The sequence below is a fragment of the Brachyspira innocens ATCC 29796 genome, from assembly GCF_000384655.1.
Classification (GTDB): Bacteria; Spirochaetota; Brachyspiria; order Brachyspirales; family Brachyspiraceae; genus Brachyspira; species Brachyspira innocens.
Map to the genome: position 1 here is coordinate 1 of NZ_ARQI01000128.1, position 57,671 is coordinate 57,671.

At 28.5% G+C, this 57,671-nt stretch carries 52 protein-coding genes and 1 pseudogene (1 of these 53 running past the window's edge); 17 read left to right on the forward strand and 36 right to left on the reverse strand.

The annotated features are described in order from the left end of the window. Nucleotides 1-539 precede the first annotated feature (539 nt). The 4 genes from F811_RS0113450 to F811_RS0113465 all read right to left on the reverse strand — a co-directional run bounded on the left by F811_RS0113450 (nt 540) and on the right by F811_RS0113465 (nt 5,121). The gene (locus tag F811_RS0113450; protein WP_020005759.1) at nt 540-1,244 is read right to left on the reverse strand and encodes a DUF6198 family protein; all 705 of its coding nucleotides are present in this window, start codon (nt 1,242-1,244) and stop codon (nt 540-542) included. 346 nt (nt 1,245-1,590) lie between these two features. Beyond that, the gene (rsgA, locus tag F811_RS0113455; protein ID WP_020005760.1) at nt 1,591-2,682 is read right to left on the reverse strand and encodes a ribosome small subunit-dependent GTPase A; all 1,092 of its coding nucleotides are present in this window, start codon (nt 2,680-2,682) and stop codon (nt 1,591-1,593) included. 146 nt (nt 2,683-2,828) lie between these two features. Beyond that, the gene (locus F811_RS0113460; protein ID WP_020005761.1) at nt 2,829-4,766 is read right to left on the reverse strand and encodes a heavy metal translocating P-type ATPase; all 1,938 of its coding nucleotides are present in this window, start codon (nt 4,764-4,766) and stop codon (nt 2,829-2,831) included. Then, nucleotides 4,753-5,121: an ArsR/SmtB family transcription factor gene (locus F811_RS0113465; protein ID WP_020005762.1), complete on the reverse strand. Its 369-nt coding sequence runs from the start codon at nt 5,119-5,121 to the stop codon at nt 4,753-4,755. The genes F811_RS0113460 and F811_RS0113465 overlap by 14 nt, the downstream gene beginning before the upstream one ends. A gap of 625 nt (nt 5,122-5,746) precedes the next feature. Between F811_RS0113465 and F811_RS16540 the strand changes: the two genes are divergently transcribed. The 5 genes from F811_RS16540 (at nt 5,747) to F811_RS0113485 (ending at nt 11,085) form a co-directional block, all read left to right on the forward strand. After that, nucleotides 5,747-6,031, forward strand: coding sequence for a hypothetical protein (locus tag F811_RS16540; RefSeq protein WP_156822003.1), 285 nt, complete (start codon nt 5,747-5,749; stop codon nt 6,029-6,031). Then, nucleotides 5,916-6,395, forward strand: coding sequence for a hypothetical protein (locus tag F811_RS0113470; RefSeq protein WP_020005763.1), 480 nt, complete (start codon nt 5,916-5,918; stop codon nt 6,393-6,395). Before F811_RS16540 ends, F811_RS0113470 begins: the two co-directional genes overlap by 116 nt. A gap of 469 nt (nt 6,396-6,864) precedes the next feature. Next, nucleotides 6,865-8,850: a DUF4954 family protein gene (locus tag F811_RS0113475; RefSeq protein WP_020005764.1), complete on the forward strand. Its 1,986-nt coding sequence runs from the start codon at nt 6,865-6,867 to the stop codon at nt 8,848-8,850. A 25-nt stretch (nt 8,851-8,875) separates the two neighbouring features. Next, the gene (locus F811_RS0113480; protein WP_020005765.1) at nt 8,876-9,745 is read left to right on the forward strand and encodes a 50S ribosomal protein L11 methyltransferase; all 870 of its coding nucleotides are present in this window, start codon (nt 8,876-8,878) and stop codon (nt 9,743-9,745) included. Nucleotides 9,746-9,786: 41 nt separating this feature from the next. Further along, on the forward strand, nt 9,787-11,085 hold the full coding sequence (locus tag F811_RS0113485) for a glutamate-5-semialdehyde dehydrogenase (RefSeq protein ID WP_020005766.1): 1,299 nt from the start codon (nt 9,787-9,789) through the stop codon (nt 11,083-11,085). A gap of 514 nt (nt 11,086-11,599) precedes the next feature. Here F811_RS0113485 and pgeF read toward each other — a convergent pair. From pgeF to ilvB, 9 genes are all read right to left on the reverse strand, one after another. Continuing rightward, nucleotides 11,600-12,316, reverse strand: a complete 717-nt coding sequence (gene pgeF / locus F811_RS0113490) for a peptidoglycan editing factor PgeF (RefSeq protein ID WP_020005767.1) — start codon at nt 12,314-12,316, stop codon at nt 11,600-11,602. Further along, the gene (locus F811_RS0113495; protein ID WP_013114667.1) at nt 12,309-12,545 is read right to left on the reverse strand and encodes a hypothetical protein; all 237 of its coding nucleotides are present in this window, start codon (nt 12,543-12,545) and stop codon (nt 12,309-12,311) included. The genes pgeF and F811_RS0113495 overlap by 8 nt, the downstream gene beginning before the upstream one ends. Before the next feature lie 143 nt (nt 12,546-12,688). After that, nucleotides 12,689-13,777, reverse strand: coding sequence for a 3-isopropylmalate dehydrogenase (leuB, locus tag F811_RS0113500; protein ID WP_020005768.1), 1,089 nt, complete (start codon nt 13,775-13,777; stop codon nt 12,689-12,691). A gap of 6 nt (nt 13,778-13,783) precedes the next feature. Further along, on the reverse strand, nt 13,784-14,272 hold the full coding sequence (gene leuD, locus F811_RS0113505; RefSeq protein ID WP_020005769.1) for a 3-isopropylmalate dehydratase small subunit: 489 nt from the start codon (nt 14,270-14,272) through the stop codon (nt 13,784-13,786). A 44-nt stretch (nt 14,273-14,316) separates the two neighbouring features. Continuing rightward, a complete protein-coding gene (gene leuC, locus F811_RS0113510) occupies nt 14,317-15,564 on the reverse strand; it encodes a 3-isopropylmalate dehydratase large subunit (protein WP_020005770.1) in 1,248 nt (415 codons plus the stop codon). Nucleotides 15,565-15,632: 68 nt separating this feature from the next. Beyond that, nucleotides 15,633-17,132: a 2-isopropylmalate synthase gene (locus F811_RS0113515; protein ID WP_020005771.1), complete on the reverse strand. Its 1,500-nt coding sequence runs from the start codon at nt 17,130-17,132 to the stop codon at nt 15,633-15,635. Between the two features lie 387 nt (nt 17,133-17,519). Beyond that, entirely contained in the window at nt 17,520-18,515 is a 996-nt protein-coding gene (ilvC, locus tag F811_RS0113520) for a ketol-acid reductoisomerase (protein WP_013114663.1), read from the reverse strand. 35 nt (nt 18,516-18,550) lie between these two features. Next, a complete protein-coding gene (ilvN, locus tag F811_RS0113525) occupies nt 18,551-19,078 on the reverse strand; it encodes an acetolactate synthase small subunit (protein ID WP_020005772.1) in 528 nt (175 codons plus the stop codon). A gap of 19 nt (nt 19,079-19,097) precedes the next feature. After that, nucleotides 19,098-20,771: a biosynthetic-type acetolactate synthase large subunit gene (ilvB, locus tag F811_RS0113530; RefSeq protein WP_020005773.1), complete on the reverse strand. Its 1,674-nt coding sequence runs from the start codon at nt 20,769-20,771 to the stop codon at nt 19,098-19,100. Between the two features lie 432 nt (nt 20,772-21,203). Here ilvB and F811_RS0113540 point away from each other — a divergent pair, with 432 nt between their 5' ends. Together F811_RS0113540 and F811_RS0113545 are read left to right on the forward strand one after the other, a co-directional pair. Beyond that, nucleotides 21,204-22,022: a SanA/YdcF family protein gene (locus tag F811_RS0113540; protein ID WP_020005775.1), complete on the forward strand. Its 819-nt coding sequence runs from the start codon at nt 21,204-21,206 to the stop codon at nt 22,020-22,022. A gap of 43 nt (nt 22,023-22,065) precedes the next feature. Next, nucleotides 22,066-23,490 (forward strand): sodium/glutamate symporter, encoded by a 1,425-nt coding sequence (locus F811_RS0113545; RefSeq protein ID WP_020005776.1) that lies wholly within the window; start codon nt 22,066-22,068, stop codon nt 23,488-23,490. Nucleotides 23,491-23,704: 214 nt separating this feature from the next. Here F811_RS0113545 and F811_RS0113550 read toward each other — a convergent pair whose 3' ends face one another. The 6 genes from F811_RS0113550 to rpsF all read right to left on the reverse strand — a co-directional run bounded on the left by F811_RS0113550 (nt 23,705) and on the right by rpsF (nt 28,644). Next, nucleotides 23,705-25,453 carry a protein-disulfide reductase DsbD family protein gene (locus F811_RS0113550; RefSeq protein WP_020005777.1) on the reverse strand — a complete coding sequence of 583 codons (1,749 nt, stop codon included), beginning with the start codon at nt 25,451-25,453 and terminating at the stop codon, nt 23,705-23,707. Nucleotides 25,454-25,648: 195 nt separating this feature from the next. Beyond that, nucleotides 25,649-26,236, reverse strand: coding sequence for a flavodoxin family protein (locus F811_RS0113555; protein WP_020005778.1), 588 nt, complete (start codon nt 26,234-26,236; stop codon nt 25,649-25,651). A gap of 72 nt (nt 26,237-26,308) precedes the next feature. Then, entirely contained in the window at nt 26,309-27,259 is a 951-nt protein-coding gene (locus F811_RS0113560) for an aldo/keto reductase (protein WP_020005779.1), read from the reverse strand. A gap of 221 nt (nt 27,260-27,480) precedes the next feature. Beyond that, entirely contained in the window at nt 27,481-27,816 is a 336-nt protein-coding gene (gene rpsR, locus F811_RS0113565) for a 30S ribosomal protein S18 (protein ID WP_020005780.1), read from the reverse strand. 32 nt (nt 27,817-27,848) lie between these two features. Continuing rightward, the gene (gene ssb, locus F811_RS0113570) at nt 27,849-28,280 is read right to left on the reverse strand and encodes a single-stranded DNA-binding protein (protein ID WP_020005781.1); all 432 of its coding nucleotides are present in this window, start codon (nt 28,278-28,280) and stop codon (nt 27,849-27,851) included. A gap of 16 nt (nt 28,281-28,296) precedes the next feature. Next, entirely contained in the window at nt 28,297-28,644 is a 348-nt protein-coding gene (gene rpsF / locus F811_RS0113575) for a 30S ribosomal protein S6 (protein WP_020005782.1), read from the reverse strand. Nucleotides 28,645-28,912: 268 nt separating this feature from the next. On the opposite strand from rpsF, the gene F811_RS0113580 reads away from it, so the two are divergent. From F811_RS0113580 to F811_RS0113590, 3 genes are all read left to right on the forward strand, one after another. Beyond that, the gene (locus F811_RS0113580; protein WP_020005783.1) at nt 28,913-29,812 is read left to right on the forward strand and encodes a hypothetical protein; all 900 of its coding nucleotides are present in this window, start codon (nt 28,913-28,915) and stop codon (nt 29,810-29,812) included. Nucleotides 29,813-29,986: 174 nt separating this feature from the next. Beyond that, nucleotides 29,987-31,435 carry an Asp-tRNA(Asn)/Glu-tRNA(Gln) amidotransferase subunit GatA gene (gatA, locus tag F811_RS0113585; RefSeq protein ID WP_020005784.1) on the forward strand — a complete coding sequence of 483 codons (1,449 nt, stop codon included), beginning with the start codon at nt 29,987-29,989 and terminating at the stop codon, nt 31,433-31,435. A gap of 176 nt (nt 31,436-31,611) precedes the next feature. Beyond that, nucleotides 31,612-32,742, forward strand: coding sequence for a DUF362 domain-containing protein (locus F811_RS0113590; RefSeq protein ID WP_020005785.1), 1,131 nt, complete (start codon nt 31,612-31,614; stop codon nt 32,740-32,742). Nucleotides 32,743-32,814: 72 nt separating this feature from the next. Here the strand turns inward: F811_RS0113590 and mgtE are convergent, their stop codons facing one another. Next, on the reverse strand, nt 32,815-34,179 hold the full coding sequence (mgtE, locus tag F811_RS0113595) for a magnesium transporter (protein ID WP_020005786.1): 1,365 nt from the start codon (nt 34,177-34,179) through the stop codon (nt 32,815-32,817). 128 nt (nt 34,180-34,307) lie between these two features. On the opposite strand from mgtE, the gene pfkA reads away from it, so the two are divergent. Continuing rightward, on the forward strand, nt 34,308-35,288 hold the full coding sequence (gene pfkA, locus F811_RS0113600) for a 6-phosphofructokinase (protein ID WP_013114772.1): 981 nt from the start codon (nt 34,308-34,310) through the stop codon (nt 35,286-35,288). Between the two features lie 33 nt (nt 35,289-35,321). Then, on the forward strand, nt 35,322-36,074 hold the full coding sequence (locus tag F811_RS0113605) for a WecB/TagA/CpsF family glycosyltransferase (protein WP_020005787.1): 753 nt from the start codon (nt 35,322-35,324) through the stop codon (nt 36,072-36,074). A 70-nt stretch (nt 36,075-36,144) separates the two neighbouring features. Here F811_RS0113605 and F811_RS0113610 read toward each other — a convergent pair whose 3' ends face one another. The 4 genes from F811_RS0113610 to F811_RS0113625 form a co-directional block, all read right to left on the reverse strand. Further along, nucleotides 36,145-37,185, reverse strand: coding sequence for a tetratricopeptide repeat protein (locus F811_RS0113610; RefSeq protein WP_020005788.1), 1,041 nt, complete (start codon nt 37,183-37,185; stop codon nt 36,145-36,147). Nucleotides 37,186-37,202: 17 nt separating this feature from the next. Then, nucleotides 37,203-38,165 carry a hypothetical protein gene (locus F811_RS0113615; RefSeq protein ID WP_020005789.1) on the reverse strand — a complete coding sequence of 321 codons (963 nt, stop codon included), beginning with the start codon at nt 38,163-38,165 and terminating at the stop codon, nt 37,203-37,205. 199 nt (nt 38,166-38,364) lie between these two features. After that, nucleotides 38,365-39,225, reverse strand: coding sequence for a DUF368 domain-containing protein (locus F811_RS0113620; RefSeq protein WP_026364465.1), 861 nt, complete (start codon nt 39,223-39,225; stop codon nt 38,365-38,367). 119 nt (nt 39,226-39,344) lie between these two features. Then, entirely contained in the window at nt 39,345-39,728 is a 384-nt protein-coding gene (locus tag F811_RS0113625; RefSeq protein ID WP_020005791.1) for a RidA family protein, read from the reverse strand. 193 nt (nt 39,729-39,921) lie between these two features. Here F811_RS0113625 and aroE point away from each other — a divergent pair, with 193 nt between their 5' ends. The 3 genes from aroE (at nt 39,922) to F811_RS0113640 (ending at nt 42,509) form a co-directional block, all read left to right on the forward strand. Further along, nucleotides 39,922-40,773 (forward strand): shikimate dehydrogenase, encoded by an 852-nt coding sequence (gene aroE, locus F811_RS0113630; protein WP_020005792.1) that lies wholly within the window; start codon nt 39,922-39,924, stop codon nt 40,771-40,773. A gap of 51 nt (nt 40,774-40,824) precedes the next feature. Then, the gene (aroD, locus tag F811_RS0113635; protein ID WP_020005793.1) at nt 40,825-41,565 is read left to right on the forward strand and encodes a type I 3-dehydroquinate dehydratase; all 741 of its coding nucleotides are present in this window, start codon (nt 40,825-40,827) and stop codon (nt 41,563-41,565) included. Nucleotides 41,566-41,654: 89 nt separating this feature from the next. Beyond that, nucleotides 41,655-42,509, forward strand: a complete 855-nt coding sequence (locus F811_RS0113640) for a leucine-rich repeat domain-containing protein (RefSeq protein WP_020005794.1) — start codon at nt 41,655-41,657, stop codon at nt 42,507-42,509. A 75-nt stretch (nt 42,510-42,584) separates the two neighbouring features. Here the strand turns inward: F811_RS0113640 and F811_RS0113645 are convergent, their stop codons facing one another. The 5 genes and pseudogenes from F811_RS0113645 to F811_RS17185 all read right to left on the reverse strand — a co-directional run. Next, nucleotides 42,585-43,439: an amino acid ABC transporter substrate-binding protein gene (locus F811_RS0113645; RefSeq protein ID WP_020005795.1), complete on the reverse strand. Its 855-nt coding sequence runs from the start codon at nt 43,437-43,439 to the stop codon at nt 42,585-42,587. Between the two features lie 33 nt (nt 43,440-43,472). Beyond that, nucleotides 43,473-44,294: an amino acid ABC transporter substrate-binding protein gene (locus F811_RS0113650; RefSeq protein WP_020005796.1), complete on the reverse strand. Its 822-nt coding sequence runs from the start codon at nt 44,292-44,294 to the stop codon at nt 43,473-43,475. 261 nt (nt 44,295-44,555) lie between these two features. After that, on the reverse strand, nt 44,556-45,338 hold the full coding sequence (locus F811_RS0113655; RefSeq protein WP_020005797.1) for an amino acid ABC transporter ATP-binding protein: 783 nt from the start codon (nt 45,336-45,338) through the stop codon (nt 44,556-44,558). Further along, a complete protein-coding gene (locus F811_RS0113660; protein WP_020005798.1) occupies nt 45,322-45,972 on the reverse strand; it encodes an amino acid ABC transporter permease in 651 nt (216 codons plus the stop codon). Before F811_RS0113660 ends, F811_RS0113655 begins: the two co-directional genes overlap by 17 nt. A 130-nt stretch (nt 45,973-46,102) precedes the next feature. Beyond that, nucleotides 46,103-46,212 (reverse strand): annotated as a pseudogene (locus F811_RS17185) (transposase); the annotation flags it as partial. Nucleotides 46,213-46,861: 649 nt separating this feature from the next. Between F811_RS17185 and pyrB the strand changes: the two are divergent. Next, nucleotides 46,862-47,941 carry an aspartate carbamoyltransferase gene (gene pyrB, locus F811_RS0113670; protein ID WP_020005800.1) on the forward strand — a complete coding sequence of 360 codons (1,080 nt, stop codon included), beginning with the start codon at nt 46,862-46,864 and terminating at the stop codon, nt 47,939-47,941. Between the two features lie 100 nt (nt 47,942-48,041). Then, complete coding sequence (locus F811_RS0113675) at nt 48,042-49,259, forward strand: dihydroorotase (protein WP_020005801.1); 1,218 nt, start codon at nt 48,042-48,044, stop codon at nt 49,257-49,259. Between the two features lie 34 nt (nt 49,260-49,293). On the opposite strand, the gene F811_RS0113680 is transcribed toward F811_RS0113675, so the two are convergent. From F811_RS0113680 to F811_RS0113710, 7 genes are all read right to left on the reverse strand, one after another. Then, complete coding sequence (locus tag F811_RS0113680; RefSeq protein ID WP_020005802.1) at nt 49,294-50,505, reverse strand: OmpA family protein; 1,212 nt, start codon at nt 50,503-50,505, stop codon at nt 49,294-49,296. A gap of 22 nt (nt 50,506-50,527) precedes the next feature. Further along, on the reverse strand, nt 50,528-53,383 hold the full coding sequence (locus F811_RS0113685) for a HAMP domain-containing methyl-accepting chemotaxis protein (RefSeq protein WP_020005803.1): 2,856 nt from the start codon (nt 53,381-53,383) through the stop codon (nt 50,528-50,530). A gap of 79 nt (nt 53,384-53,462) precedes the next feature. Continuing rightward, nucleotides 53,463-54,875, reverse strand: a complete 1,413-nt coding sequence (gene atpD, locus F811_RS0113690; protein WP_020005804.1) for a F0F1 ATP synthase subunit beta — start codon at nt 54,873-54,875, stop codon at nt 53,463-53,465. Between the two features lie 71 nt (nt 54,876-54,946). Continuing rightward, entirely contained in the window at nt 54,947-55,876 is a 930-nt protein-coding gene (locus F811_RS0113695) for an inositol monophosphatase family protein (RefSeq protein WP_020005805.1), read from the reverse strand. 13 nt (nt 55,877-55,889) lie between these two features. Continuing rightward, the gene (locus tag F811_RS0113700; protein ID WP_020005806.1) at nt 55,890-56,669 is read right to left on the reverse strand and encodes an MlaD family protein; all 780 of its coding nucleotides are present in this window, start codon (nt 56,667-56,669) and stop codon (nt 55,890-55,892) included. Between the two features lie 41 nt (nt 56,670-56,710). After that, nucleotides 56,711-57,493 carry an ABC transporter ATP-binding protein gene (locus F811_RS0113705; RefSeq protein WP_020005807.1) on the reverse strand — a complete coding sequence of 261 codons (783 nt, stop codon included), beginning with the start codon at nt 57,491-57,493 and terminating at the stop codon, nt 56,711-56,713. A 1-nt stretch (nt 57,494) separates the two neighbouring features. Continuing rightward, nucleotides 57,495-57,671, reverse strand: the final stretch of a protein-coding gene (locus F811_RS0113710; RefSeq protein ID WP_020005808.1) for a type I phosphomannose isomerase catalytic subunit. It continues 801 nt past the right edge of the window; the window shows 177 of its 978 coding nt (coding positions 802-978); its start codon lies beyond the right edge, outside the window; its stop codon occupies nt 57,495-57,497.

A 57,671-nucleotide genomic window follows, 5' to 3' on the forward strand; every position in this document is an offset into this window, starting at 1 on the left:
TATTCCATAATTTCAAAAGGTATTGCCAACAGATCTGCAGGATAATCTATTTTTCCGTAAAGTGCTGAAAACTTTTCTAACTCTGCCATTATTCTATACCGCCTAATATATTTTTATAAGTCAATTTTCGTACTAACATTAAACCGCCTCCGTGATTGTATTTTTTTAAAAATATTCCTCCTTCTGCAGTGATAAAAATTATTAAAGCAAAGAACTGCCTAAATGATTTAAATAAATTTATGCTGCATTTGTTTTTGATATTTTTCAGCAGGAATGCTGACTGATGAAATAAACTCTGTTCTTTATCTAAAAAAGTCAAGCATAACTTTTTAGTTGCAATTATTATCGAGATTTTTAAGGATTGTTTTTGTTTTAAATCTAGTATGCGATTAACACATACTAGATTTTTTAATTTGTCAATTTGTATTTTGAGAGAAGATTGTAAAACTTGTACCGCTTTCCATAGTCTTAGAAAATTCGTTAAAATTAAAAATTTTCAGTATATACTGATTGTACAGTAAAAATAATTTTTATAAAAATTACTTATCAATATTAAATTTCTCTTTTATCAAAGATACAAACTCTACCCTTTTATCAATATACTGCCCCATAATACCTATAACTTTTCCCATTGTAAAAGCAGCAAGTACAGTACCTATTCCAAGACCTTTTATATGTCCTAAAAATACAAATGTAATTATAGCAGTAGTTAAAAGACAAGTTACATCAAAAATTATCTTTACTTTAGAATATGGAACACTTATTATATTTGAAAGCTCTCTAGGAAATAAATCAGTAGGTATAATCGGAAGTTTGCATCTGTTTGATAAAGCTATACCAAAACATAGAAGAAAATAACTTATTACAAAATATATTATTCTGTATGTAACATTTAATGGCAAATGACTTATCCACATTTCATGTATATCAATAAATTTACCAAAACAAAAACCTACTACAAAACTAAACAAATATTCCCCTACAAACTTTTTTCTAAGTATCATAAGTACCAATACTAATATACCCTGAAAAATATATGTAAAAGTACCAAGAGATATATTTGTTATTACCTCTGAGAAAGCATAAGGTACGCTTGAAATAGCTGATATTCCAGAGCCTGAATAAAGCATTAATACAACACCAAAACTATTAATAATAACAACAATAATTAAAGCCAATTCTCCGCTTATTATGAAATTTCTGTTTTGTTTATGAAATGATATATCATTTTCTGCCGCAGTCATATATTTATCCTCTTTAGATATAGTACGTATAGTTATTATTTTTTTAACGCTAATATTATATAACTAACTGCATATTAATCAATAGTAAATTTAAAAGAATTATAAAAACAGTTTAATTAAGATATAATTATTTTTGATTATTTATAAATTTATACATAATTTATAAATCCATTCTTTACAAAATCAATTAAATAATTAAAAATTATTTATTAATTTTGTTATTCTTAATTCTTCGTAATTTTATTTAATGCCATTTTTTATTATTACTATATATAAACTTAATAAAAAATAGCTAATAACTTCTTTTGTCAGTTATTAGCTGCTCGTTTACAGCATTAATCAAATACTACTTATTAATTTTTTTATTCCTATTTCTATGCTTTGTTATTTTTTTTAAAGCCATTTTTCTATCTTTCTTTATTTCTATAGAACTTTTTTGCAGTTCTCTATTTTCATTAAGAAGTGTTATATAAGCATCATATCTCTCATAAGGTATATCATCATTCTCAAGAAGTTCTAATATATAACAGTCTGGTTCATGCTGATGTGTACAGTCTTTAAACTTACATCTTTTTGCATATTCTTCTAAATCTTCAAAAGTTTTCTTTATTCCTTTATCATCTTCCCAAAGACCTAGATTTCTCAATCCGGGGGTATCTATTACTACACCGCCGCTATCTAAAACTAAAAGTTCTCTATGTGTAGTCGTATGCATTCCTTTAAAATCATACTCTCTTACTTCCTGAGTTTTCATTTTCTCATCTTTTAATAGATAATTAATAATAGTAGATTTTCCAGCCCCAGAAGCTCCTATAAATACTGATGATGTATCTTTTTTAATATATTTTAAAAATGTATTAGCATTTTTACCAGTCTTTGAGCTGTAAGCAAAAGCTGTTTCATTTGGATAAGTTTCTTTTATAAGAGCTAATAATTCTTTATATTCTTCATCTTCATATAAATCAATTTTACTTATTGCAATTATTGGCTTTATACCAGAAGTATGAACTACTGACAAATATCTTGCAATGGCTGACATTGGCATTTCATTATCAATACCTACTATAATAAAAGCATAGTCAATATTGCTTACTATAGCCTGAATATCATTTTTTTTAATATTAGCTTTTCTATATAAAATATTTTTTCTAGTGAGTATTGTATCAATAAAAGCATTGTTATCAGATTTTTTCATTAATACCCAATCACCTACTACTGGAAGTTCGCTTTGTATCTCGGAATTATATCTAATTTTTCCTTTGATTCTTGCTAAAAACTCACCTTCATCGGAAAAAAGCGTGTAGTATCTTTTATTAATCCTTATCACTCTTGCAGGTACAAGTCCTTCATTATCGATTTCTTCCAAAGAATTAATATTCAAACTCTTAAGTGCCAATTTCTCAAAATATTCATCAAAGCCTATATCTCTTATTTTCAATATTTATAACCCCATAAAAAATTCTATGATTATATAATACTAAATATAAAAATATTTGTCAATTTTTTAATATTATGAATTGATATTAAAATAGAGATGAATATATAAAATACACATCTCTATTATAAACTTATCAATATTATAAATTAATGCCCGCAATCACAGTCAGTTACTTTTATATCGCAGACTTTAGTATCAACATTAATATTTTCATTTTTTTCACCCAAAGGATAAAGAAGCCTTAAAGCATTTAATACCACTATCACAGTTACTCCAGTATCTGCAAATATAGCAAGCCACATACTAGCAAGCCCTAAAGCACCCAATATAATAGCACCAAATTTTATTACCAATGCTAGAAGAATATTTTGCAAAACTACAACATGATTTTTCTTAGCAAGTTTTATAGCAAGAGCAACTTTAGAAGGCTTATCGTCCATAATAACAACATCAGCATTCTCAATAGCAGCATCAGAACCAAGACCACCCATAGCAATACCTATATCAGCACGTGCCAAAGAAGGAGCATCATTAATACCATCGCCTACAAATATTGAAGCTTTGGAATCTTTCATCATGCCTTCTAATACATTAACTTTATCTTCAGGCAAACATCCGCCTTTAAATGAGTTTATGTTCATCTCTTTAGCAAATGCTTCAACCCTATTAATATTATCCCCGCTTATCAATGCAGTTTTTATATTCATAGAGTTTAATAATGATATAGCCTCTTTAGTATCATCTTTCACGCTGTCATCAATTAAAAAACCTCCTGCATATTTTGAATCTATAGCTATATGAACATTAATATTTTCTCTATAATTAGAAGTATCAATATTATTCTGCTTTAATAAATTAATACCTCCTATAAGTATATTTTTATTTTCTATTACAGCAGAAGCTCCTTTACCGCTAATATCCTTATGAGATGAAATCAGACTGTCATTTATAGTACCATTATGATGATTTTTATAATGTTCCACTATAGATATGGCAATAGGGTGAGATGAACCTGTTTCAGCATAAGCAGCATATTTAATCATAGTTTCATCATCGTATACACCAGTATTGTATATTTCTTTTATAGCAAACTCACCTTTTGTAAGAGTACCTGTTTTATCAAAAATCACTTTATCAGCTTTAGCAAGTAAATCTAAAAATACTCCGCCTTTAACCATTATACCAAATTTAGAAGCCCTTCCTATAGAAGCAAAATATGTTAAAGGAATACCCACCATAAAAGCACAAGGACAAGACACTACAAGCAAAGTTAAAGAACGCTGAAACCAATTAGCAAAAACCTCTTTACCGTATATTAATGTAGGTATAACTGTGAGAAAAATTGCACCAAATACCACTATAGGAGTATAAATACCAGCAAACTTGCTTATAAACTGCTCAATATTGGCCTTTCTGTTTTGAGAGTCTTGAACTAATTTAAGTATTTTAGCAATAGAAGACTCAGCATATGCTCTAACAACTTTTGCTTTAATAGTGTTATCACCGTTTATAGTACCCGCTAAAATTTCATCATTAACCTTAACACTTCTAGGCATACTCTCACCTGTCAATGCCTTAGTATCAATCCAGCTTTCACCCTCATATATAACAGAGTCAAGAGGTACTTTTTCAAAAGGGTTAATTATTATATTATCCCCAATATGAACCTCTGATATATCTGCTTTTTCAATATTTCCGTTTTCTCTTATAATGTTTGCTGAGTCTGGTCTTATAGCCATTAATGCAGCTATTGTACGTTTTGATTTATCAACGGCCATATCTTCAAAATACTCACCTACCCTATAAAACATAAGTACAGCTAAAGCCTCTGGAAGCTGATGCAGTATAATGGCTCCCACTGTAGCAACGCTCATAAGGAAACTCTCACGCATGAACTTTCCCTTTATAAAATCTAAAGCCGCATTCTTAAAAACATCTCTTCCCAAAATAAGATATGGTATAAAGAAAATAATATACTCTGTTATACCATGTATTTTGTTATGCAAAGCATAGAGTAATACTAAAACAACAAGTCCTAAAAAAATCTCAATTAAAAATAAAAGCCTTTCTTTATTCTTTAACATGCTCATACCCCCAAGTATAAATTTTTTCTATATGTTCATCATCAAGCCTGTAAAATACATGAAGCCCTACTTTTCTTTTCTTTACTACCCTAGCCTGCCATAGCATTTTTAAATGCTGTGAAACAGAAGGCTGCTTCATATCAAGCAGAGATGATAATTCATGCACACATAATTCTTTTTCGCTTAATGCTGATATTATTTTTAATCTGGTAGGGTCTGAAAACACCGAGAAAAATCCAGCCAAAAGCGAAAACTCTTCATCATTCGGAAGTTTTGGAATAAGCGATGATATATTCTCATCTGATGAAGTAACTTCGCAGTCATCATCATTATTAATAAAGTCTTCTTTTCTCATTTGAGTCCGCCTTTATATAAGTATATTATAATATAATAATATACTTATATAGTTATTAAGTCAATATCAGAAAATAAATTTTTTTAATATTTTTATTATTTTTCAAAAAAATTGTGTAAAAATGAAAGTAAACATTATTTAACAATAGCTAGTATATTAATTGGTTTAACAAATAAAAATTACATAAGAATTTTTTTTTAATATTTTATTTACAAGCTAAAAAATTATAATTTGATTATTATTTTTTAAAAATCAAAAAAAAATAAAATAATATTTTTATGAGAGATAACAGAAAAATCAATTTTTTCTTTAATATCTAAAAAAACACATCGAAAAAAAATAAAAAAAATAATTTTTTTTAGGCAAAAATAATTGCTTGCTATTGACATAAAATATAAAGCCCGCTAGCATTTAAGTATGATTGAATTAGAAACATTGATAAAAAAGTTAGTAAAAAACTTTGTAAAGTTGAATTACAGAAATAGTAAAGATAAAACTTTACAAATAAAAACAATCGAATCATAAATTTTCATTAACACATATCAAAAGTTTCTAATATTATTAAAGCAGTAAACATTAGCAATAATGTTTATAATAAAAAAAATTTATATAAGGAGTTCACTATATGAACAAAAAGATTTTAACACTATTTTTAGTAGTTGCAGCATCAGCAATACTAGCAGTAAGCTGTAACAACAAGACAACAGACCCAGTAAAAAACACAGGAGGCAGTACAACACCTACAGGACAAGAAGGCAGCAGTACAGGAACTACACCAACAACTACACCTTCAGGTGGAGAAACAACAACTACTACACCTGCAGGCGGTAAAGAAGAAGTACAAAAAACAAAAAATAGAACTATCAAAAGTAGAAGAAGCTATAAAAGGACTTGCAGAAGTAAAATCTAAAACTGATGAAGACAGTGTTTCATTTGCTAGTGCTAAAATAACAGATGGAAAAATAGCTTTAAGAGTAAAAGATAAAACTCCTAGTGGTGATTCACAAATCAAAACAGCAACTCTCAAAACAGCTTTAACAGAAGCTTTAAAAAAATTATCTGTAGATGGATTAACTATAGAAAATGATGCTGATAGCTTTAAACCTACTACTTCTAGTCAAACACCTGCTTCTATAAATTTAACTATAAAACCAGCTGATGATAAACATGAATTAGATAAAACTACTTTTGAAGCTGCAAAAGTAACTGTAGAAGGAAATGGTTCTGCAAAAATAGTATTAGAATTTACTCCAGAACAAAATTGGGTAGACTAATTAAAAACAGTAAGTTACTTTTTATGAAATAGTATGCTTGCCATACAAAAAATTGAATTTTAAGGTGTGGGCATATAATATGTGTCTGCACCTAATTAAAAAAAGTAATTGGGATTTTTATAAAAAACAGAAATAATAATTAAACCCTTAAATAATAAGACATTTAATTTCTTTCTTCAAGCATAAAAGCATAGATTATTTTTATTGGCAGGTATATAGTATTATATCCCTGCCATACAAAAAATTGAATTAAATACATCATATAAGCTATAAGCAAAAAAGTCAATATCTTAATCAAATTTTCTTTAAATAAATAACATATATAATAGCAAATTATTTACTTTTGATATATAATCTTTAATATTTTTCATTTTTTAACGATTTTCTGATTTTACAAAAAATTTACACAAATTTATAAAGTTAACATAATGATTAATAAATAATATTATTAAAGGGAAATTTTTTAGTTATGTACATTTTTAAAAAACAGGATGAGGATTTTAGAAACCTTACAAAAGAAGAGATTAACTTTCTAAAATCTCAAGGTTGTTCTTCTCAGTCTTGGGAGAAAATACTAATCAAAAACGTAGATTTAAGCAGAATAAAAGATGTTCAGTTTCATGGCAGAGTAAAAATTAATGCTCTTAACGGAAATGTCAGATATCATAAAAAACTTAAAGTACCAGCCTCTATTAACAGAGCCACTTTAATAGATGTATTTATAAACGGAAATGTGTATATAAATAATATAGGAAGATTTATAGCAAATTACAAAATAGAAAAAGGCGTTATAATAGAGAATGCAGGATCTATATATATGGAAGGAAAAAGCAGTTTCGGAAACGGAGTTGAAACCTCCCCTATTATGGAAGGAGATGGAAGAAGCGTTAAAATCTTTAATAGGCTTAATTCTCATATAGCATATTTGGTTGCAATATACAGACATAAAAAATTAATGCGTGAAAAAATTAATACTATGATAGATGATTATACAAATCAAAAAACAAGAAAATTCGGTAAAATTAAAAAATACGCAAAAATCATAAATGCAAGACTTATAAAAAACTCATTAATAGATCCATATACCACTATAGAAAATACCGATGAAATTAATAATACAACAGTAATCAGCACAAAAGAATGTCCTTCATATATAGGAACTTCTGTTATATTAAAAGATTCTATTGTACTTAAAGGTGCAGATATTACAGACAGTACGGTAATAAAAAAGGCTTTTATAGGCGAAGGAGTAAGACTTGCAAGACAGTTTTCATGTGAGGACTCTCTTCTTTTTGCAAACTGCGAAGGTGAGCATGGAGAGATGTTCTCTATATTTGCAGGTCCTTATACAGTTACTCATCATAAAGCAACACTTTTAATAGCGAGTCATTTTTCATTTTTTAATGCTGGAAGCGGAACTAATCAAAGCAATCATATGTACAAATTAGGACCATACCATCATGGTTTTATGGAAAGAGGATGCAAAACTGGAAGTAATTCATACATTTTATGGCCTTCTTATATAGGAGCTTTTTCAACTGTTATAGGGGCTCATTATGATAATGTTGATACTTCTGATTTTCCTTTCTCATATATAACTGAACATGGATATCATCAAACAAGACTAATACCAGCATTAAATTTATTCGGTGTTGGACTTTCAAGAGATGAAAATAAATGGAAAGACAGAGACAGAAGAAAAGGCGATAAAAAAGATTTGATAATATTTGATGTGTTTAGTCCATATACTGTTTCAAGAATGATTAAATCTGAAGAGATATTAAAAAATATTAAAGAAAAAAAATATAATAATGATGATAAAAACTTTTTAACATACAAAAATATGATAATAAAAAAATCTTCTTTAGATAAATACTCAAAAAGATATTCTATAGCAATAGATTTATACTTGCATAACAAAATACTTTCATATATAAAAAGCTCTAAAAATATAGATGAGATAATATCAAATTTGGAATATGATAAAAATAATGTATTTGAGAATTGGTCTGATATTGGCGGGCTTATATGTGCTAAAGATAGAGTTGATAATATAATAAAAGACTTAGAAAATGACAAAATAAATGATATAAAAACTCTTACGGAAAGATTTGAAAAATTATACAATATATACTCTGAAGACGAAAAATCTTGGGTTATGAACTGTATTAAATCAAGATATAATATAGAAAGTATTAATAAAGATAATATAAAAAAATTATTAGATGAGCATAAAATATTATTAGAAAAAGCGTATGATATATTTTATAAAGATGTTGAAAAAGAGTATGATATAGCAAAAATGGTTAGTGCTGGAATAGACGATAAAACTATGATGGAAAAAGATTTTGAGGCTGTGAGAGGTACTGTTAATGATAATACTTTTGTTGTAAAATATAAAAAAGACATGGAAAATAAAATAAATGATATTAATAATTTAATTAATATATTATAATATATAAAAAATATTTGGAGTTGTTATGCTGATATATTCATTATCTATAAAATTAGAAAGAGGGTTTGAGGATATAATAGAGGCTGTTATAGAAAGCGGTCAATTAAATATATTGGGTTTTAATATAGAGTTCCCAATAGAAGACAGCTCTTCGTCTATAGTAAATATATATAATGAAACAGAAGATATATTAAAAAATAATCTCTCTATAATAGAAGAAAATATAAAAGATATTGCGAGTTATACTTTAACTACAAAACAGTTAAAATCAGAAGAATATTTAACTTCATATATAGAGTTCTTAAAGCCTTTTGATATTGGAAATATAACTATAGTGCCGAACTTAAAAGATTTTCATAATGAAGAAAGTGCTAATCCTCTTTATATAGCAAAACAGTATGCATTCGGAACAGGTACTCATGAAACTACTTCTCTTGCTCTTGAGATGATTAATGAATATGCTGATAATAACGATATAGCCTCAAAGAGTATTGCTGATATTGGATGCGGAAGCGGTATATTATCATTATTTGCATACAAACTTGGGGCTAAAAATATTACTTCAATAGATATAGACAATGATGCTGTTAATTGTACTCTTGATAATGCTTCATATAATAATATAAAAATAGATAATGTTATACTTGGAAGTGCTAAAGATTTAATTAATATGCATCTTAAATTTGATTTGGTTATTGCCAATATAGAAACTGATATATTAATAGAAATACTTCCAGACTTAAAGTCTTTATTAAAAACAGATTCTGCTTTAATATTATCAGGTATATTATTAGAAAAAGAATCATTTATGAAAAATGCTATAAGAGAAAATAAACTAAATATTATTTTAAGAAAATCAAAAAATGATTGGATATCTTTAATGCTTAAACAATAAATAATTAAAAAATAAAATAATAAAAATTTACGGAGTATATTATGGAATTAATAGATTTAGTAAAAAATGCAAAAGAAGCAGCGTATATATTACAATCGCTTGATACAGATATAAAAAATAAAGCCTTACTTGAAATAGCTAAAAAAATAGAAGAAAATAAAGATAAAATATTTGAAGCTAATAAAAAAGATTTAGAATACGCCCAAAAACTTCTTGATGAAAATAAAATTTCTAAATCAATGTTTAACAGATTAAAACTAGATGAAAATAAATTAATAGATGTTGTTTCTGGTATAAGAGATGTTGTTAAACTTGAAGATCCTATTAATAAAGTATTATTAGAAACTGAGCTTGACGACAATTTAATATTAAAAAAAATATCCTGCCCTATTGGATTAATCGCTGTAATATTTGAAGCTCGTCCAGACGTTATATCACAAATATCTTCTTTATGTATCAAGTCCTCTAATGCCGTTATACTTAAAGGAGGAAGCGAGGGAGAAAATACCAATAAAGCAATATTTAACATAATAGAAGAGACTCTAAACAATATAAAAGAATTTCCAAAGCACTCTGTTAATTTAGTATTCACTAGAGAGGATATAAAAGAATTATTATCAATGGACAAATATATTGATCTTATAATACCAAGAGGAGGCAACAGTTTAGTACAGTATATAAAGTCAAATACCAACATACCTGTATTAGGACATGCTGACGGTATATGCCATTTATACATAGACGAATCTGCCAATCAGGAAAAGGCTTTAAAAATATGTTTGGACTCAAAGGCTCAGTATCCAAGTGCATGCAACGCTGTTGAAACTATACTCATAAACAAAAATATTGCTTCAGAATATTTGCCAAAACTTTATAATCTCTTCAAAGAAAATGAAATAAAGATGAATGGTGATGAAGAAGTAAAAAAAATACTTAATCAATCAGATATAGGTGAAGTAAAAGAGTGGCATTTGGAATACGGAGACAAAGAAGTATCATTAAAAATAGTGAAAGATACAGAAGAAGCATACAATCATATTAACAAATACGGCTCTCATCATACAGATTCAATAATATCCGAAGATAAAAACAATATAGAAAAGTTTATGACATTTGTTGATTCTGCTAATGTGTACTCTAATGCTTCTACAAGATTTTCAGACGGATTTAGATACGGTTTCGGTGCGGAAGTGGGAATATCTACAAACAAAACGCATGCAAGAGGTCCTGTAGGTTTGGAAGGTTTAACAATATACAAGTACAAAATTTTCGGCAACTACCAGATAGTTAATGATTACGTTACTCATAAATCTAGCTTCAAGCATAAGAGAATAAAATAAAATATAAACAATATAAAAATATCAAATAAAATAATGCAATAATATAAATACAAAAAATAAAGCTGATAGCTAAAAAATTTGGTTGTCAGCTTTTCTATTAAGTTCATATCTAATAATAACTTTGCATTTATAATTAATTTATGCTGGAACAATTTTATTTTGTCAACTGATGCACTTTATATAGAATTATAAACTTTTTTGCCGCATACGCTCTGCAGGCTTAGCAACAGTTCTTTTGCCGTCTAGGTACCTATTGACGCTGTACACATGCGACAGAAGGAAATACCATTAGGTATGGCGCGGCACAAAGAACCTTATATCCTCAATGAACTCAGATACACTTCTCGAAAGACCGCATTTTTAACCCCAAAACAGTTATTATAATACATTTAAAACTTATTTTATTAATACTCAATAATACTTCATACTATTCATAAATTATAATTACATTTATAAATAGCTCAAAATTGACAAAATATATTTGTTTAGGTATATATAATTTTTATTTAAATAACTAAAGAATAACTCCAACTGTAAGCATTCTGCCCACCTGTACACCATCACGCCTGTATGAATAAAACTCTTTATCATATGTATTAAGTGAAGAAATTTCTATATTATCTTTTAAAACGCCTAAATTAATTATTTGATCTCTTATTTCAAGTCCATTATCAAAATGCCATCTATTATTAATAATAGTTTTATTTTTAAAATATACAGCAACCTCCTCCCCTACTTCATAATTATTTAAAGCTATATAAGGAGCAATATAAACATACATTTTTGAAGGTTCAGCATTATATTCTTTTATCATTAATTCAATAGTTTTTGGTACTATCTTATCGCGTGTTCCTTTCCAGCTAGAATGAACAGCAGCAATGGACTTTGTCTTATTACAATATATGATAACAGGAGCACAATCAGCGGTCTGCACAACTAAAGGTACATTTTTAAGATTTGTTATTAAAGCATCAGTATTTTCTACAAGTTTTTCTCTTCCGCCAAACTTATTAATATTATTTTCATCTATCTTTTCTATATTTACCTGATGAACCTGATGCATAAAAATGGATTTATTTATATCAAGATTTATATATTTAAAAAACTCATCTTCTTTTTTTCTTCTGTATTCGACAGTTACATCTTTAGCCTCGATATCTCTGCCTTTGGCAAGCACTGCTATATATATTTTATTATTGTCATTTTTTGAAGGATAAAAAATATCAGGCATTTTTAAGCCTTTTTATCTCAGCTTCCAATTCTTTTACCCTATTAGTTAATTCTTTAGTCTCATTTCTTGATTGTTCCATAATATTTTCATATAAAGTAAAAAATTTTTGGGCATACTCTAGTTTTTGTTTTAATTCGTTTATCTCTTCTTTATAAATATCAATTTTAGAAGAAAGAAGCTTGTTATCTTCCTGCAATTCTAAAATGATGTCTTTATCGCTGTATTCCACTTCCCTAAAGTCCTCAATTATTTAATATCATATTATCTATTATGTACATTATAAAACGATTGTCAAGTATAATTGAATAATAATTATTGCAGTAATTAAAAATAAAATCATAATTACTGCAATAATTTATATTTATAGACTTATTATATATTAGATACTATAATATCACCCATTTCAGAACATCTCACCTGCTTATACAAATAAGTCATCATATTATGTTTAGGCATAATATCAGCTGTTCTGTATCCTTCATCTATAGCCTTGTAAACAGCATCTTCTATGGCTTCTGCTTCATTAAACATACCAAAAGAATATCTAAACATCATAGCAAGAGAAAGTATAGTACCTATAGGATTGGCCAAATCTTTTCCAGCAATGTCTGGAGCAGAACCATGTATAGGCTCATACATACCAATAGAACCATCAGAAAGACTAGCTGAAGGTGCCATTCCTATAGAACCGCTTATAATACTTGCCTCATCAGAAAGTATATCTCCAAACATATTTTCTGTAACTATAACACCAAATTGTGAAGGATTAGCAGTTATCTGCATAGCTGCATTATCAACATACATGTCATTATACTGAACATCGCTGTATTCTTTAGAAAGAGTGTTCATAATTTCACGCCATAATTTTGAAGTATGAAGAACATTAGCTTTATCTACAGAAGTTAAAGGTTTTTTAAGATTTCTAGCCAAATCAAAAGCTACTTTTCCTATTCTTAATATCTCATCTTCTTTATAAACCATAAGGTCAGTTGCCTGTCTTACACCATTAACTACTTCAAATTTATGCTCACCAAAATATACTCCTCCAGTAAGCTCTCTTACAATAACAAAATCAATAACATCTTTGCATATACTTTCTTTAAGAGGAGAAGCATATTCTAAAGATTTTAATATTTTTATAGGTCTTATATTAGCATAAAGCTTCATTTCTTTACGTAGTTTTAATAAACCTCTTTCTGGTCTGTTTTCTGGGGCTACTTTATCCCATTTAGGACCTCCCACAGAACCTAAAAGTACAGAATCGGACTTAATACATTTTTCCAAATTTTCATCAGTAAGAGGAACTCCGTATTTATCAATAGAGCATCCTCCCATATCAACATATTCTAAATTAAACTTATGCGAATATTTTTCAGCTATTTTATTTAATACATCAATAGCCTTGTCTACTATCTCTGGACCTACTCCGTCTCCTTTAATAACAACAATATTTTTTTCCATAAATAATTACCCCTTATTCTTTATAGAGTTTAAAAGCCCATTGGAGTTAATTATATTTTTAATAAACTCTGGGAAAGGCTCTGCTTTATAGCTTTCATTTTTAGTAATATTTGTTATAACGCCGCTGTCAAAATCAACTTCAACTTCATCTCCATTGTCTATTTTTTTGCTTGCCTCTTCGCATTCAAGTATTGCAAGCCCTATATTAATAGAGTTTCTGTAAAATATTCTAGCAAAAGAAGAAGCTATAACGCATGATATACCAGATTCTTTAATGGCAATAGGAGCATGTTCTCTTGATGAACCGCATCCGAAATTCTCTCCTCCTACCATTATATCGCCTTTCTTTACCTTATTTACAAAATCTTTATCAATATCTTCCATACAATGAGCTGCTAACTCTTTATGATTTGCAGTATTTAAATATCTTGCTGGAATAATAACATCAGTATCAACATTATTTCCATATTTATGAACGAAACCTCTAGCTTTCATTTAATTAATCTCTCCTATCTTATTATAATCATTTGTTATAATCATTATTTAGGCTCTGTTATATATCCAGTCAAAGCACTGTATGCAGCAGTGGCAGGACTAGCCAAATATACTTTAGAAGTTTTATCTCCCATTCTTCCTACAAAGTTTCTATTAGTTGTAGTAACAGCAACCTCATCATGGGCAAGTATTCCCATATATCCTCCCAAACAAGGTCCGCAAGTAGGAGTAGATACTGCACAGCCTGCATCAATAAATATATCCATATAGCCTAGTTTGATGCATTCTTTATAAACCTTCTGAGTAGCTGGTATAATTATGCATCTTACATTTTTAGCTATTTTCTTTCCTTTTAAAATATTGGCAGCAGTAGCCATATCAGACAATCTGCCATTAGTACAAGAACCAATAACCACTTGATCAACTTTTATATCTTTTAATTCTTTAGCATCTTTTGTATTTTCTGGTAAATGAGGACAAGCAACTGTAGGCTCTATTGAAGCTAAATCAATATCATATTCTTTCTCATATACCGCATCATCATCAGCTTTAAAAATAGTATAATCTCTTTTTACTATATCTTTTAAATATTCTATAGTTTGATTATCAACCTCAAATATTCCGTTTTTAGCACCTGCCTCAATAGCCATATTAGCGATACAAGCCCTGTCGTCCATAGTAAGAGCTGAAACACCTTCTCCCCTAAACTCCATAGATTTATATAAAGCTCCGTCAACACCTATCATACCTATAATATGAAGTATAACATCTTTACCAGATACATTTGGTTTTAATTTGCCTTTAAGATTAAATTTAATAGCAGAAGGCACCTTAAACCAAACCTGACCTGTAGCCATAGCAGCGGCCATATCAGTACTTCCAACACCTGTAGAAAAAGCCCCGAAAGCTCCATAAGTACAAGTATGAGAATCAGCACCTATTATAACTTCACCAGGAGCAACTAATCCTTTTTCTGGTAAAAGTGCATGCTCAACTCCCATATCTCCTACATCATAATAGTTGGTAATATCATATTTATTTGCAAAATCTCTGCATTGTTTGCATTGTTCTGCAGCTTTAATATCTTTATTAGGAGCAAAGTGATCCATAACCAAAGCTATTTTTTCTTTATCAAAAACCTTATCAAAACCATATTTTTCAAATTCATTAATAGCAACAGGACTTGTTATATCATTTCCTAAAACCAAATCAGTTTTAACCATAATAAGTTCGCCTGCCTCAACCTTATCAACACCTGCATGTGCTGCTAAAATTTTCTGAGTAATAGTCATAATTTTATCCTTAAATTAAAAAAGGGCTTTTACAATTTTTTAATCGTATAAGCCCTATTATATATTTATTATAATTTATTCAAGCCGTTAATATAAGCCATCAAACTGGCCTCAATAATATCTGTACTAACTGCCCTTCCTATAACTGTTTTATCATCAGAAGACAATCTGACAATAACCTCTCCCAAAGCATCTTCACCTTCTGTAATAGCCTGTATAGAATAATTAACTAATTTAGCTCTGTTTGAAGTAAGAGAATCAATAGCCCCAAATGCCGCATCTATAGGACCATTTCCTTTACCTATAGCCTCAACAATATTTTCTTTATTGTCAAGTATAGATACTGAAGCAAAAGATGATATAGAATCACTATCATTAACCATAAAGCTTTTTAAAGTATACATAGGATTTTCTACAGAAGCATTATTTCCTATTAGCAAAGCCTCTATATCAGTATCAGTAACTATTTTTTTCTTATCTGCTAAGTTCTTAAACTTAATAAAAGCTTCTTCTAAAGCCCTATCATCAATATCATAACCTAAAGATTCTATTCTGTCTTTAAAAGCATGCTTTCCAGAATGTTTACCCAATACCATTTTATTTTGAGGTATTCCTATATCTTCAACATTCATAATCTCATAAGTAGAACGTTCTTTTAATACTCCATGCTGATGAATGCCAGCCTCATGAGCAAATGCATTAGCACCAACTATAGCTTTATTAGGAGCAACTACCATACCTGATATAGTAGATAATAATTTTGAAATTTTATAAATACGTTTTGTATTAACATCAGTATAGGCATCATAAAAATCTTTTCTAGTTTTAATACCCATTACAACTTCTTCCAAACTAGTATTACCCGCACGCTCTCCTATACCGTTAATAGTACATTCTACCTGAGTAGCACCAGCCAAAACAGCCGATAAAGAATTAGCAGTAGAAAGTCCCAAATCGTCATGACAATGCACAGATATATCAACATTATCTATACCCTTAACATTAGCTTTTAAATATTTTATAAGCTCAGCCATTTCTAAAGGAGTAGTATATCCTACAGTATCTGGAACATTGATTGTAGTAGCTCCGTTTTCTATAGCTGCAGAATATGCCTGAACTAAAAAGTCTTTATCACTTCTTGAAGCATCTTCAGCAGAAAACTCTATAAACTCAAATTTTGTTTTAGCATAAGAAACAGATTCTTTTATTGTTTCCAATACCTGCTCTCTGGTCATCTCTAATTTATGCTTTAAATGTATATCGCTTGTAGCTATAAAAGTATGAAGCATTGGGTGTTTAGCTTCAGCAAGTGCTTCATAGGCTCTGTCTATATCTTTTTTATTGCATCTTGCCAAACTAACTAGCTTAGCATTTTCTACAACCTTGCTTACTTCTCTTATAGCATTAAAGTCATCATCAGAACATATAGCAAAACCAGCTTCTATAACATCAACGCCCAATTTATCAAGCTCGGCTGCCATTTCTAACTTCTCTGCCAAATTCATAGTACAACCAGGAGATTGTTCTCCATCTCTTAAAGTAGTATCAAAAATCTTAATCTTTCTCATTGTTAAAACCCTTATAATAAAAACATCATTTATAACTAAAGATGCTTTGGATTATAAAAAATATTTAATTATAATATATACTTAAACAACTATAGTTTGTCAAAAAATATTTTTTAAATTCAAAATATTTGCGGGGCTTTGCCCCCGCTCTGCGTGCCTTCGGCAACCCCAGTTCTTTTGCGACCCTAAGAAGTCCTGTTGGTTGGCACATGCACATCCCGCCTGCGGCGAGAACCAAAAAGACTGCATTTTAGCACAAATTCAATAATTTATCCTACATATAAAACATAATTAGTGCTTATTAGTATTATTTTTATATTTGCACTTTTTGCGGCGGGAAAAAGTTGAATAAAAAATTACAAACTTAAAAATGTTTAGCATATATTATTATTTTTTAATCCAACTCATCATTTTTCTTAATTCTGCACCGACTTTTTCTAATTTATGCTCTCTTTCTAATCTTTTAGTAGCATTAAATTTAGCTTTGCGTCCTGCACTAAACTCTTGAATAAACTCACTAGCAAAAGTACCATCTTGTATTTCTCTTAATACTTTTTTCATTTCTTTTCTAGTCTCTTCAGTTATCATTCTTCTTCCAGTTCTGTAATCGCCGTATTCAGCAGTATTTGAAATAGAATATCTCATCATAGCAAAACCGCCAGAATATATTAAATCAACAATAAGTTTCATTTCATGTATACATTCAAAATAAGCCATTTCTGGTTCATATCCAGCTTCTACTAAAGTATCAAAACCAGCTTTCATTAATTCTGTAACTCCGCCGCATAATACAGCTTGTTCTCCAAATAAATCAGTTTCTGTTTCTTCTCTGAATGTAGTTTCCAATATACCAGCACGTCCTGCACCTATTCCAGAAGCATAAGCTAAAGCATAATCTTTTGCTCTTCCGCTTTTATCCTGATAAACTGCTATCAAGCTAGGTACTCCTCTTCCTTCCAAATACTGACTTCTTACAGTGTGTCCAGGTCCTTTTGGAGCAACCATAATAACATCTATATTATCAGCAGGCATTACAAAATGGAAATGAATATTAAATCCATGAGCGAACATTAATACATTTCCTTCTTTCATATGAGGAGCTACCTGACTATTATATATATCAGCAGCTACTTCATCTGGTACAAGCATCATAACTATATCTGCAAGCTTAGCAGCTTCTTCTACTTCCATTACTTTAAAACCTGCTTCTTCTGCTTTTTTGCAGTTAGCACTATCTTTTCTAAGTCCTACTATAACGTTCATACCGCTGTCTTTTAAGTTTTGTGCATGAGCATGTCCCTGACTACCGTATCCCATTATAGCTATAGTTTTACCATCTAGTACTCCTAGATTACAATCAGCATCATAATATTTTTTTATCATTTTAATTTCTCCTTTTTTATTGTTTTTTATATTTATTAATATTCAAAATTATTGATTATATTCATATTTGGAACATCGTCTCCAAGCTGTATGGATGTTACCCCTGTTCTTGAAAGCTCTAAAATATTAAAGTCTTTTAATGCTTCTAAATACCCATCTATTATAGAAGAAGGAGCTGTTATTTCAACTGTAATGCTTTTATTTCCAATATCAAGTATAAGCCCATTATATGAATTAGTTATATCGCAGGCTTTACGTCTATTGCTGTCATTAATTTCTATTTTTACCAAAAGCAAATCTCTTATTATGTTATTAGAATGATCTATTAAATGTACAGAGTGAACCTCAATTAGTTTTGAAGTTTGTTTTATAACTTGATTTATATGAGAGTCATCTCCTTCTGTAACTATAGTCATTCTTGATATACTAGGTACACAAGTTACAGAACATGTAATAGTTTCTATATTAAAACCTTTTTGACTGAATAATAAAGTTATTCTATTTAATACACCAGCACTATTGTCTACAAATAAAACTAAAACTCTTCTTTCTTTCTTATCCATTTTTTACTCCTACTATTTATTAATCTACTATTATATCATCTATAGTTCCACCAGCTGGTATCATAGGCAAAACTCTTAAATCTTTATCTATAATGCATTCTATCCATACTGGACATTTACATTTTAATGCCTCTTCAAAAGCCTCTTCAAATTCTTTTATAGTTTCACATCTAAAGCCTTTGGCACCGAAACCTTCAGCTACTTTTATATAATCCATTTTTTTATTTATATCAGTGCTTGAATATCTTTTATCATAAAATATAGTCTGCCATTGTCTAACCATACCTAATGTACTGTTATTAAGTATAATAGATATAACTGGAAGATCATATTCAACAGCAGTAGCTACTTCATTTAAGTTCATATAAAAAGAACCGTCTCCTGTTATATGTATTACTCTTCTATCTGGTTTGGCAAACTGACATCCTAAAGCAGCACCATATCCAAATCCCATAGTACCCAAACCTCCACTTGTGATAAAACTTCTAGGCTTGGTATGCCTTATATACTGAACAGCCCACATCTGATGCTGTCCTACATCTGTAACATATATAGCTTCATCTTTAGTTTTATTTCCTATTATGTCCATAACTTTGCTAGGATAAATTCCGTCTTTATTGGTATTTCTATCAGAATCCTCTTTCATCTCTTTGGCTCTTAAATCTGATAAATATTTTACCCATTCATCATCATCTACTCTTTTTACCAATTTATTAAATCTATCTAGTACATCATTCAAATCACCAATTATACTATAATCAACATTAACGTTTTTATTAATCTCGCTTTTGTCTATGTCTATATGAACCTTTTTAGCAGCTCCTCCAAATTTAGAAGTATTTAAAGCAACTCTGTCACTGAACCTTGTACCAACAGCAAGGATTAAATCAGCTTCATTCATTACTTTATTTGCTGTAGCAGAGCCATGCATTCCTAAAAGTCCAATATTTAATTTTTCATTATATCCTAATACCCCAGCCCCCATTAATGTATGTACTGAAGGTATATTGGAATTAATCATAAACTCTCTTAATTTATCGCTTGAGTCTTTTGCCCCCCCACCGAAATATATAATAGGTCTTTTAGATTCATTTATTAATTTAGCAACTAACTCTATTGTTTTTTCATCTTCTGCACTTATTTCAACTGGTTTTGGAGAAAATTTTTCTCTTTTAGTAAACTCTGTTTCTGCTAATGTAAAATTTTTAGGTATATCTATCAAAACAGGTCCTTTTCTTCCATTATTGGCTATTGCGAATGCTTTTCTTATGGTGTTTGCAAGTTCATTAATATCTCTAACAACAAAATTATGTTTAGTTATAGGCATTGTTATACCAGCAATAAAAACTTCCTGAAATGAATCTTTGCCTATTAAAGTTTCTGGAACATTGGCAGTTATTGCAATCAAAGGCACACTATCCATATAAGCAGTAGCTAAAGGCGTTACTAAATTAGTTGCACCTGGTCCGCTTGTAGCAATTACAACACCAGTCTTTCCGCTTGCTCTAGCATAACCGTCAGCAGCATGGCATGCTCCAACCTCATCTACAGGCATTATATGTTTTATTTTATCTCTATATTTAGAGATAGCATCGTATATAAATAATGCAGCACCGCCCGGATATCCGAATACAGTGTCTACTCCTTCTTCTATTAAAACTTCCATTATTATTTCTGAACCATTCAACTTCATAACAAACTCCTTATATTATTTTATAGCCTTTTTAAATTTTATTGTTATATTTCTATTTATAGAAACTTTATTGTAAAAATTATATTAACTTAAATGTATTATATATTTTTTAGATTATAGATTATATTATAACAGGATATTGACAAGAATAGAGAGGAGAATATTGAGAATAATACTTTTTATAGATTTATTAGAATTATTAAAATTAACTTCAGATGAGATTTGTTTAATAAAAACAGAATCATAGGTCATACTGTAAGCAGGTGACATTTTCATCTTCTTTCTCCTTTCGATATTTGATACATATTATAATATTTTTGAGTAATATTGCAATACTTAAAAACAATTTTTTTATTAACTTTTAATGTTTATTATAATTGACAATATAAATTATTTTAGTATACTAATCATAAAGTTAATAATGCAGGATTTATGAAGATATTAAAAAACAGATACAAGAAAAAAATATTGGAAATAAAAAATAATAAATCTATTATAAAAGAGAGTATTAAAAATAAATCTTTTTTTAATAGAGTTATTAATTATATCATTTTTATATTTTTATCCGCATGCAAATTTATACCAGAAATTATAATACTTTCTATTTTTTTCATATTAACATTGTATTTATCAGTATCATTATACTCAAAAAAATATATATACTCTTCTATAGAAAAAATACCATATAATGATGTAGCTTTGGTACTTGGCACAAGCAAATATCTTCATAACGGAAAGATAAATATGTATTTCAAATTCAGAATGGATGCAGCTTATGAACTATATAAAAGCGGAAAAGTAAAGTATATACTTGTAAGTGGTGATAACAGATACAGATCCTACAATGAACCCAGACAAATGCGTCTTGATTTGATAAAATTAGGCGTAGATAAAAAACATATATTCCTTGATTTTGCTGGATTTAGAACTAGAGATTCTATTATAAGAGCTAATAAAGTTTTTGAACTAACTAATTTTACTATAGTATCTCAGCCTTTTCACAATGAAAGAGCAATACTTATAGCAAGGCAGAAAAAAATTGATGCAATAGCATATAATGCACATAATGTACGAAAATTATATAGATTAAGACAATTTCCAAGAGAAGTAGGAGCTAGAGCTTTAATGTTTATTGATATTATATTAAACAGACCTCCGAAATTCTATGGAGACACTATAAAAATAGAAGAGCATGAAAATACTATTATAAATAAAAGCAATAAATTCGATAAATCAAAAATAAAATCATAACAAATAAATAATAAAAACAATTCAATTTTTAAGGAAACAAAATATGACATCTCAAATTTTAACTCAATTACTTCAGGCATTATCTTTACTTTCAGTGCTTCTTCTTTTGGGGGTATTTTTAAGGGCTAAAGTAAAACTATTTCAAAAACTATATCTTCCAGCCTCAGTAATAGGAGGTTTTATAGGGCTTTTAATATCTCCTGAAATATTAGGCAGATTATCAAGCATATCAATATCAGAAGAATATATAAAAACCTATTCTCTTTTGCCCGGTATTTTATCTGTTCCTATATTTGCTGCTGTGCCTTTGGGAATGTTTTTAAACGAAAAGAAAAATATAAAATCATTATACCCTACAAAGGTATTAATAGCATTTGGTATATTTCAATGTGCAAGTATGCTTCAGTCGGCTATAGGATATGCTACCAATATGTTATTTACAAAAATAAGCCCAGAAATAGGAATGTATAGAACTTTCGGATATGAACTCTCTGCTGGTTTTGCTGGAGGTCATGGACTTGCTGCTGCTACTGGAAAACTGCTTGAAGGTTTTGGAATACCTCAATGGGAAATAGCTCAGGGGGTTGCTTTAACTACTGCTACTATAGGGCTTGTAGGAGGTATGATATTTGGTATTATATTTATAAATATTGCTGTTAGAACAAATAAGACAAGCGTTATAAAAAAAATAGTTAATGAAAATACTGAAAACATAAATAAAATAGATAGAAATATGGAAAGAGGATATAACAGTGATATAAATACTCAAGCAAGTTTAGGACGGGAAACTTTTTTAAGCAGCTCTATAGAAACTATTACTTTTCATTTGGCTATCATATTTGCAGTATGCGGTATTGCCTATATAGTTTTAAACTTTATAAAAAAAATAGGTATAGCTGGTTTGGACGTTCTTCCAGTATGGACTTATTCTATGATAATAATGTTTATTTTAAATATGCTAATAAAGAAATTAAAACTTCAGTGGATGGTAGATTCAAAAGTAAAGGCTAAAATAATGGGTACATTAAGCGACTTTGCTATAGTGTCTGCAATAACAAGCCTGCCTATAAAAGCCATCATACATTATATAGCTCCTATAATAGTTATGTGTATAGCAGGGTTTATATTTACTTATTTAATAGTATTCATATTTAATAATATGCTATTTAAAAATGATTATGCATTTGAAAGAGCTATAATTTCTTGGGGTACTTTAACAGGAGTATTAATAACTGGAATGACGCTTCTAAAAATATGTGACCCAGAATATAAAAGCCCTGCTCTGACAGAGTTCTCTCTCGGATTTTCTCTTATGTCAGTTACTGGTCTTTTAATAGTGCCTATACTTAATACTGTACTTGCTGTAGGTTCTACTTGGGATAATTTCATCACTGCTATAATAAGTTCAGCACTTTATTTAGCATTTGCATTTATAGTGTATTTTTTTCAAAGAAAGGTAAAAGCATAAAATATATATATATTAAACTTTTATTAAAAATAAAATTAATGAATATTTAAAATTTTAGTATGTACCTAAACAAATATAGTTTATCAAAAATATATTTTGTTTTTAATATCTTAGGCTTTATACTTATGAATAACGCAGTGTGGCGGATAAAGCCTTACAAATATATAATTTTAAAAATTTATTTTTTAACAAATTGTAATTGTTTAGGTACAAACTATAAAGTTTTAATTATTTTCTCTAAATCTTCTTTGACACTCAAAGCCATTTCATCATCAAAACTTGAAAATGAATTTTTTGTGTATAATATGTTCTTGTCGCTGTCAATAACTATTATCCAAGGAAGCCATTTAACATTATACTCATCAGAAATATTTTTGTATTTATCAACATCAACTTCAGTGAAAATCAAATTATCATCTATAAACTTTTTAAGCTCATCATGAACAAATACTTTCTCTTTAAGCTCATAACAATTAGCACACCAAACAGCAGAAAAATCTATAAGTATTGGTTTGTTACTTTGTTTTGAAATCTCTAATGCTTCATTGTATGATATAGTATTTGAAACTTCACTTTTTTGTTTTATAAATCCGTAAGTGCTTCCTAATACTATTGATATTATAACCACAGAAACAAATATTTTTATTTCCAATGCACTTAACATAGCTGATTTATTTTTTATTATGTAAACTAATACTGCAAATACTAATATTGTAACAGATGCTAATATATAACTTATTTTATTAAAGCCCAAAACTCCAAAAAGTATATTAGCATAATAGAAACTTATTATCATCATTAGGAAAGTGAAAATATATTTAACATATACCATCCAAGTTCCAGCTTTAGGCATTTTTGTAAGTATTGAAGCGAATGTACCAAGAACAAATAATACAGAAGCAAAACCCAAAGCATAAACAGCCATGTAAAGAGCAGCAAATACAGGATTAAGAAAACCAATTTCTAAAATAACTGCTATTATAGGAGCAGCACAAGGAGTAGCAACTATTCCAGCAAGAAGTCCCATTATATATTTATGAAATAATGACTGATTTTTTTTGCTGTATGCATTTGTTTTTGCTGACTGTAAAAAACTAGGAGCTTTAATCTCGTAAAAACCTGCCATTGAAAAAGTAAAATACAAAAATAGCAATACCAAAATTGTTAAAATAATAGGATTATATCCAATGCTTCCAAATAGAATAGTTTTATGAAAAGCAAATCCAGCAACAGAAACCACAGCACCTAAAAGAGTATATGTTGTGATTACCCCTAATGCAAATAATAGCGAAGCTAATACACTTGATTTTTTATTGTTTTTGTCATCAGTTGTTGTTCCTAAAATAGATACTGTTATTGATAGTAACGGATAAGTGCAAGGAAGAAGTACAGATGCAAGCCCTGCTGCAAATATCAAAATCAATGTTATAAATATATTATTACTTCCTTTTATATAATTTTCTATAGAGCTGGCGTTTTCTGGTTTTTCTTCTGTTATATTATTTTTTTGTATATCAATTTCTTCTCCGTATATTACTTTACTTTGAGGCTGCAAACATACATTATCTTTTGCTGAGCATAATTGATAAGATACTTTTATAAAGTTAATTTTATTTATATCAATACCTTCTAAAATAAACTCAGTCTCACCTTTTATTATAATATCATCATGATACTTTTCACCTTTAGGATATATTGTATTAATTTGTTTATTGTCTGCAAAAAATAGTATTTTATTTGCTATGCTTGACTCTAAATATGCATAATAATTATTTGGTATATTTGCTTTTACTGATAATTTATTATTATTCGTAATTAATGTAAAAGAGATTTCAGCATTTTTATTTAAGCTGTCAAATGCATTCAAATTCATTAGATTATTATTTTGAGCCAAAGAAGTATATGCAGTAATAAAAATTACAATTATAATGTACTTTAATACTTTAAATTGATTGTTATTCATTATTATTGCTCCGTTTTTTATCATATATTTTGTTTGTGTAATATAACATTTATAGCAATAAGTTTGTTAAAAGTCAATAGTTTCATCAAAATTAAAACATAAACTATAAAATTATATTATTCTAAAAAATACACAGTGAAAATTACGGAGAAATAAATAAAAATAAGAAAATATTTTTTGCATAAAAAATTAATATTATTTTAGTTTTTTATCTTCTAAAGCCTTCATTAAATAAGCCATATTTATACCAAGATTTTTTATAGTTTTTATTCCTTCTTCATCATTTTTTACATCTTCAATATCTTTACCAAAAGCAAAAGTCCAATAGCTTGATCCTGCTAAAAACATATCCTGAATAATTAAAAAATGATTCATAGCATCAATAGCATTCAAAGCTCCGCCTCTCCTCAAAGCACAAACAGAAGCACCAGCTTTATATTTAAATAAGTTTTTATCCCTATGCATATCAGAAATAACAGATGCCCTCTCTAAAAATGCCTGAAGATTAGAAGAAATATTTGCACTATAAACAGGAGATGCTAGTATGATGCCATCGGCATTTTTCATCTTCTCAAAATATTCCTGAAAATTATCATTTCTATGCACGCAGTTAGTTTTTTTAGCACAGCCCCAGCATGCTTTACAAGGTTCTATCACTTGTCTTGCTAATTGTATCATTTCGGTTTCAATTCCTTCTCTGTTAAGCTCTTCAAATATTATGTTTACAAGAATAGCAGTATTTCCATCTTTTCTCGCACTTACATTAATAGCTAATACTTTCATTTTTTAACACCTCTTTTAATATATAAAAATTAATATTTAAACATTATTTTTTAGTTTTTATTTATTATAAAACTATTTCATATTCTCTTCCCAATCTCTTACTGTTTTTATATTAGTATCATCTGCCAATTTTTCTAAATATTTAATTTCATCTTCTTTTAAGATAATATTTATAGCCTCTTTTGCTTCTTCAACTTGATGTACTTTTGTAACTCCGATAATTGGCAATGTTCCTTTAGATATAGCCCAAGCAATGCTAACTTGTGCGGGGCTTGCATTATATTTTTTTCCAACAGTTTTTAAGCCTTCAATCAATGCTTCTAATTCTTTTAAGTGAGAATTGTAAGCTTTATCTCTCGCAGTATCTTTTTTGAATGGATTTGAAATATTATATTTTCCTGTTAATGCTCCTTGTTCTAAAACCATATAAGAGAAAAACGTAATGCCTTTATCTTTGGAATATTTTAATATACCAGAGTTTTCAGAAAATCTATCTAATAGGCTAAAATGATTTTGAATAGCTGATATTTTTAATCCTTCTTTTTCAAGTATCTCTTCAGCCTCTTTGATTTGTTCCATATTGAAATTTGAAAGCCCTATATTTTTTACTTGTTTATCTTTAGCTATTGGTATTATATAATTTATCCATTTTCTAAAGTCTAAAGGGTTATGAATCCAATAAATATCTATTTTATCAGTATGAAGACGTTTTTTACTTTCATCAAGCATTTCTTGAATAGGATTATCAGATTTTCCAGCTATTTGAGGAGTAAATTTTGTTGAGATTATGATATCATCTATATTTGATAAAGTTTTAATAAAATTACCCAATATACGCTCTGATGTACCTTCTCCATAAACTGCAGCGGTATCCCATAAATTTAAACCTAATGACATTGCTCTATCAAATACAGGTTTTAATTCTTCTTCAAATAAACTATTTCCAAAAACTTGATCTCCTCCTGCAAAACCTGCACCCCAAGACCAAGCTCCTAATGCTATTTTAGGCATTTTTATTTCCATAAAATGAACTCCTTTATAGTTATTAAATTATTTTGGATTATAAGTATTTTTTTTATAATATCAAATATTTAATTGTTATATTTAATTATGCTTAATAGGTATGGAAGTAAAATTATTATATTTATTAATTATTGATATTTTTATTACAAAAGAAAATAGTTAAAATAAAAAAGCCGCTGTAAATAACAGCAGCTTTCATGATTTTTATATTTCAGTAAAAATTAATATCTAGTTTCATAAGGTAAAAGTGCTATATTTCTAGCTCTTTTAATAGCTTTAGTAACTAATCTTTGATGTTTAGAACAAGTACCGTTTAAGCGTTTAGGTATAATTTTACCGCTGTCTTTAACGTATCTTTTTAATAATTTAATATCTTTATAATCTAATACATCAATATTATTTTTGCAGAAATAGCAAACTTTTTTCTTAAAGAATTTTTTTCTTCCGTCTTTTTCGTTAGGTTCTTTGCTGAAATGAGGTTTTCTCTCACCTTTAGCTTTTACTTCTTCTTCGTTATTATTATTATTTTCAAGATTTTCAGTATTTTCTAAATCCATTGTTTTATTCTCCTAAAAAATTGAATTAATTATTAAAATGGTACTTCATCGTCATCATCTGAGAAACTTCCCAAATCTACACCTGAAGATGAAGGAGAGTATGTAGTATCCATAGTACTTCCTGCCGCAGCTGCATTAGTAGAACCAAGCATCTGCATATTCTGCATAATAATTCTTACTTTGGATCTTGCAGCATTAGTATCCTTATCCTGCCATCTTTCCTGTCTTAAAGTACCCATTATAGCAACTTGTTTTCCTTTTGTAAGGTATTTGCTTACAGTTTCAGCCATTTTTCCGAAAGCAACTACATCAAAGTAATTAACTTCTGTAGCATTTTTAGTACTTACATAATAATTATTTGCTATGGAAAACTCTGCAACAGCACTTCCGCTAGGCAGATATTTTGATACTGGATCTGCTGTGAGTCTTCCTATTAAAGTTACGCTATTAAAATCTGTTGCCATAAAAATAAACCTTTATTTAAGCCTCTTTAGAAGCTTCTTCACTATTATTTTCTTTATTAACTTCTTTTTTATTTTTTTGTATTATTTCATCTAAGCGTACAATTATAAATCTTAATATGCTAAGTTCATAACGAAGTTCTTTTTCAATATGAGCCAAATTATTACCATCGCATCTAAAATGATAGTAATAGAATTTGCCTTGATTAACTTTGCGTATTGGGTAGCTTAGATTATGAATACCATAATCAGCTTCATTAAAAATTTCTGCATGATAGTTTTGAAGAATAGTTTTGACATGATCTTTAGCACTTTGATGCACAGCGTCATTGATTTCTGTTACGAATAGTATTTCGTATTCTCTCATTTATTAACTCCTTGGACAAAGCTTCTTTAAACCAATGATTTTTAAAGAAGCGAAGTATATAATTATTTATTTTACTATAATAAATGATTTTTATCAAAAAGTCAAGAATATTTATCTTCACAAAATATTATATATTATCTATCTTACTATTATTATGTTACTTGAAAGCGAGTAAAAGTTGAAAAAAATGACTATAAGTAAACATAATGCATTTGATTTTATTATTCAATATAGTATAATATAAATAATAAAAATCTTGGAGAACAAAATGAAAAAATTACTAGTTATGTTTTTGTTGGTAGCTATATCAATATCAGTTCATGCATACCAAACGGTTCCTTTCATGTTTAATGATTTAGTACCTTATGGAATCACTCCTGATGAAGTTAATGAGATATTAATGGCTTCTAATTTTTCTTCAGCAGCTGCTGAGCCTGTAAGCGGTACATTCTATGTAAGCAGATATCCAGACCCTGATTTAGTATGGTATAATCCTCATACTATGAAATGGATAAATGTTAAATTTACTACTAATGATGTTTCAGAACTTTTCACAAGAGATGAAAATATCTTATATTTTAATTTCATTGTTACAAATGAATTTAAATGTATGACAGTTAGAGCCGATGCTATCAATGAAGAAGCCACTTTAGCTGGAAAAGAAACTAAATGGGCTTATAAATTCTTCTTTCATGAAGATAAATTATTTGCTGTAAGTGCTGTTTATGAAGGCGATTATACTTTACAACAGTATAAAGAGAGAAATGAAGGTAATGAATATGCTCACCCTGGTTATGTAATGTCAAGAGGTTTATTCAGCAGAACTTTAGGCGGTTTCCATATGAAATACGGCGGTTTCCACAACAGCGGATACACTACTTTTGATGATTTTACTTCTATGAGATATGGTAACTATGCTAATAAAGCTGCTAATACTTCTTTAGCTGTTTATTATGCTACTTACGGCGGTAAAAATATTAACTTTGTTGCTTCTTATGTAGATAATTTCAGAATGGCTCCTATAGCAAGCAGATTCCAAAAATCATATTATGAAAACTATTTTGATTTTGCTGATGTTCCTGTAGGAATACCTCCAGAAATCAAACCTCCAAAAGATGATGAAAATACTGAGGACAACAACACTCAAGCTACTGAAAACGCTCAGTAATTAATAATTAGTTTAATAAATAGAGAGTCTATAATCTATAGGCTCTCTATTTTTTTATAATCAGTTTTTTAATATTGAAAAACATATTATTTATTTTGCAAAAAACATGCTTATATGATATAATTTTTACGATTAAATAACTTTTGTTATATTTTTGTTTAAGAGGTTTTTACTATGGAGTTACAGCAATTAAGCATAATTCAAATTAGAGAGAAATTAAAAAATAAAGAAATAGATGCCCCTGCATTAGTTGAATCTATTATAAAAAGAATAGAAGATGATGATAAAAGAGAAGATAAAATACATGCCTATCTTGAAGTTTTTAAAGACGAGGCATTAGAACAAGCTAAAAAAGCTCAGGAAAGAATAAATAACGGAGAAGACTTGCCTCTTCTTGGAGTTCCTTTGGCTATTAAAGATAATTTATGTTATAAAGATCATTTAATGACAGCTTCTTCAAAAATGCTTGAAGGATATAAAGCTCCATATACAGCTCCTACAGTTCAAAGATTAATAGATAACGGTGCTATTATTATAGGAAGAACTAATATGGACGAATTTGCTATGGGAGGAACTACAGAAACTTCCAATTACGGCATAACTAGAAATCCTAGAAATATAGCTTATGTACCTGGTGGATCTTCAGGCGGTTCTGCTGCTGCTGTTGCTGCTGATTTTGCATTCGGAGCCTTAGGAAGTGATACTGGAGGATCTATAAGACAGCCTGCTTCTTTCTGCGGTATAGTTGGAGTTAAACCTACTTACGGAAGAGTACCTAGACTAGGCTGTATTGCTATGGCAAGCAGTTTAGACCAAGTAGGACCTTTAACTAAAGATGTTAAAGATGCTGCTTTGATGACAAAAATCATTGCAGGTTTTGATCCTAAAGAATCTACTACTTTAAACATTCCTGTTCCAGACTATTTAGCTTCTTTAGACGGAAATATTAAAGGAATGAAAATAGGTCTTGCTAAAGAGTATTATGATACTGATTTAATAGCTTCAGATGTAAAAGAAAACATTATGAATGCTATAGGAAAATTAAAAGATCAAGGTGCTGAAATTGTTGATATAAGTCTTCCTAATGCTAAATACGGTTCAAGAGTTTATACTGCTGTTATGACTGTAGAAGTTGCTTCAAATATGGGAAGATATGACGGTATAAGATATGGATATCACCCTAAAGGCGATTTTAATTTAGATGAATATTATTATACTTCAAGAAGTGTCGGACTTGCTTTTGAAACTAGAGCTAGAATATTATTCGGTACTTTAATGACTGGTAAAAGATTTTTCTATAGCCATTATCAGCATGCACTAAAAGTGAGAAAATTAATGCAGATGGATTTTGATAATGCATTCAAAAATGTAGATGTTATAATATCTCCATCTTCTCCTGTAACTGCTGGACTTTTAGGTACTAGAGACCAAACTGACAGTGCTTTGAGTTTCTTGGCAGACAGCTACACTTCTAACATTAATTTAGTAGGACTTCCAGCTATGAGCGTACCTTGCGGTTATGATAAAAACAATATGCCTATAGGTATACAGTTTATAACTAAACAGTTTAATGAAACTGATATGTTTAGAATGGCATATGCTCATGAATTAGCTAACAAATAATTTTTTAATAATTTCAATAATAAAAAAATAATAAGGAGGTATAAAAGCCTCCTTTTTTATTTTTGATGAATTAAAAAAGGATAGTTATATTTTACAAATTTTATTTATCATTATTTACAATTAATTTAATTCCTATATAATATATAAAAAATAGTTTTAATTTAGGATTAATTATTATGAGCAAAGTTGCTGTTATAAAATGCGAAAATTATAATTTAGAAGAAGTAAAAAACGCCATTAAAAGAGCTTTAGACCTTCTTGGAGGAATAGATTTATTTGTTAAAGAAAATGACAAAGTACTATTAAAACCCAATTTGCTCGCAGCAGAAACAGCAGAAAGATCCGTTACCACCCACCCTATTGTATTTGAAGCTGTGGTATCTATACTTCAGGAAAAAACAAAAAATATTTCTTACGGAGATTCTCCAGGTGTTGGAAGAGGAAGCAGTGTTGCATCAAAGGCTGGTATAGATGAGGCTGCTAATAGATTAAATGTTCAGTATGCTGATTTTGAAGAACCTGTTGGAGTTACATACGAAAATGGAGTGCAGGAGAAAAGCTTTACAATAGCTAAGCCTATTCAGGAAGCTGATGTTATAATAAGTCTGCCTAAATTAAAATCACATGCCCTTACAACTATGACTGGTGCTGTAAAAAATCAGTTTGGATGCATACCAGGGTTTAGAAAAGCTGAATATCATTTAAAGCTGCCTGATTTTGAAGATTTTTCAACTATGCTTCTTGATTTGAATAAACTTGTAAACCCTAAACTTTATATAATGGACGGCATTCTAGCAATGGAGGGAAACGGACCTAGAAATGGAAGCCCTAGAAAAATAAATGCTATATTAGTATCAGATGATGCAGTGGCATTAGATTATACAGCTTCACAGATAATATCATTCGATTATAATACTATACCCACTTTAAAAATGGGATTTAAACATGGTTTTTGCAATAAAGATGATATAGAAGTATTAGGAGATGGCATAGAAAGCGTAAAAGTTACAGATTTTAAAAAACCGCATAAAGGTTTAGGAATAGGAAGAAGTTTGATGAAATTAAGCAAATTCCCTATAATAAAAAGAATATTTGCTACTATTATACCAAAACCTGTAATAGATAAAAGTAAATGCGTAAAATGCGGAGTATGTGTTAAAGTATGTCCTGTAACACCATTAGCACTTAATTTTGATAAAAAAGGCAAAAACTCTCCTCCAGAATATTACTACAAAAACTGCATATCATGCTATTGCTGTCAGGAGCTCTGTCCGCATAAAGCTATATTTTTAAAAAGAAAGTTTTAAAAAACTTTTATTTTACATTTTGAGCCTTACATAATAATTTTTATATGCATAAACATTATAAAAAGTATATTACTAATGGGCAAACTTGCTTAATATAGTTGTAGCAAGTACCAAATATATAGCTGTACCGCTTATATCACATATAGAAGTTACCAAAGGTACGCTGCTTGTAGTAGGATCTTTTTTAAGCTTTACAAATAAAAAAGGAAGGCATAAACCTATTAAACTTCCTATAACTACAACTAGAACCATAGAAAGCGACACAACCAATGCTATCATCAAACCGCCTCTAAAAACAGCTATTAATGCTACAGCAATACTCATAGTAATGCCAAGCGTAAGAGAAACAAGTATTTCTTTACACAGCATAAAAAACCAATCACTTTTTTTTACATCACCAACAGATAAACTTCTTATTATAAGAGTAGAAGACTGTGCACCTGCATTTCCTGCACTATCTATCAAAAGTGGTAGGAAAAATATTAGAGAAACATACTGACTTATTGTCTCTTCAAACATACCTATAACGTACCCTGATATAATATTAACAAATACCAAAATAAAAAGCCAAGATATACGCCTTTTATATAAAATTAAAGGATTGGTCTGTTTTATATTTCCGTCAAAATCATCATCAATACTAATAGCACCCAATTTGTGAAAATCTTCTGTATCTTCTTCTTCTGCAATATCAAATATATCATCTATGGTAACTATTCCAATCAAAGCATTTTTGGAATCCACAACAGGTATATAAAGCAAATCATATTTTCTTCCTATGCGTACAGCTTCCTCTTGGTCTGAATATACTGATAAATATATAATATCCGTATGCATAAGCTCCTCTATTTTCTCATCATGAGAAGCAAATAACAAATCTTTTAATAAAATATATCCTAATAATGTTTCTTTTTTATCTACAACATATATCACTTCAAAAGTTTCTGAATCTTTACCGTATTTTCTAATATAGTCTAAAGTCTGCTTTACAGTATATTCTGGAAATACATCAATATATTCAGGCGTCATTATACGTCCTATACTGTCTTCAGGATATCCCAACAACTGCCTTGTAATATTAAGGTCTTTCTCCCCCATTAAAGAAAATATCTTTTTTGTAATATCAGCTGGAAGCTCCTCAAAAAGTGAAGTTCTGTCATCTGGACTCATATCATGCATAAGTTCTTTAAGCTCATTATCGCTCATAGAAACTATGATTTTTTCCTGTTCTTCTGGCTCAAGCTCTGAAAATACATATGCGGCATTTTCTCTAGATAAAAGTCTGAAAACTATACTTCTGTTTTTATCATTATCCAGTATACGTATAATATCCACTACTTCAGCAGCATGCATATTAGAAAGCAAATACTTAAGTTTATCCCATCTCTGATTTTCTATAATATTAATAATTTCCGTATATTCTTTGTTTTCTATCATAATTTTTTTTATATTTTGTATATCAATTCTTTTATTATTATTATATAATATATAACATTATATAATATAATAAAAAAAATCCAATAATATACTTGAATATTATGAAAAAATAAAGGAGTTATTGTAATATGTCTGATATAAAAAAAATTGGTGTATTAACAAGCGGCGGAGATGCCTCTGGAATGAATCCTGCTATAAGAAGTGTTGTAAGAACTGCAATAGCCAATGGTTTGGAAGTAATGGGAATTAAAGAAGGATATCAAGGACTTATGTATAATGATGTATACCCGATGACAGCTGGAAGTGTAGGCGGTATTATTAATCATGGCGGTACAATATTATTTTCTGCAAGATCGCCTGAGTTTCAAACAGAAGACGGTATGAAAAAAGCTGCTGATAATATGAGATATCATGGTATGGATGCTTTAATAGTTATAGGCGGAGACGGAACTTATAAAGGTGCTTTGGATTTTTATAATCATCACCCTGATTTTCCTATAGTGGCGATACCTGGTACTATTGATAATGATATTTTTGGTACTGATTATACTATAGGTTATGATACAGCTGTTAATGTAGCAATGGATGCTATTGACAAATTAAGAGATACTGCTACAAGCCATGGAAGATGTTTTGTTGTTGAAGTTATGGGAAGACATGCAGGATACATCGCATTAGAAGTGGGTATAGCTTCAGGGGCTGAAGATATACTAATACCTGAGACTCCTACTGATATGGATAAAATAGTAGAAGAACTACAAATAGCTAAAAAAAGAGGAAAAAAATCTTCCATTATAGTTGTTGCTGAAGGCGATGAGTCTGGCGGTGCTATGGAAGTAGCTAAACAAATAGAAGGTAAAACGGGTTTTGATACACGTGTTACTATACTCGGACACATGCAAAGAGGAGGTTCTCCTACTTCAAGAGAACGTTTAATGGCTGCAAGATTCGGATATATTGCTGTTAAGGCTTTACTTGAAGGTAAAAAAAATGTGGCTGTTGGTATTTGGAAAGGAGAATATACTTACACTCCTTTAACAGATGCTGTAAAAAAAGTGCCTAAAGTTGATCCTATAGACTTAGCACTATGCAGAACACTTGCTATATAATTTGAGAAATTGATAAATAGAGGATTAGATATTATGATAGAAAACAAGTCCGTTTTAGGTGTTAGAATAGATAATTTCAAAGCAAGTCTTGAAGAAATATTAGATTACCTTAAATATGGAAAAAATATACTCATAGTATCTTTGGACGTGCATCAATTATTAAAAGTTCATTATAATAAAAAATTAAAAGAGATTGTTAATAATGCTTCTTTTGTAATTGCTGCACACCCATCTATAGCTAAAGCATATAAATTTATACATAAAGAAGAATTAAATTATATAAATAATTTTATTTTATTTTCAAAAGTTCTAGACTACATAGAAAATAAAAAAATGTCTATGTTTTTGTTTGGAGATGAAGAAAAATATTTCTTTACTATATCTGAAAAAATAAAAAAAATATATCCCGGTATATATATGATGGGGAATTATCAAAATACAAAAGACAAAAAAGAATTAGATAAGGCATTTATAGGATTTAAAAAAATAGAGCCTGATGTATTTTTAATATATATGAACTTCAAAAAATCTTTATATTGGTTCAACAATAATAAAGAAAACTTAGACATGAAATTCTGCATACCTTTCAAAAAACCTCTTGACAGTTTTGCAGGAAAAATAAAGCCTCCAAGTATGGAAATACTAAATAAAGATAAAAACGAAAGATTTTATCTTAAAAAAAATATATTCAGAATATTTTTATATTTTAATTATATGAGATTCTGGATATTAGTATTCTTTGAAAAAATAACAACAAAAAAGCCTAAAGAAAACATCAATTCTTAATTTTAATAAATAATTATATTACTTATTATTTTAAACTTAATAAAGTACAAAGTATATATAAACAGAATAATTAATTAATAGCTAAAAGTGTTTCCTGTAAAGCCTGCATATACTCTCTTGCTCTTGATGCATTAGGATTAGCAGGATATTCTGATACAAAATTATCTAAAGCCTTATAAGAATCGGAATATCTTCCAACTTTGAAATACGATAAACCTATATAAAGAAGTGCCTCAGCGTCTAATGTATAAACATTATTAAGTCTAACCCTATTATAATAATCAATAGCTCTGTTATAATTTTTTTCATTATAATAAGACTGTGCTATCCTAAATAAAGCCTCTTCAGCATACTCTGTTCTAGGAAATAATTCTGCTATTTTTGTATAGTACATTCTCGCTTTTGTATAATTTCCTTCTACAAAAGTTTTATGTGCCATTGCAGGAACTTGTATTAAATATGTTCTTACAACTTCATCATAATATACGCTTGTTTTATTATATTTAAGGAAATCTTCATAAGTTTCAAAAGCTCTGTCATATTCATTCATATTAAAATACACTCTTGCTCTTCCTAAAACTGCTAACTCTCCGTCAGCTCTTAAAAAATAACTTAATGCTTCACCGTATTTTTTTTGAAGGAAAAGCTGGTACCCGTACTGAATATTCATTTTTGAAGCCAAATCTTTATCTGCTGTCTTTAAGTTTTCCTGCAATTTTGAGATTATATAAGGATCGGCACTATTTTCCAATCTTGAAATATCCGCATAGGCTAAAACTGCATTTGTAGAATAATATGCAAAATTAGGATTATTGATTATGTCTGTAAGTCTCTCTTTTGCCAAAGAATATTTTTTTAATCTTTTTAATGAATCTGCAACCATAAAATATGATTCTGCTATATTGGTTATAGGTCTGGATCTGCTGTCTATGGATAAATATTCATTTAAATTATTAATAGCATCTTCATAATTTTCTATCTCATAGCTTCTTTTACCTTTCTGAAAATATCTTTCTGGAGAAGATAAGGCAGAAACCTTTGTAATAAATACTCCGCCTAAAATAGCTACTATTGTTATAACAGATGCCAAAACTGCTGCATAAGTCTTCATAAATATTTACACTCCAATCATAAATCGCTTAAAACCTGATTAATCCAAAAATTAACCTCTTGGGCATTATAAGTTTTTATTCTGTTAAAAACTCCCAATGCATTATTCTTCCTTCCTAAATATTTATAGCATTTTCCTAAAAGCAAATTAATCTTATAATAAATATCATTATTAATATTTCTTGCCGATATTGGCTCGAGAATATTCGCGGCTGATAAATAATTTTTATTTTTAAACTCTGCCAATGCCCTATTATAATCACTATTATATTTACTGATTAAAGATGACGAAGAAGCATTATTATTATTATTATTATATCTATTTGTTACAGAATATATATTAGTCAATGTATACACATTTGTAACTGAATATACATTAGTTTGTATATATGTATTTGTTATATTATTAGTATTAAATACAGTATTTGAAATTTGGTTGGTATTATACGTATATACTGAATTAGTATTTGAAGCTAAATTATTATTAGTATACACCTTAATATTAGAAAATCCATTAAAAACTATTGATGATGTATCAACATTATCTTTTGCACTATAAAAAATTAAATCATCTGCATAAGAAACAACTGCATAATAGTATTTAGATGATAATATTGGTCTGTCTAATATAGAATAATGTTTAGAAGCATTAGTTGCTTTTATATAATCTACAACAGAAGAATCTATTAAAGAAGATTTCCCTATTATAGGATTTATACTTCTGTAAAGATAGTATACTACACTTCCGTCATTTATACCGTCCCACTCTATAATTAACGTATTACTATTTGTTTCTGAAGCTGATATCCTTATATTTTTTGCAAATCTTTCAGCATTTGGAAGATTATTTATCAAATCTTCATTGTATATAGATGATGATGTTTGAGTATACAATACATTTATAGATATATAGAAAAATATTATGCTTACAAAAGCAAATATTAAATATATTCCATTTTTTTTAGTTCTTATTTTTTTCATGCAGTTATCCTTATATACACTGCAAAAATTCTCGGAAATGAAATATATAAAATTTAATATAGCAAAATACTAATTAAAACAATGTATACAAATACATTATAATATACTTAAATAAAAAGGCTTAAAAATTACAATTTATTTACTTTAATAAAATAATTATAATCTTTTAAGCCTATATAACTTATTAATATCATTAATATTATATCTTCTCCATAACAATAGCCACCAAAAATCCAACACACATAGAAATAACAGTAGAAGCAAGCATAGGAATACTTAAAGCTGTTATATTAGGCCATAAACTTAGAAAAGATACTATTATAATACCAAGTACAAAGCCAAATAATATAGATTTATATTTTTGAAGTAATACCGTCACCAATTTGGATATACTAAATATACCTATAACAACGCCAAAACCCAAGAATATTAAAGGTATCAATAAAGATAAATTAAAAGTTTCAACAAATGCTGATATAAAGTATGATATATTCTCATATTCCCCTAGTATTAATAACAGTAAAGAACCTGATATACCAGGTATAACCATAGCTACAGCAGCAGCAATACCGCATAAAAATAATTTGATACCATAAAGAATTGAAAAAGATCCAGTATATATGGCAGTATCACTTACAGGCTTATTAATATCAAAATACACAAATATAGACATAATAAAAGCCCCAAGTACAAATGCTATAAATACTTTAATATTAAACTCTTCTACAGTCTTTGTTATAAATGGAAATGAACCTAATATAAGTCCCACAAAAAATATTCTTGTAGGAATAGGATAATGGGTAAATGTATAATTAATGAGTTTAAGAAATAATACTATAGAAATGGCAGCTCCAATTGCAACAGGTATTAATACTTTCAAACTCTCTTTAATGTCAGACCATTTAAGTTTTATTAATGCTTCAGGCAGAATGGATATTGAATATGTCAGTTTTTCATATATTCCAAGTACAAAAGCAATAGTACCTCCTGAAACTCCCGGAATAGCATTTGCGATCCCTATAGCCATTCCTTTTATAAAATATGATATGTAATTTCTCATCGTTTCCTCTTTTTTAATAAGTTTATTAAATTTATTTTTTATATATTCATAATTTTCATAAAAAAATGCCATGAATATAAAATTATACTCATGGCTATTATGTAATTCAAATTTATTAATTAGCTTATAACAGCTATTATTTCAACTTCTACTAATGCATCTTTTGGAAGAGATTTTATTGCAACTGTACTTCTTGCAGGAGGATTTTCTGGGAAATATGCAGCATATACTTCATTGAATGCAGCAAAATTAGCCATATCAGTTAAAAAGCAAGTAGTTTTTATAATATTAGCCATAGTTAAATTTTCTGATTCTAAAAGACCTTTTATATTTTCCATAACTCTTTCAGTTTGTTTTTTTATATCATTTTCAGCCATATTTCCGCTTACTGGATCCAAAGGTATTTGACCTGAAGCAAAAATGAAATTTCCGCTTTTCACAGCTTGTGAATAAGGTCCTATAGCCTGCGGAGCTTTGTGTGTTTTAATGATTTTTTTATCCATAATACTAATTCTCCTTTCTATTTTTATATATTTTTTTTCATTACTTTATTATGTTAATTATAATTAGTTTTTGCAAAATATCAAGTAATTAAACATTATTTTTAAGAATTAAAAATAGTATTAATTGACAATAATAAAAATTATATTATTATTAATAGCAGTATTTTTTTATATTTTATAAGGTTATTTGTCTATGAAAATAAACTCTTCAACTATACTAACTGCATTATTCGCTTCTCCATGCAGACATAGTATATCACCTATTATGCATAATGAAGCATTTAATAAACTTAATCTTAATTACACTTATTTAGCTTTTGAAGTAGATAAAAATAATTTAAAAGACGCTGTAAACTCTATAAAAATATTAAATATGAGAGGCGTAAATCTATCAATGCCAAATAAAAAAGAAGTAATAAAATATCTTGATAAAATATCAGAGGCAGCAGAACTCACTCAAAGTGTTAATACTATAGTTAATGATAATGGAATACTCACAGGATACTCTACTGACGGAGAGGGTTTTATAAAATCATTAGAAGAAGAAAATATATTTATAAAAGATAAAAACATAACAATACTAGGTACTGGAGGGGCTTCTATAGCTATAATATCACAGGCAGCTTTGTACGGGGTAAAAGATATATATGTTTTTAAAAGAGATACAAACTGGAGTGAACAAAAAAAGATTATTGATAATATAGCAGAAAAAACTAACTGCTCTATAGAACTATTTTCACTTGAAAATAAAAATATTTTAAAAAGAAAAATAGATAACAGCAGTATATTAATTAATGCCACAAGTATTGGTATGAAAGAAGATGTTTCTTTGATAGAAGATAAAACTTTTTTTAGAGATGATTTAGTTGTAAGCGACTGTATATATAGTCCTGCAAAAACAAAATTACTTAAAATAGCTGAGAAAGAAGGATGTAAAATAATAAATGGCATGGGAATGTTATTATATCAAGGGGCACTAGCATTTGAACTTTGGACTAATGAAAAAATGCCTGTAGAATATATAAAAAATATTATATTTAAATAAATCTAATAATTGTAAAATTGCTAAGTATACACAAATGAGAGGATTTAGAAAATGAAAAATATAGTAAAAGTAAAAAATATAAAATTAGGACAAGGAACACCAAAAATATGTATACCAGTAGTAGAAAAAAATGAAAAAGATATAATAAAATACATAAAAGAAATAAACAAACTTCCTGTTGATATTATAGAGTGGAGAGCAGATTTCTTTATAGATGACACTTCAAATTTTGATTATATAATATCCATCTCTAATGAAATAAAAAAAACAACAAACAAGCCTGTATTATTTACATTAAGAAGCATAAAGGAAGGCGGAAATATAAAATATAATAATTCTATAATAGATTTATATGTCAGCATTATAGAAAATAAATGTTTTGACTTAATAGATTTAGAATTATCAACATTGAAAGATGATAATATAAAAAAATTAATAAAATTATCAAAAGCAAATAATATAAAAACAATAATATCAAATCATGATTTTAATAAAACACCTTCAAAAAAAGAGATAATATCAAGAATAAAAAAAATGATAAAATTAAAATGCGATATAGCAAAAGTAGCATACATGCCTAAAACCAAAAAAGATGTAATAACATTATTAGATGCTTCAAATGAAATAAAAGATTTTCCTATAATAGCCATATCTATGGGAGAACTTGGAATTATAAGCAGAATATTCGGCTCTATACTAACATTTGCCTCAGCTAAACGTTCATCAGCACCAGGTCAATTAGAAGCTATGAAACTTAAATATATTTTAGACAGCATTTATACAAAAAATTAGATTTTTTTATATTTTTTCATATCAGCGACAAAATCTGTCATAGCCTCCTACTATAATCATAATATATGATTAAAAAAAGGAGAATGATTATGAAAAATATATCATCAAAAAACAATAATGAAATAATAAACAATAAACTAGAAGTTCTATATGATTTCTTTGAAAAGAATAATATAACTAAATTAAAAAAATATAAAAAAGAAGATTTATTAAATATCAAAGATTTGGATTTAAGCAGTATTAAACTTAAATATATACCAGATGAAATAAGTATATTAACAAATCTTAAACGTTTAGATATATGCAATAATGATATAGATAAATTTCCAGAATGTATATTGTCGCTAAAAAACTTAAAATATTTAGATATTAGTTTTAATAAAATAAAATCAGTACCAAAAAAAATTATTGTCTTGCAGGATATAGAAGAAATAGATATATCTAATAACATGTTAAAAACTTTTCCTAAAGAAATATTTGAACTAAAAAAATTAAAAACTCTTAATCTGTCTGGATATTCATTAGATGAAATTCCTAATGAGGTATTTTCTTTATCAAAATTAGAAGAATTAGATATATCAAATAATAATATAGAAAATATATCTAATAAAATTTCAAGATTAACCAATTTAAAAAAACTTTATATTAATAATAACAAAATAAAATCTATTCCCAAAGCAATAACAGAGCTTCCAAAATTGAAAATTTTATCATTGCTGGATAATAATTTGAAAGTTATAAGTAAATATATAGGAAATATAAATACTTTGGAAGAGTTCTATTTCAGCAGCGATTCATTAATAACTATAGAAAATGATTTTTATAATTTAGAAAATTTAAAAAGGCTTTATATAAAAGGAAACTTATCATCTTTACCAAGTGAAATTTATAAATTAAAGAACTTAAAATATTTATATATAAATGGCATGATATTAAAGAGCTGATAAATTTAACTATCAATAAAAAAATAAGACAAGAGTATGTATTTACCCTTGTCTTATTCTCAATGATATCTATGGCTACTTTATAATTAAGTCTTTACCAAACCATTTTACTGATATATTAGAAGCTGTTCCATCAGATTTTATCTCATCTAATATTTTATCAATTTCTTCTAAAAGTTTTTTATCAGATTTTTTTATCCCTACAGCATATAAACCATCTGTAAAAGGAGTGCTGTATACTATAGTAAAAGGAGCATTTTTTTGAGAGATATAATACTCAGCAAACACATCGTCTATTATCACAGCATTTAATCTCTCATTTTGCAAATCAGCAAGTGCATCAATATTTCCATTATACTGACGTAATTCTTTTATCTGTGAAACTATAGGGTGATTTGCTATTTGTTCATAATTACCGCCGTATTGAACACCTACAACTTTACCTGCCAAATCATCTATGGAATTAATGCTTTCATCACCATTATGTTTAACAATAATAAGCATATTATTCAAATATGGCTTTGAAAAATTCATGTACAATTTTCTTTCATCGCTGATATTAAGCCCATTCCAAAGTACATCTATCTCCCCATTAGTCAAAATGGATGTAGATTTTCCCCAATCTATGGATTTAGCTTCAAGCTGAACTCCCATACGTTTAGTAACTTCTCTCGCTAAATCAATATCAAAGCCAACTATTTCGCCATTATCTCCTACAAATCCCATTGGAGCAAAAGTTTCATCTAAACCAAGTACTAATTTTCCTGCATTTTGTACTCTTGATAAAGAATTATCTTCTTCCAGAACTTGAATATCATCTTCCTCAACTATATCGATATTATTTAGAGGCTCATTTTTATTATCTTCTTTAGAACATGAAACGCTCAATAATAAAAAGAAAGCCAATATAATAACTGATGTTTTTTTCATTTTTATTTTTCTCCATAATAAAAAATATAATTATTATTTTAAAACTATATCTTTAGCAAACCATTTCTGAGATATTTCAGCAGCCTTTCCATCAGCTTTCATCTCATCCAATATTCTGTCAACCTCTGCCAAAAGTTTTTCATCACTTTTTCTAAATCCTACACCGTATAACTCTTCTGTTAAAGGACTATTATCCACTACAACAAAAGGTGCTTTCTTTTCTGATATATAATACTGAGCAGCTACTTCATCTATAATAACAGCATCTATTCTTTTAGCCTGCAAATCCAAAAAAGCATTTACATTAACATCATATCTGCGTATTTCTTTAGCATTTTTACTTGCAGGATCAGCAGTTAATGCTTCATCATTACTTCCAACCTGAACACCCAATACTTTTCCTGCCAAATCATCTTTAGAATTAATAGCAGCATCATCAATAGCTTTTACTATAACAAGTCTGTTATTAAGATAAGGTTTAGAAAAATTAATCTGCTGTTTTCTAGCTTCATTAATAGTAACACCATTCCAAAGCACATCAACATCGCCTTTATTAAGACTTAATATAGAACTAGACCATTCTATAGGTTTTATCTCTAATGTTACACCAAGTCTTGAAGCAACTTCTTTGGCTAAATCAATATCAAAGCCTACAACTTCTCCGTTTTCATCTCTAAAACCCATTGGAGCAAAAGTATCGTCCAAACCTAATACTAATTTACCAGCGTCTTTTACCTTTTGAAGGGAGTTATCTTCAGCTGATTCTGATGCTGTATTATTATTGCTTCCTGAATTATTACAGCTTATAATTACTGCAAAAGAAGCCAATAATAAAAAAGTTAATATACGTTTCATAGTTTTTTCTCCTTAAAAAATTTTGTATTTATAATATTTTTAATTAGCTTGTAAAAATAATTGGCTCATAAATTAATGACTTTTATCGATGATTAGCATAATGAAATGATAAAAAAAGAGTATGAGAAATATTGTATAAATAATAATTATTCATAAGTAACTCCATAACCTACTTCATTGCTATGTATTGTAATACTATTTAAGAAAATAGTCAATATTTATTTGAGAATTAATTTATAATTTTTGATTTTTAGTAAAATATTATTTATGAAATATTTTATTTAAAAAATCTTTAATTCTATCATTACTCTGATTATTAAAAAAATTATCTGAAGTATCCATAGCGATAATTTTTCCGCCGTCCATAAAAGCGATATTTGTAGAAAGTTCATGCACAAAACTTATTTCATGACTTACAACTATCATAGTCATTTTTTCTTTAGCAAGCTCTTTTAATACAGATAAAACCTCACCTATTAATTCTGGGTCTAATGCTGATGTAGGCTCATCGCAAAGAAGTATTTCTGGTTTCATAGCCAAAGCCCTTGCAATTGCAACTCTCTGTTTTTGCCCTCCTGATAATTCATTAGGATAACTATCTTTTTTATGTTTAAGCCCTACACTATCTAAAAGTTTTAATGCCTCTTCAATAGCTTCATATTTATTCTGCTTCTTTACTATAATAGGAGCTTCTATTATATTTTCTAATGCTGTCTTATGAGGAAATAAATTAAAATGCTGAAATATCATACCTATTTTTTCTTTACGCTTCATAAAATCTGTATGGGGAATATTTAATGCCTTTTCTCCTTCTTTCTTACAAAATAAAACTTCATTATCTATATAAACCTCTCCATAGTCTGGCTCTTCTATCTGTATAATATTTCTTAAAAGCGAACTCTTCCCAGCTCCTGAAGGTCCTATAATAGAAAGTATATCTCCTTTATTAACCGTAAATGATACTCCGTTTATAGCTGGAGTGTCTTTATAATGCTTTTTTATATTTACAACTTTCAAATTAGTTTCTTTAGTTTCTGATGACATATTTCTTCTCCAATTGTCTGAATACAAGAACCAAAACAGAAGTAAAAAGCAGGTATATAATAGCTGCTATAAAAAATGGAAGTAATTTATAATCTCTAGTAAGTATTTGTCTTGCATGAAGCATTAAATCTCCTATACCCAATACTATAACCAAAGCAGTATCTTTTATTAAGTTAATAGCTTCATTAGAAAGCGGAGGAAGTACTCTTCTTACCGCCTGAGGAAGTATTATTCTAGTCATAATCTGTCTGTAGCTTAAATTAAGAGCAAAACCAGCCTCATACTGACCTTTCTCTATACTTTCAATACCAGCTCTGAATATCTCCATAAGATATGCAGAATAATTAAGTATAAAAGTTACAGCAGCAGATGTAAAAGCTGGAAAAGCTATCATATTATTGGTCATAAGAGGAAGACCATAATAAAAGAATATAAGCTGAAGTATTAAAGGAGTTCCTCTGAATATCCAAGCATATATATCAAAAATATACCTTACAAACTTTGGAGCACTAAACTGCAATGCTGCAAAGAGCATAGACAATGGAAGAGAAAATATTGCCGTTACAAAGTAAAGACATAAAGTGGTATACGTTCCCTTTAATAGATACAAAGTAGTAGATATTACATAATCCATAAATAAAGCCAGTAAATATAATATAAAAGTTAATTGAAATACAATTATAATACTATTTGTAAAAATATCAATAAGAAAAATAAGCTATTTATGTTTAAGAGATATTGCATAGGAAGCACATATATTGCATTTAAGTATTCCTTAATTTCTTAAAGTATAATATAGTAGTGTCATAATTTAAAAAAGAGTGTATTCTTTGTAGTTACAAAAATTATTATATTTTATTAATTTTTGATTAGAAAAATAATAAAATTTTATTTAGTGCTATTATGCATACTTTAAACATTACAATTGTATCAAGGTGAAATATTATGTTTTAAATAAATATTTACTATAAGTAATACTATACTATACGTCCTGAATAAATATATGCAAAATATTAAAGTATACAATTTATATTTATCATAATTTTATTTTCCAATAGTAATAATTACTAATATTAAATTTTAAAACCTATACTATTTTATTTTTAACTTTATTGATAATCTCTACTATCTTTTTTTCTGATTTATGTTATATTGTTTCACAGGTATTCCTTTTTGTTTGTTGTGATAATTTAAATTATAAGGAATACCTTCTTTTTTAAACCAAAAATGTGCAATCTATGGCTCTTAAACAATGTTATATGAAATTTAAACTTGATTTTTTTGCACACTCATGATATAATCCGTTCAATTTGAGATAAAATAGGATTTAATATGAAAACTATATTTTTAGAATATAAGATTATTTTTTATTTATTACCCTGTTTTATTCATTTGTTTAAATTAACAAATTTGGAATTTTTTAAAAATCAAGGAATAAAGTTGTTATCTTTAACAATTTTATTCCTTTTTTTTATTCCAAAATCAAAAAACTATTATCATAAATTATTTTTAAGGGAGCAAAAATGAAAAACTTTATATCCATCAAAGAGTTATCAAAAGAAGAAATTATTGAGGTATTGGACACTGCTAAAAAATTGGATAACACTGACAGTGATGAAAGAAGAAAAATTATGGACGGTAAAATTATGACCAGCATATTCTTTGAACCTTCCACAAGAACAAGATTATCATTCACTTCAGCAGCTTACAGAATGGGATGTAAAGAATTAGGATTTGACAACCCAGATAAAAGCTCTATAATGAAAGGTGAATCTTTGAGAGATACTCTTATAATGGTTTCTGCTTATTCTGATATTATAGTTATGCGTCATAATATAGACGGTGCTGCCAAATTCGCAGAAGAAGTTACAAATTGCCCTGTTATAAATGCTGGAGACGGCTCTAATGAACACCCTAGCCAAACGCTGCTTGATTTATACACTTTAAGAGATGAACTTGGAAGTATTGAAAATAAAAAAATAGCTTTTGTAGGGGATACAAAATATGGAAGAACTGTTCATTCATTATCCAAAGCTTTGAAAATGTTTAATGGAGAACTTTACTTTGTTTCACCTGATATTATACAAATACCTGACTATATATTAAAAGAATTAGACCAAGCTAAAATAAAATATAAAAAACTTAACAGCTATGAAGAGATATTAAAAGATATAGACTGCCTATATATGACAAGGATACAGAAAGAAAGATTTGATAATATTAATGAATACGAAAAAGTAAAAAATGCTTTTAATATATCAAGAAAAGATATAGAAGGAAAATGCAAAGATAATATGATAATAATGCACCCTCTTCCAAGAGTAGATGAAATTAATATAGACCTAGATAATACTAAATATGCTAAATATTTTGTACAGGCTAGAAACGGAGTTCCTACAAGAATGGCTATGCTTGCACTTGCTACTGGAATAATAGAGTCAAAAGCAAAAAGAAAAGAAATAGACTATGAAGTAGTAGAAAATAAAGAAATGGTTTGTACTAACAGTAAATGTGTTACTCACTTTGAACAGACAAAAAATAAAGTAGCAAAAAGAAGTTACGGAGATTTCTGCTACTACTGTAATAGAGAAATAGGAAAATAATATTTTATAATCTAACAATAATTGATAGTAAAAGTATAATTAATGCTTTTATTATCAAAAATTATCTCTAAACAATCATCAATATAATAAAGGCAGTAATATGATAATAAAAAATGCTAAAATAATAGAAAGCAGCAATATAGTTTCCATCATAATAAAAAATGAAAAAATAAAAGAAATAGATTTTGACAATAATTTTCAAAACTATAAAGATGATGATATAATAGACGCTAATTATAATTATGTGATTGCAGGTATAATAGATCCTCATGTTCATATGAGAGATCCCTGTCTTACTCAAAAAGAAGATTTTAATTCTGGAAGCAAGGCTGCAGCAAGAGGCGGAGTTACTTCTTTTTTGGATATGCCTAATACCATACCAAATACTATCACAAAAGAAAATCTAATTGCTAAAAAAAATATGATGATAGGAAAATCTTATGTTGATTATGGTTTTCATTTTGGCGGAAGTAAAGCAGATAACAGTGATGATATAAAAAATATTATTAATGATGCAGCATCTACAAAAATATTTTTTAATGCCTCTACTGGAAATATGCTTGTAGAAGATGATAAAATATTAGAAAATCTATTTGAAAGTTCTAAAATAGTTACAGTACATGCAGAAGATAAAATGGCTGACAAAGCAATAGAAATAGCTAAAAAAACAAAAACACCATTATATTTATGCCATATATCATTGGAAAGCGAAATCAATTCACTAAAAAAAGCAAAAGATTCTGGAATGGTGATTTATGGAGAGGCAGCTCCTCATCATTTATTTTTAAATACTGAAGATGTTAATAAAAATGAAAAAAATAAAATGCTTTTAAGAATGAAGCCAGAATTAAGAGAAAAATCTGATAATAAAGCATTGTTAAACGCAATATTAGATTCTACAATAGATACTATAGGAACAGATCATGCTCCTCATTTGATAAGCGAAAAATTGCAAAAACTTACTTTCGGAGTACCTTCTGTAGAACATTCATTAGAACTAATGCTAAACAAAGTAAATGATGGTACAATGGATTTAAAATTATTAACTAAAATTATGAGCGAAAATGCTTCAAAAATATTCGGGATAAAAAATAAAGGCATGTTAAAAGAAAATTATGATGCCGATTTAGTAATAATAGATATGAAAGACCATTCTACAATAGAAGAAAAAGATATAATTACTAAAGCAGGCTGGTCTCCTTATATAGGTTTTAATAGAGGCGGTAAAGTATTAACTACTATAGTACGCGGAAACAAAGTATATAATAATGGTATATTTACTGATAAATTTATAGGCAAAGAAATAATTTATAATTAATTTTTAAAATTATAATTCTAAAAAATAAAAATTATTATCTTAATTTTATTATGATATCAACTCTTCTATTTTTTTGTCTTCCCTCTGCTGTATCATTAGAAGCGATAGGCTCTTCATCAGCAAGACCTTTATAGGATAATTTGTCATGCTCAAGATTAGGAAGTATATAATCTGCTACAGATTTAGCTCTCTTTTCTGATAATTCCTGATTATATTCTTTTCTTCCAGTATTATCTGTATGCCCTTCAACTATAATTTCTCTGTCTGGATAAGTTTCCTTAATAGCTTTTACAATATTATCTATAGTGTTTTTAGCTTCTGCTTTTAATGTGTAAGAATCAGTATCAAATAAAATCTCTCCAAGTCTTACAACCAACCCTTCTGGAACTGTATCTATAGTAACATTATCATCATCATACAAATCATCTTCTAATTTTTTTCTATTGTAATCTTCTTCTTCTTTAGTAATAGAGTCATAAATTTTATATGTGCTTATAATATTCATTTTATATTGAAGACTTGCATACGATAATTCTCTGCCGTATCCGAATAATATCTGATATCTTTCCTGCTGAGAAACTGGAATATTTTTATCCATATCCCAAAGAAAAGTACCATAATTAAATCCGTATATTCTTTCTGGATACCCTTTTCTTGAAAGTCCAGCCTGAAGTAAATCTTTATCAGTCATAATATGATATTGTATAACAGCATTTCTGCTTCCATCATCATTAGTTTCAATATTTGCAAATAAATAGTCTGCTGATAATGCCATAGTAAGATTAGGAGCATTATTTACTTTAATAATCTCAATAGATTCTCTGTTCCAAGATTCTGTAAGTTTAATTTCATTATCTGGAAAAGTAGGAACATGCCTTACATTTGGCATAAAGTAATTATAAGGCACTTCAAATTTACCATTAGTATGTATAATAAAATCGCTTGTATACTCTTCGTCAAGATGAAAAACTTTTTCACCTTTCATCATTCTGAAAATTTTAAATACTCCGCTAACTCTGTATCCGCCTTTAGGTGCAATAGCAATAACAGTTAAATCAACAATATTTCTTTCTTTATATGTACTTGTTAATATACCATTCTCATAATATTCAACATCAGCAGTTTTAACAGATTCTATTCTTTTACCTTTCTCCAAATTCCAATAGAACTTATGAGTTATTTCAGAAAATACTATACTAAAGAGTAATAGCTGAAATATCAATACAAAAATACTAATTCTTTTCATAATGAAACTACGTTATTATAAATTATTTATTTTTTACTCTATTACTTTCCTTTCTTAACTCTTTTAACCTTTTCTTTTCTTCTTTAACTCTTTGTTTTTCTGCCTTACGTTCTAATTTTAATCTAGCTTTATCTACAGAGGCAGTTTTCACTTTATCTTTAGCTATTTCTTCCTCGGTTTTTTCAGTTTTGAAAGATATAACTAATTTATAAAGCTGTAAGAATATATATTGAAGTTCTTTAATTCTCTTATCCATAACTTCCATATTATTACTGCTTGTAGTAGAAAGATTAGAAACATTCTCTATAGAGTTTACAAGCTCTTTCATGTCAGTTTCTGTAGCATTAACAACATTAACAACATCTTCAGCCAATTTATCAACACTAGAAATATTCTGACTAACAGCCGAACTCATCTGCATTTGTTTAAGAGAAAGCTCCTGAACATCTTCAGTGATATTATTCAAGTTAGTAATATTCATTAAAATTTCACGTCTTCCTATATCAAGCTCATCATTAGCCCCTGATATAGTAGCTATTAAATCGGCAAGAGTATTAGAACCTTCCAAAATCTTTTCCATAGATTCAGAACTTCTAAAAGCTAAAGATACCGTTTTATCTATAGCCTGAGTAGTTTCTTCAATAATTTCGTTAATTATTTTAGAGTTCTCACCTGTATCTTCTGCCAATTTTCTAATTTTATCAGCAACAACTGTAAAACCTCTTCCATGCTCACCTGCATGTGCTGCTTCTATTGCGGCATTCATAGCCAAAAGGTTTGTCTGTTCAGCAATATTATGTATAACTTGAGTAATATTTGTAATCTGTTTAGAATACTCTTTAATACTTTGAATAGAATCTACAACAGATTCACCTATATTACTTCCGTCCTGAGCTTCTGTATAAAGTATTTTAGCATAATCATTTGCCTTTGTAGCTCCATGGCTTACAGTAACAATATTTGCCATCATTTGCTGTACAGAACTACTTGTTTTAGATACCGCTTCTGACTGTAGTTTCATTTTATTGTTAATATCATTGATATTTTCTAATAACAACTGAACTGTTTCATTAACTGCGGTAAATCTAGTTCTCTGCATAAAACTTACTCTAGCAGCATTTGCTGAAGATTCGGCTATTTTATTAGAATTTTCAAGTTCTGTTTCAAATTCCTTATATATGGTATTAAAATCACTTATACTAATACTAATAGAAGCTCTCATGTTTTGAATATTTCCAGTTAAAGTATAAGCATTGTTTTTTACGCTTACAATAATATTTTTTACTTTATCCAAGAATTTATTAAAAGAGTGAACCAATTCTCCTGATTCATTATTACTAATAATAGGAAGCCTTATAGTTAAATCTCCTTCACCTTCACTAATAGAATCAGAAACATTTTTAGCAAATACAAGGGTTTTTCTTAAAGAAAGAATTAAAGCAAGTATTACTATTAAAAATGCCAATAATCCCAAATAAATTGCTATTGATGATTTAATGATAGTTTCTCTGAATAATTTATTATTATAAGCATTAGTATGCTGCCACAAATTAATAATATACAAATTATTAAAGATAGAATATTTAATTGCAAATTTGTTTGTATTTTTTATAGGAATAATTTTAATATTGCTGATATTATTTCTATAATTATTATTTCTAGTGTCTTTAATATCTGCAGAAACAACCGCATTATCTAAATCTCTTTGCATAGCTCCTAAAGCTGCAGGATTATTTGAAGCCTTTATAATATATAAATCGTCTGTTATAAAAATATCCAAATTATTTTTAAAAGCTATATCGCTCAATATATCCTGATAAACTGAACTTCTCACTTCTAAACTAATCAAACCAATATTTTTATTATTCAATATAATAGGCTCATAAATATAAAATACATCTGAATTAGGTATAATATCAACTATAGAATTAGTACCGTCATACATCTTTGCCAAATTATTTCCAGAAAGATTAGGTCTGAGATTAGTACTTATTGTAACCAAATTATTTACATCATATTTCCACTCTATAGCTAAATTATTCATACCCTCAGTATTAAGAGATATGTTAATATTATCAAAATCTCTTATAAAAATAGAAAAACCAGAAATATTATGATCATTAGCATATCTTGTGCTTAAATATGAAGACAATGTTTCTACATAATTATTTAATGTATAAATATCGCCTCGTATAATATTCATATATGTGGATATATTATCTGCAACAGTAACATATTTAGACATACCATCATAAAAATTATTGATAAAATCATTAGCGTAACCTTTTTTCAACATCATATCATATTGACTGTCATAAACTATTTCTGATCTGTAATGCAAACCATTAATTAATGTAACAATAAATATCATAGTGGCCATAGAAGTAGGAAGAAAACTATAAACCATAGGCAAATAATACTCTTTTCTGCCAGTCTTCTTATATAAAGGTCTTACTAATATATTAAAAAATATAGATGAAAATGTCATAGCTATAGTAATCAGAAATATTACCATTGTCAGACGTATATTAACTATTTCAAATAATGTAACTCTTTTTGTTAATAGGTGTATAGTATATGATACAATTGCTACCAAAATTACAGCAATACCTGATTTAATAACAAATATTTTTCCTAATGGTATATACTTTCCTCTTTCTACTTTTAAGCAGTCAAAAAACATACTAATAGGAATAACTATCATCAATAGAAGAATAAATAAATATACATAACCTATCAATGAATTTTCCAACTGATAAATAGTTTTTAGTAGGATAGAGTATGAACCTACTGATATGCAGGCCATTATGATAAAAGATATTGGTATATAAAATTTTAATCTTCTTTTTAGTTTATCTTCATTTACTTGAAAAAGCATACTATACAACCTATAAAATATTTTGAATACTATTTAAACTATCGGTATAATACTATTATTATTTAGCAGTAATAATATATTAATTACTCATAGTTTTAGCTTTTGAAACAGCTTCTTCTATAGATCCTACAAATCTAAATGCTTGGTCTGGCAAATCATCATAATCGCCATTACAAATACCTTTAAAACTTCTAATAGTATCCTCTAATTTAACATACCTTCCCTGAAGACCTGTAAACTGTTCTCCTACAAAGAAAGGCTGGCTTAAAAATTGCTCTATTTTTCTAGCACGTGATACTACCAATTTATCCTCTTCTGAAAGCTCATCAGCACCAAGTATAGCGATAATATCTTGTAAATCTCTGTATCTTTGAAGTATATGCTGTACTCTTCTTGCAGTATCATAATGTTCCTGACCTAAAATATTAGGATCTAATATTCTGCTTGTTGAAGCTAAAGGATCTACTGCTGGATATATACCTTTTTCACTAACTTCTCTTGATAATACAGTAGTAGCATCAAGGTGAGTAAATGCTGTAGCTGGAGCAGGGTCAGTAAGGTCATCGGCTGGTACATAAACGGCCTGTATAGATGTAATAGAACCGTTTTTAGTGGATGTAATTCTCTCCTGAAGACCGCCCATTTCTGTTGCCAATGTAGGCTGATAACCTACTGCCGAAGGCATACGTCCAAGAAGTGCTGATACTTCACTTCCAGCCTGAGTAAATCTGAATATATTATCTATAAATAAAAGCACATCAAGACCTGCTGAATCTCTGAAATACTCTGCCATAGTCAATGCTGTTAATGCTACTCTAAGTCTTGCTCCCGGAGGCTCATTCATCTGACCGTAAACTAGACAAGTTTTATTAATAACTCCAGACTCTTTCATTTCTGACCATAAATCATTACCTTCTCTTGTTCTTTCTCCTACACCAGCAAATACAGAATAACCGCCATGCTCGCTTGCAATATTGTGTATAAGCTCCATTATAAGAACGGTCTTACCTACTCCAGCACCTCCGAAAAGACCTGTTTTACCGCCTTTAATATATGGGGCTAATAGATCTATTACTTTAATGCCTGTTTCAAAGATTTCAAGTTTAGGTTCTAAATTTTCAAATTTAGGAGGAGCAGCATGTATAGACCTATATTCTTTAGCTTCTATAGGCTCTCCCTTATCAACTGTCTGACCCAATACATTAAAAATTCTTCCTATAGTTTCAGTTCCTACCGGCACCATTATATGATTTCCTGTATCAAATATGTCATCACCCCTAGATATACCGTCTGTAGACTCCAATGCTATAGCCCTTACTCTTCCGCCGCCTAAATGCTGCTGAACTTCGCAGATTATATGTCTTTGAACACCTTCTATTTCTTTATCTATATAAAGTGCATTTAATATAGCAGGAAGATGACCTTCCTCAAACTCAGCATCTAGGGTAGAACCTACAACCTGAACAACCTTACCTCTTTTTCCTTCTACCATAAAACATTCCTTATCTTTTATTGTTTTTTATTGTTTTTTTTCATTGTTCCTATTTTATACCTATTAAAAACTTATTCAAGTACCTTTATCATTTCTTTGTGAATTTTTTTATTACTTGCTATATATTGTTTTTTTGAAAATATATTATATTCTTTCATATTTATGTTGCTTACCATTCCGCCTGCACGTTTTAGTATAACTGTTCCTGCACATATATCCCAAGGTGAAAGTCCGTATTCAAAAAATCCGTCTGCAGCTCCTTCAGCTACCATACATATATCAAGTGCCGCAGAACCGTCACGCCTTAATGCCAGACTTCTTTTTACCATATTAGCAAAATCTACCATTCTATCATGCAAGAAATCATCATCTACACTGGCATTATAATAAAAACCAGTTATTATCATTGATTCTGCTAGCTTATTGCTGCTGCTTACTCTAATAACCTTATCATTTTTATAAGCTTTAGATTTTATATGTGCCTTATAAACTGTGTTGGTTAAAGGAGCATAAACAACACCAAGTATAGGTATACCTTTATAAGCAAGACCTATTGATACACAATAAAAAGGATATCCATGTACAAAATTACTGGTTCCGTCTATAGGATCTACTATCCAAGTAAATTTTTTTTCTTCAGAACTATCTGAAGCACTTGATTCTTCCCCATAAAAACCAAATGTAGGATAGCATTTTAATAAATATTCTCTAATAATCTTTTCATTTTTTAAATCAACTTCCGTAAATAAATCTGTTTTTCCTTTTTTGGATATACTTTTAGGACAGCCGAAATATTTCAAAGAATATTTACCCGCTTTTACAGCTGCTTTTTCTGCAGATTTTAAGCATTTATTTAATTTAGATTTTGGAATATCATTTATTTCTTTTAATATATTATTGTATTCTATTTCTTTTTCTGATAATGATGTTTTAGGCTTTTCTTTGCTTATAGAAATACCTTTAATACCTTTCATAATTAATGTTATAATATCATCTATCATTATTATCTCCTACTTATTTCTTTTCTGTTTCTCTAAATAGTAAAGTTGAAGGATTATCTCTTAATTTTTCACTAAATATTCTCATATTGTTTATTATTTCATTAATATTAGTCTGCAAAGTAGTATCTTTCATCACAGCTCCAGCAGTACCTTTTCCATTTTCTACATCTGATATAATATAAGATAAATCCCTAGTTATATTATTAATATGAGATAAACTATCATTAACATTTGAAATAGCTTTTGTTATAGTTGTTTCATTAGTACCTATAATATCTGATATCATATTTATAGTCTGTGCCAAATTAGTTATTACTGATGAAAACTCCTGAAAATTCAAATCCTTTCCTATATCACCAATAGAACCCAATGTAGTTTCTATACTGAAAGGCTCAACTCCTTTTATTACACTGCCTGCTGCTATACTTGTCATACCAGTAGTTGTAGTAGAAGGAGGAGATACCATTATATACTTCTCTCCAAGTCCTAAACCAACTGTCTGTATAGAAAATTTTGTTCCTTCAGGTATTACAACTGTTTTATCTGTTATAAATAAAGTTACTCTAATAGTACCATCTGGATTAATACTTATTTTTTCAATAAAACCTATCTGTATACCGCCGCCTCTATATGAAACTTTACCATTTTCCTGCAAATCACCTATAAATACATAATCCACATAAAGCCTGTATCCGTCTCCTTTTAACTTTATCTTACCAAGAAGTATTATAGCACCTACAAATAGTACTAAAGTTATGATAAAAAATATACCTAATTTTACTTTATTTTTCATAATAGTTTTCCTTATCCTAAAAATTATATATAAAAAATGAATTAATCCTTTGGTCTTATACTTTCTATATCTTCACCCTTTTTTGCTATACTGCTCATAAAAAAGAATTTTAAATGAGGGTTATCAGTTTCACCCAAATGATCAGGGTCTCCACCCTCAATAATCTGCCCCTTATGAAGCATAACAACTCTGTCTGACATTCTAAACACACTTGTCATATCATGAGTTATAACAATACTTGTAACATTAAGAACAGACTGCATTTTTACTATCAAATCATCTATAACCCTAGACATTACAGGGTCTAATCCAGTAGTAGGCTCATCATAAAGAAGTATTTGAGGATCCATAGCAATAGCACGTGCCAAGCCTACACGTTTTTTCATACCGCCTGAAAGTTCTGAAGGCATTTTATGTTCGATATTGGGCATACCTACCATTTCAAGAACTTCTGCTACTTTTACTTTTATTCTATCTTCAGGCATGTCTTTTTTTATTCTTCTAAGCCCAAAACTTACATTTTCATACACATTTAATGAGTCAAATAATGCTGCACCTTGAAAAACCATAGCAAATTTCTTTCTCACTTCTGTAAGTTCATTATCAGAAATTTTATTTATATCCTGCCCGTCTACAACTATAGATCCAGAATCAGGCTGAAGCAAACCTATTAAATGTTTTATAAGTACACTTTTACCGCATCCTGAATTTCCTATAACAGACAGAGTCTCGCCTCTATTAACCTTAAGATTAACTCCATTAAGCACTCTTTGAGGTCCAAAAGTCTTATAAACATCTTTTAATTCTATAATAATATCACTCATATTATATAGCTACCTTTAGAAATTTTATACAATTATCACTTTTTATTATATAATTTCCCAAACTGGCTGGTATCAAAACCGTTTTTCCAATATGAAGTTTAATAATATTATCTGGAATATCCGATTCTATCGAACCGTTTCCATCGATAACCATAATTATTTCAAAACTCTCTTTATT

Excerpts from the sequence above, each read along its gene's own strand:
- F811_RS0113450 (WP_020005759.1), bottom strand. The coding sequence starts at position 1,244 with ATGACTGCGGCAGAAAATGATATATCATTTCATAAACAAAACAGAAAT.
- F811_RS0113460 (WP_020005761.1), bottom strand. The coding sequence starts at position 4,766 with ATGTTAAAGAATAAAGAAAGGCTTTTATTTTTAATTGAGATTTTTTTA.
- F811_RS0113465 (WP_020005762.1), bottom strand. The coding sequence starts at position 5,121 with ATGAGAAAAGAAGACTTTATTAATAATGATGATGACTGCGAAGTTACT.
- F811_RS16540 (WP_156822003.1), top strand. The coding sequence starts at position 5,747 with ATGAACAAAAAGATTTTAACACTATTTTTAGTAGTTGCAGCATCAGCA.
- F811_RS0113475 (WP_020005764.1), top strand. The coding sequence starts at position 6,865 with ATGTACATTTTTAAAAAACAGGATGAGGATTTTAGAAACCTTACAAAA.
- F811_RS0113480 (WP_020005765.1), top strand. The coding sequence starts at position 8,876 with ATGCTGATATATTCATTATCTATAAAATTAGAAAGAGGGTTTGAGGAT.
- F811_RS0113485 (WP_020005766.1), top strand. The coding sequence starts at position 9,787 with ATGGAATTAATAGATTTAGTAAAAAATGCAAAAGAAGCAGCGTATATA.
- pgeF (WP_020005767.1), bottom strand. The coding sequence starts at position 12,316 with ATGCCTGATATTTTTTATCCTTCAAAAAATGACAATAATAAAATATAT.
- leuB (WP_020005768.1), bottom strand. The coding sequence starts at position 13,777 with ATGGAAAAAAATATTGTTGTTATTAAAGGAGACGGAGTAGGTCCAGAG.
- leuD (WP_020005769.1), bottom strand. The coding sequence starts at position 14,272 with ATGAAAGCTAGAGGTTTCGTTCATAAATATGGAAATAATGTTGATACT.
- leuC (WP_020005770.1), bottom strand. The coding sequence starts at position 15,564 with ATGACTATTACTCAGAAAATTTTAGCAGCACATGCAGGTGTTGATAAG.
- F811_RS0113515 (WP_020005771.1), bottom strand. The coding sequence starts at position 17,132 with ATGAGAAAGATTAAGATTTTTGATACTACTTTAAGAGATGGAGAACAA.
- ilvC (WP_013114663.1), bottom strand. The coding sequence starts at position 18,515 with ATGATAAAAAAATATTATGATGCTGATTGTAATCTAGGAGTACTAGAT.
- ilvN (WP_020005772.1), bottom strand. The coding sequence starts at position 19,078 with ATGGATAAGAAAGAAAGAAGAGTTTTAGTTTTATTTGTAGACAATAGT.
- ilvB (WP_020005773.1), bottom strand. The coding sequence starts at position 20,771 with ATGAAGTTGAATGGTTCAGAAATAATAATGGAAGTTTTAATAGAAGAA.
- F811_RS0113540 (WP_020005775.1), top strand. The coding sequence starts at position 21,204 with ATGAAGATATTAAAAAACAGATACAAGAAAAAAATATTGGAAATAAAA.
- F811_RS0113545 (WP_020005776.1), top strand. The coding sequence starts at position 22,066 with ATGACATCTCAAATTTTAACTCAATTACTTCAGGCATTATCTTTACTT.
- F811_RS0113550 (WP_020005777.1), bottom strand. The coding sequence starts at position 25,453 with ATGAATAACAATCAATTTAAAGTATTAAAGTACATTATAATTGTAATT.
- F811_RS0113555 (WP_020005778.1), bottom strand. The coding sequence starts at position 26,236 with ATGAAAGTATTAGCTATTAATGTAAGTGCGAGAAAAGATGGAAATACT.
- F811_RS0113560 (WP_020005779.1), bottom strand. The coding sequence starts at position 27,259 with ATGGAAATAAAAATGCCTAAAATAGCATTAGGAGCTTGGTCTTGGGGT.
- rpsR (WP_020005780.1), bottom strand. The coding sequence starts at position 27,816 with ATGGATTTAGAAAATACTGAAAATCTTGAAAATAATAATAATAACGAA.
- ssb (WP_020005781.1), bottom strand. The coding sequence starts at position 28,280 with ATGGCAACAGATTTTAATAGCGTAACTTTAATAGGAAGACTCACAGCA.
- rpsF (WP_020005782.1), bottom strand. The coding sequence starts at position 28,644 with ATGAGAGAATACGAAATACTATTCGTAACAGAAATCAATGACGCTGTG.
- F811_RS0113580 (WP_020005783.1), top strand. The coding sequence starts at position 28,913 with ATGAAAAAATTACTAGTTATGTTTTTGTTGGTAGCTATATCAATATCA.
- gatA (WP_020005784.1), top strand. The coding sequence starts at position 29,987 with ATGGAGTTACAGCAATTAAGCATAATTCAAATTAGAGAGAAATTAAAA.
- F811_RS0113590 (WP_020005785.1), top strand. The coding sequence starts at position 31,612 with ATGAGCAAAGTTGCTGTTATAAAATGCGAAAATTATAATTTAGAAGAA.
- mgtE (WP_020005786.1), bottom strand. The coding sequence starts at position 34,179 with ATGATAGAAAACAAAGAATATACGGAAATTATTAATATTATAGAAAAT.
- pfkA (WP_013114772.1), top strand. The coding sequence starts at position 34,308 with ATGTCTGATATAAAAAAAATTGGTGTATTAACAAGCGGCGGAGATGCC.
- F811_RS0113605 (WP_020005787.1), top strand. The coding sequence starts at position 35,322 with ATGATAGAAAACAAGTCCGTTTTAGGTGTTAGAATAGATAATTTCAAA.
- F811_RS0113610 (WP_020005788.1), bottom strand. The coding sequence starts at position 37,185 with ATGAAGACTTATGCAGCAGTTTTGGCATCTGTTATAACAATAGTAGCT.
- F811_RS0113615 (WP_020005789.1), bottom strand. The coding sequence starts at position 38,165 with ATGAAAAAAATAAGAACTAAAAAAAATGGAATATATTTAATATTTGCT.
- F811_RS0113620 (WP_026364465.1), bottom strand. The coding sequence starts at position 39,225 with ATGAGAAATTACATATCATATTTTATAAAAGGAATGGCTATAGGGATC.
- F811_RS0113625 (WP_020005791.1), bottom strand. The coding sequence starts at position 39,728 with ATGGATAAAAAAATCATTAAAACACACAAAGCTCCGCAGGCTATAGGA.
- aroE (WP_020005792.1), top strand. The coding sequence starts at position 39,922 with ATGAAAATAAACTCTTCAACTATACTAACTGCATTATTCGCTTCTCCA.
- aroD (WP_020005793.1), top strand. The coding sequence starts at position 40,825 with ATGAAAAATATAGTAAAAGTAAAAAATATAAAATTAGGACAAGGAACA.
- F811_RS0113640 (WP_020005794.1), top strand. The coding sequence starts at position 41,655 with ATGAAAAATATATCATCAAAAAACAATAATGAAATAATAAACAATAAA.
- F811_RS0113645 (WP_020005795.1), bottom strand. The coding sequence starts at position 43,439 with ATGAAAAAAACATCAGTTATTATATTGGCTTTCTTTTTATTATTGAGC.
- F811_RS0113650 (WP_020005796.1), bottom strand. The coding sequence starts at position 44,294 with ATGAAACGTATATTAACTTTTTTATTATTGGCTTCTTTTGCAGTAATT.
- F811_RS0113655 (WP_020005797.1), bottom strand. The coding sequence starts at position 45,338 with ATGTCATCAGAAACTAAAGAAACTAATTTGAAAGTTGTAAATATAAAA.
- F811_RS0113660 (WP_020005798.1), bottom strand. The coding sequence starts at position 45,972 with ATGGATTATGTAATATCTACTACTTTGTATCTATTAAAGGGAACGTAT.
- pyrB (WP_020005800.1), top strand. The coding sequence starts at position 46,862 with ATGAAAAACTTTATATCCATCAAAGAGTTATCAAAAGAAGAAATTATT.
- F811_RS0113675 (WP_020005801.1), top strand. The coding sequence starts at position 48,042 with ATGATAATAAAAAATGCTAAAATAATAGAAAGCAGCAATATAGTTTCC.
- F811_RS0113680 (WP_020005802.1), bottom strand. The coding sequence starts at position 50,505 with ATGAAAAGAATTAGTATTTTTGTATTGATATTTCAGCTATTACTCTTT.
- F811_RS0113685 (WP_020005803.1), bottom strand. The coding sequence starts at position 53,383 with ATGCTTTTTCAAGTAAATGAAGATAAACTAAAAAGAAGATTAAAATTT.
- atpD (WP_020005804.1), bottom strand. The coding sequence starts at position 54,875 with ATGGTAGAAGGAAAAAGAGGTAAGGTTGTTCAGGTTGTAGGTTCTACC.
- F811_RS0113695 (WP_020005805.1), bottom strand. The coding sequence starts at position 55,876 with ATGATAGATGATATTATAACATTAATTATGAAAGGTATTAAAGGTATT.
- F811_RS0113700 (WP_020005806.1), bottom strand. The coding sequence starts at position 56,669 with ATGAAAAATAAAGTAAAATTAGGTATATTTTTTATCATAACTTTAGTA.
- F811_RS0113705 (WP_020005807.1), bottom strand. The coding sequence starts at position 57,493 with ATGAGTGATATTATTATAGAATTAAAAGATGTTTATAAGACTTTTGGA.